The sequence below is a fragment of the Deltaproteobacteria bacterium IMCC39524 genome (assembly GCA_029667085.1).
Classification (GTDB): domain Bacteria; phylum Desulfobacterota; class Desulfuromonadia; order Desulfuromonadales; family BM103; genus M0040.
On the sequence record JARUHJ010000003.1, the window covers coordinates 401,061 to 457,920 of the forward strand.

The 56,860-nt window shown below is 53.4% G+C and carries 52 protein-coding genes (1 of these 52 running past the window's edge); 20 read left to right on the forward strand and 32 right to left on the reverse strand.

Annotated elements, in window-relative coordinates; genetic code table 11:
* Positions 1-1,140: the 5' portion of a Trk system potassium transporter TrkA gene (gene trkA, locus P9J64_10010; GenBank protein MDG5468648.1), read on the reverse strand. The gene continues 213 nt to the left of window position 1, outside the view; the window shows 1,140 of its 1,353 coding nt (coding positions 1-1,140); the start codon lies at positions 1,138-1,140; its stop codon lies beyond the left edge, outside the window.
* 121 nt (positions 1,141-1,261) lie between these two features.
* On the opposite strand from trkA, the gene P9J64_10015 reads away from it, so the two are divergent.
* Positions 1,262-1,549, forward strand: coding sequence for an HNH endonuclease signature motif containing protein (locus P9J64_10015; GenBank protein MDG5468649.1), 288 nt, complete (start codon positions 1,262-1,264; stop codon positions 1,547-1,549).
* Between the two features lie 15 nt (positions 1,550-1,564).
* Here P9J64_10015 and P9J64_10020 read toward each other — a convergent pair whose 3' ends face one another.
* The 5 genes from P9J64_10020 to P9J64_10040 form a co-directional block, all read right to left on the reverse strand.
* Positions 1,565-1,789, reverse strand: coding sequence for a hypothetical protein (locus tag P9J64_10020; protein ID MDG5468650.1), 225 nt, complete (start codon positions 1,787-1,789; stop codon positions 1,565-1,567).
* Entirely contained in the window at positions 1,786-3,237 is a 1,452-nt protein-coding gene (gene glgA / locus P9J64_10025; protein MDG5468651.1) for a glycogen synthase GlgA, read from the reverse strand. The genes P9J64_10020 and glgA overlap by 4 nt, the downstream gene beginning before the upstream one ends.
* 56 nt (positions 3,238-3,293) lie before the next feature.
* The gene (locus P9J64_10030; GenBank protein MDG5468652.1) at positions 3,294-6,641 is read right to left on the reverse strand and encodes an alpha-amylase family glycosyl hydrolase; all 3,348 of its coding nucleotides are present in this window, start codon (positions 6,639-6,641) and stop codon (positions 3,294-3,296) included.
* A 123-nt stretch (positions 6,642-6,764) separates the two neighbouring features.
* Complete coding sequence (locus P9J64_10035) at positions 6,765-9,284, reverse strand: mannose-1-phosphate guanyltransferase (protein MDG5468653.1); 2,520 nt, start codon at positions 9,282-9,284, stop codon at positions 6,765-6,767.
* A gap of 54 nt (positions 9,285-9,338) precedes the next feature.
* Positions 9,339-9,695 (reverse strand): response regulator, encoded by a 357-nt coding sequence (locus P9J64_10040; GenBank protein ID MDG5468654.1) that lies wholly within the window; start codon positions 9,693-9,695, stop codon positions 9,339-9,341.
* Between the two features lie 210 nt (positions 9,696-9,905).
* On the opposite strand from P9J64_10040, the gene P9J64_10045 reads away from it, so the two are divergent.
* The gene (locus P9J64_10045; protein MDG5468655.1) at positions 9,906-10,823 is read left to right on the forward strand and encodes a TIGR01212 family radical SAM protein; all 918 of its coding nucleotides are present in this window, start codon (positions 9,906-9,908) and stop codon (positions 10,821-10,823) included.
* A 45-nt stretch (positions 10,824-10,868) separates the two neighbouring features.
* Here P9J64_10045 and P9J64_10050 read toward each other — a convergent pair whose 3' ends face one another.
* Together P9J64_10050 and P9J64_10055 are read right to left on the reverse strand one after the other, a co-directional pair.
* Positions 10,869-11,024, reverse strand: coding sequence for a hypothetical protein (locus P9J64_10050; GenBank protein MDG5468656.1), 156 nt, complete (start codon positions 11,022-11,024; stop codon positions 10,869-10,871).
* A gap of 47 nt (positions 11,025-11,071) precedes the next feature.
* Positions 11,072-11,389 carry a cytochrome b5 domain-containing protein gene (locus tag P9J64_10055; GenBank protein MDG5468657.1) on the reverse strand — a complete coding sequence of 106 codons (318 nt, stop codon included), beginning with the start codon at positions 11,387-11,389 and terminating at the stop codon, positions 11,072-11,074.
* Positions 11,390-11,534: 145 nt separating this feature from the next.
* Here P9J64_10055 and P9J64_10060 point away from each other — a divergent pair, with 145 nt between their 5' ends.
* From P9J64_10060 to P9J64_10070, 3 genes are all read left to right on the forward strand, one after another.
* Positions 11,535-12,455 (forward strand): AAA family ATPase, encoded by a 921-nt coding sequence (locus tag P9J64_10060; protein MDG5468658.1) that lies wholly within the window; start codon positions 11,535-11,537, stop codon positions 12,453-12,455.
* On the forward strand, positions 12,452-12,751 hold the full coding sequence (locus tag P9J64_10065) for a hypothetical protein (protein MDG5468659.1): 300 nt from the start codon (positions 12,452-12,454) through the stop codon (positions 12,749-12,751). Before P9J64_10060 ends, P9J64_10065 begins: the two co-directional genes overlap by 4 nt.
* Before the next feature lie 64 nt (positions 12,752-12,815).
* Positions 12,816-13,493 (forward strand): YkgJ family cysteine cluster protein, encoded by a 678-nt coding sequence (locus tag P9J64_10070; protein MDG5468660.1) that lies wholly within the window; start codon positions 12,816-12,818, stop codon positions 13,491-13,493.
* Between the two features lie 66 nt (positions 13,494-13,559).
* On the opposite strand, the gene P9J64_10075 is transcribed toward P9J64_10070, so the two are convergent.
* Complete coding sequence (locus P9J64_10075; GenBank protein ID MDG5468661.1) at positions 13,560-14,030, reverse strand: periplasmic heavy metal sensor; 471 nt, start codon at positions 14,028-14,030, stop codon at positions 13,560-13,562.
* A 218-nt stretch (positions 14,031-14,248) separates the two neighbouring features.
* Here P9J64_10075 and P9J64_10080 point away from each other — a divergent pair, with 218 nt between their 5' ends.
* The 3 genes from P9J64_10080 (at position 14,249) to P9J64_10090 (ending at position 17,194) form a co-directional block, all read left to right on the forward strand.
* Positions 14,249-15,592 (forward strand): HAMP domain-containing protein, encoded by a 1,344-nt coding sequence (locus P9J64_10080; GenBank protein ID MDG5468662.1) that lies wholly within the window; start codon positions 14,249-14,251, stop codon positions 15,590-15,592.
* A gap of 12 nt (positions 15,593-15,604) precedes the next feature.
* On the forward strand, positions 15,605-16,351 hold the full coding sequence (locus P9J64_10085) for a response regulator transcription factor (GenBank protein MDG5468663.1): 747 nt from the start codon (positions 15,605-15,607) through the stop codon (positions 16,349-16,351).
* A 114-nt stretch (positions 16,352-16,465) separates the two neighbouring features.
* Positions 16,466-17,194 (forward strand): FadR/GntR family transcriptional regulator, encoded by a 729-nt coding sequence (locus P9J64_10090; GenBank protein ID MDG5468664.1) that lies wholly within the window; start codon positions 16,466-16,468, stop codon positions 17,192-17,194.
* Between the two features lie 140 nt (positions 17,195-17,334).
* Here P9J64_10090 and P9J64_10095 read toward each other — a convergent pair whose 3' ends face one another.
* The 9 genes from P9J64_10095 to P9J64_10135 form a co-directional block, all read right to left on the reverse strand.
* Entirely contained in the window at positions 17,335-18,633 is a 1,299-nt protein-coding gene (locus tag P9J64_10095) for a (Fe-S)-binding protein (GenBank protein ID MDG5468665.1), read from the reverse strand.
* Positions 18,634-18,637: 4 nt separating this feature from the next.
* Positions 18,638-20,029, reverse strand: a complete 1,392-nt coding sequence (locus P9J64_10100) for an FAD-linked oxidase C-terminal domain-containing protein (GenBank protein ID MDG5468666.1) — start codon at positions 20,027-20,029, stop codon at positions 18,638-18,640.
* A gap of 84 nt (positions 20,030-20,113) precedes the next feature.
* A complete protein-coding gene (locus P9J64_10105) occupies positions 20,114-20,623 on the reverse strand; it encodes a universal stress protein (GenBank protein MDG5468667.1) in 510 nt (169 codons plus the stop codon).
* Between the two features lie 24 nt (positions 20,624-20,647).
* The gene (locus P9J64_10110; GenBank protein ID MDG5468668.1) at positions 20,648-21,988 is read right to left on the reverse strand and encodes a TRAP transporter large permease subunit; all 1,341 of its coding nucleotides are present in this window, start codon (positions 21,986-21,988) and stop codon (positions 20,648-20,650) included.
* A gap of 30 nt (positions 21,989-22,018) precedes the next feature.
* The gene (locus tag P9J64_10115) at positions 22,019-22,516 is read right to left on the reverse strand and encodes a TRAP transporter small permease subunit (protein MDG5468669.1); all 498 of its coding nucleotides are present in this window, start codon (positions 22,514-22,516) and stop codon (positions 22,019-22,021) included.
* Positions 22,517-22,601: 85 nt separating this feature from the next.
* A complete protein-coding gene (dctP, locus tag P9J64_10120; protein MDG5468670.1) occupies positions 22,602-23,759 on the reverse strand; it encodes a TRAP transporter substrate-binding protein DctP in 1,158 nt (385 codons plus the stop codon).
* Between the two features lie 195 nt (positions 23,760-23,954).
* On the reverse strand, positions 23,955-24,713 hold the full coding sequence (locus P9J64_10125; GenBank protein ID MDG5468671.1) for a 3-hydroxybutyrate dehydrogenase: 759 nt from the start codon (positions 24,711-24,713) through the stop codon (positions 23,955-23,957).
* Between the two features lie 28 nt (positions 24,714-24,741).
* Positions 24,742-26,109, reverse strand: a complete 1,368-nt coding sequence (locus P9J64_10130) for a 3-oxoacid CoA-transferase subunit B (GenBank protein ID MDG5468672.1) — start codon at positions 26,107-26,109, stop codon at positions 24,742-24,744.
* Positions 26,110-26,125: 16 nt separating this feature from the next.
* Positions 26,126-27,301 carry a thiolase family protein gene (locus tag P9J64_10135; protein ID MDG5468673.1) on the reverse strand — a complete coding sequence of 392 codons (1,176 nt, stop codon included), beginning with the start codon at positions 27,299-27,301 and terminating at the stop codon, positions 26,126-26,128.
* 599 nt (positions 27,302-27,900) lie between these two features.
* On the opposite strand from P9J64_10135, the gene P9J64_10140 reads away from it, so the two are divergent.
* From P9J64_10140 to P9J64_10155, 4 genes are all read left to right on the forward strand, one after another.
* Positions 27,901-29,346 carry a sigma 54-interacting transcriptional regulator gene (locus P9J64_10140; GenBank protein ID MDG5468674.1) on the forward strand — a complete coding sequence of 482 codons (1,446 nt, stop codon included), beginning with the start codon at positions 27,901-27,903 and terminating at the stop codon, positions 29,344-29,346.
* 124 nt (positions 29,347-29,470) lie between these two features.
* A complete protein-coding gene (locus P9J64_10145; GenBank protein MDG5468675.1) occupies positions 29,471-30,034 on the forward strand; it encodes a lactate utilization protein in 564 nt (187 codons plus the stop codon).
* A gap of 32 nt (positions 30,035-30,066) precedes the next feature.
* Entirely contained in the window at positions 30,067-32,214 is a 2,148-nt protein-coding gene (locus P9J64_10150; GenBank protein MDG5468676.1) for an LUD domain-containing protein, read from the forward strand.
* Positions 32,215-32,293: 79 nt separating this feature from the next.
* Positions 32,294-32,506 carry a hypothetical protein gene (locus tag P9J64_10155; GenBank protein MDG5468677.1) on the forward strand — a complete coding sequence of 71 codons (213 nt, stop codon included), beginning with the start codon at positions 32,294-32,296 and terminating at the stop codon, positions 32,504-32,506.
* Positions 32,507-32,865: 359 nt separating this feature from the next.
* On the opposite strand, the gene P9J64_10160 is transcribed toward P9J64_10155, so the two are convergent.
* Entirely contained in the window at positions 32,866-33,270 is a 405-nt protein-coding gene (locus P9J64_10160; protein ID MDG5468678.1) for a DUF302 domain-containing protein, read from the reverse strand.
* Positions 33,271-33,471: 201 nt separating this feature from the next.
* Between P9J64_10160 and P9J64_10165 the strand changes: the two genes are divergently transcribed.
* Both P9J64_10165 and P9J64_10170 read left to right on the forward strand, forming a co-directional pair.
* Positions 33,472-34,587 (forward strand): hypothetical protein, encoded by a 1,116-nt coding sequence (locus P9J64_10165; GenBank protein ID MDG5468679.1) that lies wholly within the window; start codon positions 33,472-33,474, stop codon positions 34,585-34,587.
* Between the two features lie 136 nt (positions 34,588-34,723).
* A complete protein-coding gene (locus tag P9J64_10170) occupies positions 34,724-35,389 on the forward strand; it encodes a hypothetical protein (protein ID MDG5468680.1) in 666 nt (221 codons plus the stop codon).
* 143 nt (positions 35,390-35,532) lie between these two features.
* Here P9J64_10170 and P9J64_10175 read toward each other — a convergent pair whose 3' ends face one another.
* The 6 genes from P9J64_10175 to P9J64_10200 form a co-directional block, all read right to left on the reverse strand.
* Positions 35,533-37,509 carry a response regulator gene (locus P9J64_10175; GenBank protein ID MDG5468681.1) on the reverse strand — a complete coding sequence of 659 codons (1,977 nt, stop codon included), beginning with the start codon at positions 37,507-37,509 and terminating at the stop codon, positions 35,533-35,535.
* A 26-nt stretch (positions 37,510-37,535) separates the two neighbouring features.
* A complete protein-coding gene (gene mltG, locus P9J64_10180) occupies positions 37,536-38,543 on the reverse strand; it encodes an endolytic transglycosylase MltG (protein ID MDG5468682.1) in 1,008 nt (335 codons plus the stop codon).
* An 86-nt stretch (positions 38,544-38,629) separates the two neighbouring features.
* Entirely contained in the window at positions 38,630-39,226 is a 597-nt protein-coding gene (plsY, locus tag P9J64_10185) for a glycerol-3-phosphate 1-O-acyltransferase PlsY (protein MDG5468683.1), read from the reverse strand.
* Positions 39,227-39,391: 165 nt separating this feature from the next.
* Positions 39,392-40,534, reverse strand: coding sequence for a glycosyltransferase family 2 protein (locus P9J64_10190; protein ID MDG5468684.1), 1,143 nt, complete (start codon positions 40,532-40,534; stop codon positions 39,392-39,394).
* A gap of 108 nt (positions 40,535-40,642) precedes the next feature.
* Positions 40,643-41,095, reverse strand: a complete 453-nt coding sequence (locus P9J64_10195) for an SRPBCC family protein (protein MDG5468685.1) — start codon at positions 41,093-41,095, stop codon at positions 40,643-40,645.
* A gap of 5 nt (positions 41,096-41,100) precedes the next feature.
* Positions 41,101-41,619 carry a lipocalin family protein gene (locus P9J64_10200; protein MDG5468686.1) on the reverse strand — a complete coding sequence of 173 codons (519 nt, stop codon included), beginning with the start codon at positions 41,617-41,619 and terminating at the stop codon, positions 41,101-41,103.
* Positions 41,620-41,794: 175 nt separating this feature from the next.
* Here P9J64_10200 and P9J64_10205 point away from each other — a divergent pair, with 175 nt between their 5' ends.
* Complete coding sequence (locus tag P9J64_10205; GenBank protein MDG5468687.1) at positions 41,795-42,748, forward strand: DUF523 and DUF1722 domain-containing protein; 954 nt, start codon at positions 41,795-41,797, stop codon at positions 42,746-42,748.
* Here the strand turns inward: P9J64_10205 and uvsE are convergent.
* Positions 42,705-43,673, reverse strand: coding sequence for a UV DNA damage repair endonuclease UvsE (gene uvsE / locus P9J64_10210; GenBank protein MDG5468688.1), 969 nt, complete (start codon positions 43,671-43,673; stop codon positions 42,705-42,707). The two genes, P9J64_10205 and uvsE, sit on opposite strands and share 44 nt — an antisense overlap.
* A 155-nt stretch (positions 43,674-43,828) precedes the next feature.
* Here uvsE and P9J64_10215 point away from each other — a divergent pair, with 155 nt between their 5' ends.
* The 3 genes from P9J64_10215 (at position 43,829) to P9J64_10225 (ending at position 45,908) form a co-directional block, all read left to right on the forward strand.
* Positions 43,829-45,349 (forward strand): SDR family oxidoreductase, encoded by a 1,521-nt coding sequence (locus P9J64_10215; GenBank protein ID MDG5468689.1) that lies wholly within the window; start codon positions 43,829-43,831, stop codon positions 45,347-45,349.
* A 79-nt stretch (positions 45,350-45,428) separates the two neighbouring features.
* Positions 45,429-45,623, forward strand: coding sequence for a hypothetical protein (locus P9J64_10220; protein ID MDG5468690.1), 195 nt, complete (start codon positions 45,429-45,431; stop codon positions 45,621-45,623).
* Positions 45,624-45,632: 9 nt separating this feature from the next.
* Positions 45,633-45,908: a redoxin domain-containing protein gene (locus P9J64_10225; protein MDG5468691.1), complete on the forward strand. Its 276-nt coding sequence runs from the start codon at positions 45,633-45,635 to the stop codon at positions 45,906-45,908.
* A 14-nt stretch (positions 45,909-45,922) separates the two neighbouring features.
* On the opposite strand, the gene P9J64_10230 is transcribed toward P9J64_10225, so the two are convergent.
* Genes P9J64_10230 through P9J64_10250 form a run of 5 tightly spaced genes read right to left on the reverse strand, consistent with a single transcriptional unit; the run spans position 45,923 to position 51,914 of the window.
* Entirely contained in the window at positions 45,923-48,370 is a 2,448-nt protein-coding gene (locus tag P9J64_10230; protein MDG5468692.1) for a mechanosensitive ion channel, read from the reverse strand.
* Complete coding sequence (gene corA / locus P9J64_10235) at positions 48,367-49,479, reverse strand: magnesium/cobalt transporter CorA (GenBank protein MDG5468693.1); 1,113 nt, start codon at positions 49,477-49,479, stop codon at positions 48,367-48,369. Before corA ends, P9J64_10230 begins: the two co-directional genes overlap by 4 nt.
* 47 nt (positions 49,480-49,526) lie before the next feature.
* Complete coding sequence (locus tag P9J64_10240; GenBank protein MDG5468694.1) at positions 49,527-50,558, reverse strand: succinylglutamate desuccinylase/aspartoacylase family protein; 1,032 nt, start codon at positions 50,556-50,558, stop codon at positions 49,527-49,529.
* Positions 50,555-51,460, reverse strand: a complete 906-nt coding sequence (gene rimK / locus P9J64_10245) for a 30S ribosomal protein S6--L-glutamate ligase (GenBank protein ID MDG5468695.1) — start codon at positions 51,458-51,460, stop codon at positions 50,555-50,557. Before rimK ends, P9J64_10240 begins: the two co-directional genes overlap by 4 nt.
* 16 nt (positions 51,461-51,476) lie before the next feature.
* Positions 51,477-51,914 carry an ATP-dependent zinc protease gene (locus P9J64_10250; protein MDG5468696.1) on the reverse strand — a complete coding sequence of 146 codons (438 nt, stop codon included), beginning with the start codon at positions 51,912-51,914 and terminating at the stop codon, positions 51,477-51,479.
* A gap of 293 nt (positions 51,915-52,207) precedes the next feature.
* Between P9J64_10250 and P9J64_10255 the strand changes: the two genes are divergently transcribed.
* Positions 52,208-52,984 (forward strand): lipopolysaccharide kinase InaA family protein, encoded by a 777-nt coding sequence (locus tag P9J64_10255; GenBank protein MDG5468697.1) that lies wholly within the window; start codon positions 52,208-52,210, stop codon positions 52,982-52,984.
* A gap of 19 nt (positions 52,985-53,003) precedes the next feature.
* Here P9J64_10255 and P9J64_10260 read toward each other — a convergent pair whose 3' ends face one another.
* On the reverse strand, positions 53,004-53,756 hold the full coding sequence (locus P9J64_10260) for a TylF/MycF/NovP-related O-methyltransferase (protein MDG5468698.1): 753 nt from the start codon (positions 53,754-53,756) through the stop codon (positions 53,004-53,006).
* A 314-nt stretch (positions 53,757-54,070) separates the two neighbouring features.
* Here P9J64_10260 and P9J64_10265 point away from each other — a divergent pair, with 314 nt between their 5' ends.
* Positions 54,071-56,776 carry a PAS domain S-box protein gene (locus P9J64_10265; GenBank protein ID MDG5468699.1) on the forward strand — a complete coding sequence of 902 codons (2,706 nt, stop codon included), beginning with the start codon at positions 54,071-54,073 and terminating at the stop codon, positions 56,774-56,776.
* The last annotated feature ends 84 nt before the right edge of the window (positions 56,777-56,860 follow it).

Sequence of the window (56,860 nt, forward strand, 5' to 3'; positions counted from 1 at the left end):
GGAGTTGCTGCCTTCGATCGTCGCGAGAGAGATGACGTTACCGCGCCGAGCGAATTTGAGAATCGCACTTGCCGCCGAGAGACGCGGTGAGACACAGGCGTCAACACCGAGTGAGGGCGCCAGGTCAAGGAACTCGGGGCGGTTGACCAGGCAAAGGGTCCGGTGCGCGCCGTGACGTTTGCAGAGCAGTGAGCAGAGAATGTTGGTTTCATCATTGTCCGTAGCTGCGATAACGACATCCGCGTCGGCGATGCCTTCATCGAGCAAGGCACGAATGTCCGTGCCCTCGGCATGAATGACCATGGTCTTCTGCAACTCTGCCGAGAGTTTCTCGCAACGCTCCTGATCACGTTCCACAAGGCGTACGTTGAACTGTCGTGCCTCCAGGTTGCGGGCTACGCGCAGGCCAATGCGACCCCCACCAAGGATAAAGGCTTTTCGCGAGCCCCTGCGTTTCTCTTCCTTGATTTGCAGCATATATTGAATCGCCGGGAGTTCTTCCTTGTGGGCGAAGATGAAGATACTGTCACCGACCTGGATGGTGTCGTCACCGCGGGGAATGATCGTCTGGCCCTGACGTGAGATGGCGACGACCACGAAGCGGTAGATGCCGCGAATCTCGCCCAGCTCTTTCAGGGTCAAGTCACAAAGGGGACTGTCTTCGGTAATCCGGTAGCCGAGAAACTGAATCTGACCGCCGACGAATTCGGCGACGTCAAAGGTGCCCGCGCGGCCGGCCAGATTGGCGAGCTCGTCGGCCACGGCATCATCCGGATTGATCATCAGGTCGATGCCGAGTTTGTCCTTGGAGAGCACGGCTCCCCGGCTCAGGTAATCGATACTCTTGACACGGGCGATACGTTTGCCGACGCCGTACTCACGGGCCAGCAGGCAGACCAGAATATTGACTTCGTCGAGGTCGGTAACGGCCATAACGATGTCGGCTTCTTTAATGCCGGCCTGTTCCATGGTCTCGGCGCTGGCGCCGTTACCAAGAACGCCAAGCACGTTGAGACGATCCTGGGCCTCATTGAGGTGCTCCTGGTCACGGTCGACCAGTGTCACCTCGTGCCCTTCCAGGGAAAGGCGTTCACAAAGAAAGTAGCCGACCTGGCCGGCTCCAACGATGAGTATGTTCATCTATAGTCCCTTGGATGTAAAAAAACAGCAAGGCGCCAGGATACCGCAGACCGCAGGCAGAGGAAACAAATTATACCTGTTTTTACTGTATTCCCTAGGCCGGATTCTGTATCCTGTGTTCATGCAGTTTTTCGCTGACATTCCTGAAGAGCAGTTGCGCCGTGAGCGCCAGAAGGCCCGTGAACTAAGGCGCTCTCAGTGGTGGCGAAACCGGATTGCCTCGGGGCTCTGCCACTACTGCGGCGGTCATTTTGCTCCTGCCGAGTTGACGCTGGATCATGTTGTCCCTCTGGTGCGTGGTGGGCGCAGCAGCAAAGGCAACTGTGTCGCGGCGTGCAAAGACTGCAATACCCGCAAGCGCGATCTGTTGCCTACCGAATGGCAGGAATATCTGGACAACCTGGTTTAACATTCCGCGGCCCTGCTAAAGCTCTTCAAATTGTTCCGGGTCATCATCGTCGCCATCATCAAGCTCGTCATCGTCGAGATCGTCAAAGTCTTCATCCATAAAGCGTTCCAGAAAACGCTGATTGCTGCGCAGGCGGCGCTGGGTCTTCTCCTGCAGCTCCGCAAGCTCCGGAAAGCGCTCTTCCTTGACCTCGCCTTCAGCTTGTTCCGTTTCAATGAACTTGTCTTGTTCTTCCGTCATTGCAATCCCTTTTTACATAATCGATAGAGGTCCAGATATTGCTCTGCCGCCTGCGTCCAGGACATATCCTGAGTCATTCCCTGGTGCCTTATCTTCTGCCAGAGCGGCGATTCGCTGTAAGCCTCCAGGGCTCTATCCAACCCCTGTAGAAGACTTGCGTACTGATATTTTTCAAAGACGAAACCATTTGCCGTTTCGGGTGCGATCCGTGGGTCGATAATCGTATCTGCGAGGCCGCCTGTTGCATGAACCAGAGGGATACAGCCGTAACGCAGAGCAATGAGCTGGCTAAGGCCGCAAGGCTCATAGCGGCTCGGCATCAGGAAAAGGTCACTGCCAGCATAGATCCGCCGTGACTGGGCATCGTCAAAGCGGAGCAGAACCTTGGCCTGGCCCGGATAAAAGTCAGCAGCCTCGGCCAGCCGCCGCTCGTAGTCCGGGTTTCCGGTGCCGAGGATGACCAGCTGCAAGTTCCGAGACAGGATCTTCTCCCAACTCCCCAGAACCAGTTCGATCCCTTTCTGGGTGTCAAGACGTGTGACCATGGCCACGATCGCCGTGTTGGGTGCTGTTTGCAGACCGAGTTCGTCCTGCAGCTTTTGTTTGCAGACAGCTTTACCAGAAAGGTCATCCGCAGAGTAGGCCTGCGGGAGAGTATGATCCTGGGCCGGAGTCCAGAGTTTGCCGTCCAGGCCGTTCAACAGCCCGTGCAGGTGGTCTGCACGCGAGCGTAGCAGGCCGTAGAGGCCCATCCCCTGTTCCGGGGTTTGGATCTCCCGACAGTAGGTCGGAGAGACGGTGTTGACCTGGCTGGCATAGCGGATCCCTGCTTTCAACAGGGAGAGCTTGCCATGAAATTCAATCCCGTCGGATGTCAGCAAACTTGAATCAATCCCCAGAGACTTTGCCGTTTGCAAAGGAAACACGCCCTGGTAGCCGAGGTTGTGAATACTGAAGAGAGTGCCGGTGCCGGCAAAGTACGGGTCACGCCTGAGTTGCTGATGCAGGTAAAGCGGGACTAGGCCTGTCTGCCAGTCGTGAGCATGAATGACATCCGGAACGAAACCGAGGTGGCGGGTGAGCTCAATAGCGGCACTGCTGAGCAAGCCAAAGCGTTCCGCATTGTCTGGGTAATCAAGGCCTTGCTCGCCGTAGAGTTCGTCGCGGTTATAGTATTCAGGGTAGTCGAGAAAATAGACCTGAACGCCTTGGAATTCTCCTGTCCGATAACCAACTTTGTAACTGTGCCCGCCCATGGAAACCGACAGCTTGTTTTGGCTTAAGGGGAGGTCGCCAGTGATTGTGCGAACCTGGCGATACCAAGGCATGACCAGGCGCACATCATGTCCGAGGGAACACAAGGCCGGGGGCAGAGAGCCCACAACGTCTGCAAGCCCACCGGTTTTGGCGAAGGGTGCAGCTTCCGAGGCGACCATGAGCAGTTTCATTGGTGTTGAGGTCGAGGTTCTTTTGTCGTCTTGAGTGGCCATTTGAGGGGCGCATTCTAACTCAAATCGAGGAATTTATCCAGTCGGTAGCCGACAGCCGCAGCTCGGGCCAGACGTTGACGCAGGTGCTCGGCAGCTGATGTTGAAATGGCCGGAGCCTCTTTGCCTTGGACTGCACGAAGTTGCAAGATGCCGGCCTGAAGCGCTATGGCTCCAGCCAGAGCGGTCATACCCTCCTGTAAAAACCAGGTCTGCTCTTGATGCCTGTTGACGCCCAGGAACCTGCTGTTGTCGCGGCCTTGGCAGAGGTGTGCAAAAGCTTGGGCATCAACAGCCGGGTGTGGTTGCATGCCGGCAGTCTTTGTCAGAAGAGTGGCAAGGAAAACGGCTCTGCCCTGATCGTCTGACGCAGCGCTTTCCTGCCAGGCAAAATCAAGGCCGTAGGAACCGAATACTTTTAAACAACGAGACTCGTCAGAAAAGCCGAGGGCTTGAGACAGGTTCTGCAGCATCAGCCAGCTTAGGATTGTTACACCAAGCCCTGCCTGAGAGCGCGTGCCCTGCCATTGCCCGGCGAGCATTTTCTCCACCGCTTCAGCCGCAGCTAATTCAGCCAACCAACCGGACACCTCTGCGAAGAGAGCCTTTAGGTCGATCTGTGGAGTCGAATGACTTTCAAAACCTTCTATTGACGAACCGATCATGCTGGCGAAGGCGTTACACTCTGCACTCATTTCCGTCATGATTTTATCGATCGGGCCGGTCGGTTGGGCTGTCACCAAGCCGCCCGCCAGAACATGGAGGCGGCCCTGATCAAAGAGCGCTGCGAAAGCCTTCCAGAGAGGTTGATAGACTATTCTCAGCCGTTCGCGCTCAAGGTTGGAGACCGTGCGACCATTGAGGTGCTGATAAAGTTTCTGCCAGGAGCCGTCTTCGTCGCTGAGCGTCTGGAAATCACTGAACACACGGTGTTCGTAGCCATCAAGCTGCAGCTCGAGGCCATGAGACAGTTGCTCTCGAGAGGCCAGTTGTTGGTTGCCCTGCAGGTCATGAAAACGGCAGAAAGGGTCGCCGGACCGATCAAGTCCCAGCTCTTGCCAGAAGGGTGGCATCGGCAGGGCGAGGCCTTCCTCCTCTGGCGAGGCTTTGTCGGCAGCCAGATGAATTCGTCCCCGGGTTGCTTGAGTTTTATTGTTATAAACGACCAGGAACTTCTGTCCGATTGGGCCGTTGCTGTAGGCGAAGACGTTTTCATCCACACCCTGGTCGGTCATGAAATCGTAAAGAGAAAAATATTCGATATCGGCGAACAAGTGACGTGAGCGTAAAAGAGGAAAGACCTGTTGCTCATGATGCTGAATAAATCCGACATCCGGCTCTTCTTTCCAGTAGGCGCGACGATACTCCATGCCATATTTTTCACGGTAACCTTCAACCTGGCCATGGCCGAACATCGGCAGACCGGGCAGGGTGGCCAGCAGGGTGGAGACGCCGAAATATTTGTCGCCTTTGCCGAACTGTTCAACGGCGGTCGCTTCGTCCGGATTGTTCATGAAATTGACGTAGCGCTTTAATATGCCAGGATTGTAGGCCAGCGTGTCTTTAAGAATCTGGCGGTACTTGGTGTTCTCTTCGCGCTTGAGCATATTCATAAAGGCGCTGTTGTAAACCCGGTGCATGCCCAGGTTGCGTACAAAATAGCTCTCCATCAGCCAGAAGGCCTCGGCGATCAGGAGCGTGTCCGGAGCTTCCCGGTTAATGCGGTCCACCACTTCACGCCAGAACTCGACCGGGAAGGCCGCGGTAAAATCCTCGTCGGACAGGGCAAAGGCCGAACGCGACTGGACTCCGGCGCTGCCTCCCGGTGGCGGAAACCAAAGGCGGCGGAAATGCTTGCGTGCCAGGGTCATAGCGGCGTCAAAGCGGATCAGACTGAAACGCCGGGCAACGGCAAGGATCAGGTCGCTCATGGCCTGTCGGACTTCCGGCATCAGGAAGTTCAGTTGAGCCGTGTCGTTCCAGGGCATATGAGTGCCATCGTTGCCATGATAGATATAGCGGTGCTGACCGCTGTTATGGTCATGATGCTCAAAGACCACTGCCGCATCACTGTGATCCCAGTAACCCTTTTCAATGCGAATGCCGATCCCCTCCATCTCGCACAGGTCCGGCCCGCTGAAATCATAGGCCGGATAGGGGGGCTGGTCGGTTTGTAGAAACCAGTCAGGGTGTTCCTTGACCAGTTCTGAGTCGATGCCGGTATGGTTGGGGACGACGTCGCAGGCCAAGCGTATGCCGTGCTGACGACAACGAGCCTCGAGAGCCTGCAAGGCGTTCTCGCCGCCCAGCTCTTCTGCAATCCGGTAGGCATGCAGTGCGTATGCGGACGCTTCCGCTTCCGGGTTGCCGCACAGTTGCTTGATGCGTTTAGAGGCACTGGAACGCTCCCAGATACCGATCAGCCAGAGAGCATTGAAGCCCCGATTTGCCAGGCTGACCAGTTCTTCCTCCGGAATGTCTGCCAGGGTGGTGATGCTGCGCTGATAATGACTGCTGAGCTGGTCGAGCCAGATGTAGATCGATTTCGCCAGCAGGACGCTGGTGGTCATCCAGTCGGTATCGGCAGTAAAGGCTGCGGCGGCATCACTGCCGTCGCCTTCGCCAAAGAGCGGCATAGGCGATGGCCCGGGACCCGGTAGATAAGCGCGGCTCTCTTCTTCGGTGAGGGCGATGGCAATCTGCATCCTGGTTACCACCTCTTGCGGCAGCCATGGCGACCAGTTCTTAATGATATAAGAAATCTGCTCGGCCAGATTGTGCGGGTTCTCCTTCGCAGGTCTGCGCAGTAACTCCGGCAGCGATTTGCCATGCTCTCGCAATGGCTCCGCCTGTCCGGCGAATTGCATTATCAGGCTGCGATAATCAAGGCGTGAGGCCAAATCGCTGTCATCGAGAAGGTCTTTGAAAGATTCTGTCGCCGGGTTTTCGCTCAGGGCGTCGAGGAAGAAGAGGTCGGAAAGCAATGCCTGTCTGGCCTGAATGGCTGCTGTTGCCATGCCCGGTTCGTTGACCAGGCTGAGGGCTTCGCCGGGATAGCATTCAAGATAAGATTGATAGGCTGTCGATAGCTCGGGAAGAGCCTGTTCACCTTTGGCTGAATGAATTGTAGCGAGGCCCGGCTGTAAACCCATTTGCGGCAGGTAATGTCGGGCCATCCCTCTGGAGGCTGTTGTTAACAGTGCGAAAAGGTAGACCTCTGCTCCGGAACTCTGCCGCCAGAGAGCTATCTTGCGAGCCGCATGGATATCAATGTCACCTTCTGCGACCTTCCTTAAACCTGCTTCTTGCAAGAGATAAAGGGCCTGCTTTTTCAGTAATAACTTATTGATAAAAGTTTGGGGCATTGAGTTTCAGGCTCCGATTCCTGATCATTATTGAAAACTCAAAATCACATAAAAGCGACTGTGCTTTTCAGTTAGCAGGGTGCATTGAGCACTACCTGGGCATTGCTGTCAATCACGTGAAAGTTAGCACGGGTCAATATCGGCCAGTTCGGCGAGCCAGCCGGAGACTTTCACGCGATAAAGTTCGATCAGCTCGTTAGCGACCTTTTCCTCTGTGGTTTCAACGTAGATGTGAGCGATCGGGCGGTGTTGGTCGGGCAGGACCAGAACCCATCCCTGTTTCGAGTCGATGCGCACGCCATCGGTAAACGAGGCTCGTTGGTCGACGGCGTACTCACTCATCCTGCGCATCAGCCCACCCTTGCTCTCCCAGGGGCATGACAGTTCCAGGTGATGGTAATGGTTGCGGGGGAGTGTGGCGAAAGCCTGGTCCAGTGACAGTTTGGCACGTACTGAGAGTTCCATGATCTTGGCGGTAGCAAAAAGGCCGTCGAAGTTTGGCTGAAATTTTGGGAAGCCGAAACGGTCATCCATCGAGGCCACAAAACGGACCTTCCGGCTGCGGGCTGCGTCGACAAGCGAGCAACCGTCAGAGCGGGTGCGCTCCACGGTCAAACCGGCAGCCTTGGCCAGCTCGTCAACCGCTTGAGGAGCCGCAACCGGGACAACCAATCGACCCTCGTTCTCCGCTGCGCAAACCAGAACAGTAAGGACGCTAATCGCCTCACGGTTTGAGAAGACGTGTCCTGCACCGCTGACGACACGGAGTTTTTCTCCGGAAGGGCCGACCCAGAAGCCGGCGTCAGCCTCAAGGGTTTTGACGATGCGGCTCAGCCGATCCAGGGCGGCGTCCAGTTCGTCGGTTGACATGTCCATGGTTTTCTCATGAACGTGCGAGTTCAACTCTGTTACCTCAAAATCGAGGTCAGCGAGCAGACCTGGCAACAGGTCTGCGGCAGGAGAATGATTGAGGTCAAGGACGACCTTCGGGGAAGCTTTCTTCAGTAAGTCGCTGTCCAGCCCGCGCAGAAATCCTTCGCGATAGAAATCATAAATACGAGGCAATTCTTCGATGCCGCCCGGTTCAGAATGATGGGCGCGGCGAAAGTTCTCCTTAAAGTAGATGCGTTCAATCCCTTTGGCCGTGCCCGAAGGGATTTCGTTACCATCGGCATCAAAGAAAATAATCTCCGTGGCGGCAGGATCTTCTGGTGACTGGCGAAAATGTATGCCGCCAACTTCACCGAAGGTCGTCAGCTTGTAGCGTAACACCGGCAGTGAGATCATCTTGATGTCACGAACGTTCACCCCGGCGGAAAGCAAGCCGCCGACGAAAGAGCGTTTAAGCATTCGCGACGAGCGAATGGCATCGCGCCCGACCAGGATAAAACTGTCCTTCGGCAGCGTTGATCCGTAGGCTGCACCGAGGCGGGCAGTGAACTCCGGTGTCAACTCAACGTTGGTCATGCCGCGGACCAGGGCTCCTTCGAAGAGGCTTTTACGCCACTTCTCTCCCCAGATCAGGTTGGTCGACACGGTCGACCCGCTTTCAATGACCTTGCGCGGCCAGATTTTGACATTGGGTCGAATATTGACGTCATCACCGATCATCGTCTCATCCGCAATCACAACGCCGGATTCGATGACCGAATTCTTGCCGACGCGAACCCGGTGCCCGAGATTCGACCCTGTGATCCTTGTCCCCGCCTTGATGTAGACGTTATCCCAGAGAATGGCATCCTCAAGCGTGACACCCTCCTCGATCTGGCAGTTACGGCCAACCACGCAGTTGGTAAGGCTTGCATTGCCTTCGATCCGGGTGTTACCCCCCAGAACGACCATGCCGGAGAGCCTGGCCTGTTCGTCGACCTGGGCGTCAGGGCTGATAAATATCCTCTCTTCTGTCGACCTGGCTGGCTCATGAACCTTTACAGTGATCCTGCCGTGGCAGATATCCTGGCATGCCTCGAGGTATGCCTCCGGATTGCCGATGTCGGCCCAGTAGCCTTGCAGGTCGCAACCAAACAGATCGTCTGCATTCTCAAGCATTTTGGGGAAGACATCCTTGGCCCAGTCACGATTTTCTCCCTCCGGGATAAGCTCCAGAACTTCCGGTTCCAGAATATAGATGCCCGTGTTGATGGTGTCGGAAAAGACTTCTCCCCAACCGGGTTTCTCGAGGAACTTGGTGATGCGGGACTCTTTGTCGGTGATAACAACACCAAATTGAAGAGGGTCGGTGACCGCTGTCAGGGTGATGGTCGCCTTCGCCTGTTTTTTCTCATGGAATGCGATTGCTTTTGAGAGGTCGAAATCGGTTAAAAGATCACCACTGATAATCATAAATCTTTCATCGAGGTGTTTCGCTGCAGCCTTGACTGCGCCGGCGGTACCAAAGTCCTCCAAGGGGGTTACATAAGTGATATGGACGCCGAACTCGCTGCCGTCACCGAAATATTTTTTGATGACTTCCGGCTGGTGGAAAAGCAGTAACACCAGGTCGGTAATACCATGTTGTTTGAGCAGGTTAACGATGTGTTCCATGATCGGTCGGTTGATCAGGGGGATCATCGGCTTGGGCATGCTGATGGTTAGAGGATGAATGCGGGTGCCGAAGCCTCCCGCCATGATGACAGCTTTCAATGAAGTCTCCTTAACTGGTGATAAGGTGGGGCCTGGTTCTCCTTGGTGGAGATGTCAGGGTTTTGCGAGTTGTCGGCGGACTTCATTTTTCAGTTCGTCGAGATTGGAACTTTTGACCACGTAGGCATCTGCCAGCCAGGAGGAAAAATCCTCCTTGTAACTACTGTAAGCGGTGCAGAGGATCACCGGGGTTTTCTCACTTTCGTGGGCTATTTGCTGCAGGAGTTCCAGGCCGCTTTCCTGGCCAAGCTGGATGTCGAGGACGATCAGGTCGAAAACCTGATGACGCAGCTGCTCCAGCGCTTCGCTGCGGTTACCACAAGTAACAACGGTATGGCCTTCATCTTCTAGCTCAGCAGCGAAAAGGTGCTGGATATCTCCCTCATCATCAATAACCAACAGGTGTGCCATGGTGTACTCCTTACAGGGCGTGTTGAGAACCCGTTCATTATACCAACACACCGCTTTCTGGCAATGCCGTCGGTCTCTTTGTCCTCTTGCTCCCGCCAGAACAAGGTGGCATAGTTAATGTGAATATGACACCCTAGCAGGCTGATTCTTCTTGTTTTCAGCCCGTTTCCTTATTACCCCTACTGCCACGTGCATTCTTTGGTTTAATCGATGAAGTCTTATCAGCTTTTCTCCAGTCACCTTAAAAAACGCTTCGGTGGCCGTGTCCACAAAATCTCCGTTGACGCAGGCTTTGGTTGCCCCAATCGCAATGGCGGTCGGTCTGGCGCCGGTTGTCTCTTCTGCGACCCGGGTGGTTCCGGCGCCGTTGGCATAGAACGTCAGCTGAGTGTCGCCGCACAGATTGAGCAGGGCAAGGAGGTCATGACCCGCAAGTATAAGGCGGGCAAGTTCATGGCCTATTTTCAGCCTTTTTCCAACACCCTTGCTCCTGTTGACGTTTTGCGTGCCCTTTATGATGAAGCACTGGACGTTGAGGATGTGGTCGGCCTGGCGATTGGCACGCGGCCAGACTGTGTTCCTGCCGAGGTTCTGGACCTGCTTGCAGAATATCATGAAAAAACCTACCTCTGGTTGGAGTTGGGACTGCAGAGCAGCCACGATCGTACTCTTGACTGGTTGAAGCGTGGTCATGACTTTGCGACTTTTGTCGAGGCTTTGCAGGGCGCAAAATCGCGCGGTTTGCGTATCTGTGTGCACGTGATTCTCGGTCTGCCAGGTGAAAGTCGAGCCGACATACTGAAGACTATGGATGCTCTTGCAGAGTTACAGGTCGAGGGCGTGAAACTGCACCTGCTTCATGTTCTTCAGGATACGCCTCTTGGCGACCTCTATGTCGAGGGTGAAATTTCAGTGATGGGCATGGAGGAGTATGTTGCGCTGGTTGTCGATTGCATGGAGCGTCTGCATCCCGAGACTTTGATTCACCGTCTGACCGGTGATGGCCCCAGGGCGCAACTTTTGGCACCGCTCTGGTCGCTCAAAAAATGGGAGGTTCTCAACGCGATTGATGCGGAGTTCGCACGACGCGGGTCGCGTCAGGGAGACTTTTGCCGTTGCTTGGCATAAAGAAGAGAAGGGCCAGTCCTGGAAACTGAAAACGCCCCCTGTGTCTCAGGAGGCGTTTTTGACAACCGCTGTCGGCTGGGCAGCTGTTTCAGCTGGCCCGCTCCAGGAAAGGAGAAGAAGGCTTGCCCAGAGGATACTGCCGAATAAAATCAGGTAACGGAACATGGCGCGGAGGATAACCGAGCCGACCAAAAAAATCAAGAAGGCAATACACCCGGCAACAGAATTATTGTTTCCATGCCGGGCGGCTAAATGACCAGAAAAATGACTATGGCGAAAACAATTGCAGCGATAATAATCCCTAAGGTGACTTTCCCACCGCCTGCGGCCGCTGGGGTCGTCGCTTCTTCAAGAGAACCAACAACCGGGAAACGTTCAATCACTGTGCGCACGTGGGGGGCCTGGGTCAGTTCCTCGGTCAGGTCCTTGCCGGCCTGATGATCAGGGGGGTGCAGCCCATTTTCCCAGCGTGGACTGTCGGTCACATCATAAACCGTTCCGTTTACAGCGATGTATGCGCGGCGACCGTCGCGGCCATCATGTTCGGCAAGTTCAGCAAGGGTCATGAGCTCATCTCCTTATTGTACCTATGAGGTCCCCGGAGTTTTGATAATATTTTAAGTCTTTATTTCTTGGTTTAATCTTACCTTAGCCTATATAATACCCGCTATTTGCGGGTTAGCAAGATCGCCGACCTGGGGGGCGTAGTTCATGTATCAGGAACATTTCAAGCTGCGGGAAGCTCCATTCTCGCTGACACCTGATCCCGATTATTTTTACAACTACACCGGACATCAACAGGCCCTGAACGTTCTTTTAGTTGCTTTGCAGAGCGGTGAGGGTCTGATCAAGATTACCGGTGAAGTCGGGACCGGCAAGACTTTGCTGTGCCGGAAATTGCTTGCTGCCCTGGCCAGTGATTTTAAGGCTATCTATCTTCCTAACCCCTTGTTGACGCCATTTGAACTTTATCAGGCCCTTACAGAAGAGCTGAACATCATGATCCCTCAAGGGATCACCATGCATGACCTAGTTAAGCGGATCACCCGGCAACTGGTGCATTTGCGGAAGGGTGGCAAGAAGGCTGTCCTCTGTATTGACGAAGCGCAAGCCATGCCGAGAGAGAGCCTGGAAGCGTTGCGTCTGCTCAGTAATCTGGAGACGGAAAAGCACAAGCTTCTGCAGATTGTGATCTTCGCCCAGCCGGAGTTGGATGCGCTACTGGAAAATGATAACTTGAGGCAACTACGCCAGCGCATAACCTTTAGTTATGATTTGCCCGCTCTGGATCGCGCTGCAGTGAGCGGTTATGTCCATCATCGTTTAACGGTGGCCGGGCATGAGGGGCCTAGGCTTTTCGATGAGGCTGCTCTGGATGCCGTCTACCGCTCCAGTCGTGGAATCCCCAGACTGGTCAATATACTCTGTCACAAAGCCTTGATGGTTGCTTATGGTCAAGGACAAAACGAAGTTGCTCAGGCGCAAGTGAAAATGGCCAGCAGCGACACGGAAGACGCTACGAAAAGCTCTCGATCCTTCCTGGCCGGGAACTCATTCTACTTCACAATTGGTCTTATTACGGTGCTGGAAGTCGTCCTGGTTGTTTACCTGTTGCGGAGTGTCTTGTCATGAGCTTGATCAACCAGATGTTGCGTGACTTGCAGCAACAGAAGAAAAATGGCGCATCACCCGGCGTTAAGCCTCCGCGGCGTAGCATGTTGGAAAAAATTCCTTACCTGCCCCTGCCCTTTGTGCTGGGTGGCGGAGGGGTTGTCCTGCTTGTCCTCATCTGGTGGATGGCGGGGGTCCTCTCGGATGTGATGTTTGGCTTTGAGCCGGCAAACTCAAAAGCTGAAAGCCGCCAGGTCGCCGCGATTGAAGAAGTTTTAGCCCGGGAAGAGCTAAACACTCCCATTATAAAGGATTAGCTGACTTTTTTGTTAGCCAGAGACATTGTGTTCCATTGACTGTTAATTCTGCCTCGGGTGATGAGTGCCTCTCCTTAAACAAGATTTGACGTCCATCCTTGATTCCTGCCGCCGTTTGTATGATGAGGTGGATGACTGGTTCGCAATCTGCCTACAGGCAGGAGGGACTTCTCTCGCCTGCAGAGGGGGGTGCAGTTCCTGCTGTCGTGGTTTGTTCGACATCACCCTGCTTGACGCCTGGGTTCTCAAAGACGCTGTCGCCGCCTTACCTGAGACAACCCGACTCCAGGTGCTGGAGCGCTGTAGACCCCGTCTTGTTGAGCTCCGAAAACGCTGGCCGGAGCTTAAGAATCCATATTTGCTGAATACCTTGCCGGATATGGCATGGCAGGAGATGCCCGAAGAGGACCTGACCCCTTGTCCACTGCTTGATGAACAAGGCTATTGCCTGGTTTACGCTGCCAGACCTCTGACCTGTCGTCTGCATGGTCTGCCAAATATCGATGTGAGTGGTGAAGACTTCGATGGCACCGTCTGTACTTTGCATCCCGGCGATCCGGCAAGTTTTCCGGACGACATCCTGCGCTGGCGGTTCAGAGAGATTTTCACCCGGGAGATTGAGCTTTTTGGTCACTTTACCCGGGAGTTGACCGGAAGACCCTGGGATGAGCTTGATACTTTTATCCCTTTGGCGGTGGTGGCGGATTACGACAAGGTTGACTGGCGTCGCTTGCAGATATAATGGTTGCTGCCGCTCCTTGGAGATCGTTTTTGAGCCTCCTCAGAGCGACAGCTCTTTGCTGTGATCTTATTGCTTCCCTTGCCGGTGCTTGGCTGCCTCCCTGCGCTCCTGTCTCTGCTGGCGGAAAGCCTCATGCTGTTCCTGCTGCTCAGGTGAGAGAACCTGGTTGATCCTGGTCCTTGTGGCATGCTTGGCGATCATCATGTCGGCCCGCTGGTCAGATTGTTTGCGAACCAGTTCCCGTAAACGAGACTCATCAAGAGTCTCGGCCCTGGAAATTTCTTGAAGCTCCTTGCGGGTCGTGCGCTTCTCTTCGCGTTGGGCTTCATTCCTCTCTTTACTTGTGGACAGAATCTCTTTGATCTCCGTTTCCTGTTGCGCGGTCAGGTCAAGTCTCTCTTTAAGCTGCTCGAGCCTGATTGCTTGCTGCTCGCCATTTTCGCACCCCTTGCCATATTGACCAGGTTTTGCGAAGGATGGTGTGATTGCCAGGGTTGCAAGCAATAACGCCAGTGTTAAATATTTCAGGTTATGCATGATGGCCTCCTTACTTTGTGTTGAGTGTTGGTTGCTGCCGGCAAGGTTATTGATCTGCTTGCTTGGACGAGTCATTCTGAAAAAGGTTTACTTTGAGGCCGGGCAAAATTGATCAACTTTGTTGTCGTGTCACCGCACTGTGCGATTGCACAGTGTCCAGAGAGAAATTCTGTGGTACTTTCTAACTCATGAGACTTGCACTGAAACATCAGATAATCATGGCGCCAGCTGCCGTCCTCTTCCTTATGACCTTGTTGCTCTGCTTTCTGCAGTTCACTTACTGGGACTTGTCGGTGAAGCGTCAGCAGGCCAAGAACCTCAAAACCGCCTTTATTGCCCTGGCCGAAGCAGACATGGCCTCGCAGCGCATGGAGGGTATTGTTGGTTTCCTGGCTCAGGCCCAGATGCCGGATGCCAAGGCCGTACAGCAGCTGTCATTTTTGCATGAGCATCTTTCGGCGGCTTTCGAGCAGTTGCTGGAAACCGAGCTGTTGGGAGTGTCTGATACTAGCCTGCTGCGGCAAAGTGTTCGTGACCTGAATCCCGAGCAGGGAGTGAACCTGGATAATCTTGCAGAGGGTCTGAAATTGCTGCGGCCTAACATCAAGAAGCTACTGAACTCGTTGAACCAACAACGTCTGGATTTCGGGGCTCTGCATCAGGAAGATATTGAAGAATTGGTTGCCGAGACAACCTTCGTCACGATTGTCGTTCTCGGCATTGCTATCCTGATCGGAATTTTCCTTTCTCTTGCCTTCGCGCGCAACATCCTGAGCCGCATTAAAATTCTTTCTGACAGCGCTGCACGCATCACTGCCGGCGAGTTTGTGCCGCCTCCGGCTCCGGATAAGGTGCGTGACGAACTTGACGGCCTCGCGGTTTCCATTAACCAGATGACAGATCAGCTGATCCGCGTGGTGGCGTCCGAGAAACTGCTTGAAGGTGCCGAAGAGGAACGTCGGCGCATCGCCATGGACATTCATGACCAGACCCTTGCCGAGCTGTCGGCTGTGCGTAGAAAGATCGAGCATCTACGCGAGCAGTCTTCTTTTGGTAAAGAGGCGTTATCAATCGAGACAGATTTACAAAAAACGATGACCAATCTGCGAGTGGTGATGGATAATCTGCACCCGCAGACCCTTGATATCCTCGGCCTGCCAGCGGCCATTGAATCCATGCTCGACAAGGTGTGCGAGCCCCCCGGGACGCCGACCTATCATTTCATGGCTGGAGACGATGTCGCGAAACTCCAGTTGCCACGTCTGACACAGGTGACCGTTTATCGGATTATCGTCGAGGCTGTTAATAATGTCTTGCGGCACGCTCACGCCAACCAGATGGAGGTTGCTATGAGTTTGCGAAGCAATACTTTGATAGTTATCGTTGAGGACAACGGGCAAGGTTTTAATCACACTCCGCAGCTACCGACAGAGAGTGGGGGCCGGGGGGTTCATAACGTTCAAGAACGCGCCCGTGCTATTGGTGGACAGGTTCGTTGGCAGAGTTCGCGTTTTTCTTCGGGAACACGCTTTGAATTGGAGTTGCCGCTCAACGAAGGATAAGGAGAAAGCACCATGGCACCATACGCCCTGGTTATCGCTGAAGATAATCCGAAGGATTTCGAGTTCCTCAAGCAGATGGTAGAAGCCTGGGAGCAGGACTGTACGACGGAGCATGCTGACAATGGTGCGTTTGCTCTAGAGCTGGCTTTGAAACACGATGAGCCGCTGGTGATCAGTGATATCCAGATGCCACAGATGAATGGCGTCGAGTTTGCCAGAGCTCTGTGGGAGCAAAAGCCCCAGGCACGAATCGTCTTCTGGAGTCAGTTCAAGGATGAGATGTACGTGCGGGCCCTGTCCAAGATCGTGCCCCCCGAAACCGTTTATGGCTACGTGCTCAAGTCGAGCGCCCGGGAAAAGATTTCAACGGCCATGGCCACCGTCCTTTTCGAAGATCAATGCTGGATCGACCCCGAAGTTCGCAAGGTGCAGGGCCGTACCGGTCACAGCCAAACAGCGCTCTCTGATATCGAGTATGAAGCTTTGGTCGATATCTCCCTCGGCTTGACCGATAATCTCATTGCCCAGCGGCGCTATCTCTCCCGGCGAGGTGTGCAGAGTCGCCTCAACTCCCTCTATGGCAAGCTGAGTCTCGACCAGGAGCAATTCCAGAGCGATAAGGTCGGTGATGCTTTCAACTTGCGGAATCGTGCGGTTGCTGTCGCCTTACGCCGGGGCCTGATCAATGCTTTTGAGCTCGAGCACGAAGACGATGACCTGCAGGAGTGGCTGAAGCGTTACAAGAGCGGCAGAGGTTAAAATCGGGACGGCCCCGCACGGGAACGGTCCTTTTCCGGTGCGGCTTTGGCGTTGTGTTCGATCCCTTATTATGTTAGAAAATTGGTCATACCATATTGTGAGTGGGGAAAAGGCATGACCATTGTTCTTGAGCCGATCAGGCCGAAAAAAATATCCGAAGAAATTGTCAGCCAAATCAAACAGCTGATCTCAAAAGGTGAACTCAAACCCGGGGACCGTATCCCTTCCGAGCGTGAGTTGGCGGCAATGCTGGGTGTCAGCAGACCCTCTGTTCGGGAAGCGATTATGGTTCTTGAGGCGATGGGTTTTCTGGACTCTCGCCAGGGTGGGGGCACTTTCGTCAAAGCATTGACCGCGGTCAGCATCATGGATCCTTTGGCCAAGCTGGTGGAAAAAAGGGATCCTGAACTTTTGCGCTCTCTTGCCGAGGTGCGTATGGGCCTTGAGAGCTGGTCCGCATATCTTGCAGGCAAAAGGGCCACGGCAAAGGACATTGCTGAGCTGCGTCGACTCTATTATGTCATGGAGAAGCAGGCGGCGAAGGGTGGCTGGGATTCTGAGGTTGACGCAGAATTTCATTACGCGATTACCGCCGCCAGTCACAACAGCTTGCAGATGCATGTCCTCGATTCAATTCATTCTCTCTTTCATACAACCATTCAGGTTGCCTTAATGGAGTTTTACCAGCAAGAAGGTCACGTCCAGTTGCTGCTGACGCAACATCGAGATATTATGGAGGCGATTGCCGACCACCAGCCTGAACTGGCGAGGCAGAGGATGATGGAACATCTGAAGATGGTCGAGGAGAAGATGGCTCAACTTCTCAAGGAGAAGGGCGCCTGATAAAATCGGAGATGCGGAACGCTGGGCAAGATAACCGAAAAACAAAAGCAAGCGGGGTCAGAACAAATTTCTGACCCCGCTTCTTTTTACATCCAGGTTTAGCTTTTAATCTTCACGCTCCTCGTCCTTCGTTCCGCTTTTCAACCCGTCGCAATCCCCAACAACTCCGTGATGTGCACTACTTCTTGTGTCATGCCGGCCTGTTTCAGCCCCCAGGCCAGTTGCAAGTGACATCCGGGGTTGGCGGTGACTAACAGTTCGGCACCGGTTGCCCTGATGTTTTCAAGTTTGCGGTCGAGAATCTGCTGGCTCTCTGTGGTGTACTTGAGGCTAAAGGTCGCTGCACTGCCGCAGCACCAGCTGGCCTCTTCCATTTCGCGATAAACGATTCCTGGAATCGCCTTGATCAGCTCCCGCGGCTGTTTGCTGATGCCTTGCGCATGGCAGAGATGGCAGGGTTCATGGTAGGTGACGATTTTTTTGACCGGTTTCAAGCCTTCCGTTCGTAACCCCTGCTCTGCCAGGAATTCACTGACATCCTTGATCTTGGCGCGGAAGGTGGCAAGTTTGTCATGCTCACCGGCCTCCTCGAGCAATTCTTCGTACTCTTTCAAAGCTGCCCCGCAACCGGCACAGTCGGTCACGATCGCATCGACATCGAGGGCCATGAAGAGATCAAGGTTATGCTGCGCTATGCGTTTGGTTGTGTCGCGATCGCCCTCGGTCAAATGAGGAGCGCCGCAGCACTTTTGTTCTTTTGGCGTAACCACTTCGAAGCCCTGATGGGTCAAAACACGGACAGTTTGACGGGAGACTTCGGGATACATAAGGGTCATTATGCAGCCGAGGAAAAACGCCACCCGACCGCGTTGTTCTCCTTCTGCAGGAATGACATCCGCTAACTGTGGACGTAGCGGTGGATGCAATTCAGGGATCATTCTTTCGGCTTTGTCGACCCACTCCGGTCCCAACTTGAGTAATTGCGAGTGCCTGACCAACCACTGGATACCGAGCTTCTGATAAAGCCTCGCCGGCAGCATCGAGGTCTCGAGCAGGTCGGGATTGGGCAGCATCTTCTGCAAGACGAATTCTCGGAATGATTTGCTTACATGCTTGAGCGGGAAGAACTGGTGGGCCTGACTGCGACAAATTTCCATGACTTCACCGGCACGTACACCGGAGGGACAGGCGGTAGTGCAGGCTCGACAGTCGAGACAGAAGAAGGCTTCTTCTTTGACCGCTTCAGTGAACTCGAGTTTTCCTTCAGCCACGGCCCGGGCCAGGGCCACACGACCGCGCGGGCTGGAACGCTCACGACCGGAGAGGGCGAAGGTCGGACAGGTCGGCAGGCAGAAGCCGCAGCGCATGCACTGCAGGACATCTTCATATTCTGGTGCATTCTCGGGGGTAAAGTTGCCAAGTTTCTCTTTGTCGGCCATCAGTTTACTCCTGACCGTCTGCGAAGATTTTTCCGGGGTTTAGTATGCCTTCGGGGTCAAATGCTTGTTTGATTCGTTTCATTACCGCAACGCCACCCGGGCCGATCTGTCTGGCCAGGTATTCTTTTTTGGCGATACCGATGCCGTGTTCCCCTGAGACGGTACCACCCCAGGCAAGGACCTGCTCGTAAAGTTCATCGTAAAAAGCGTGCGCACGTTTCATCTCGTCTGCGTCTCGTTCGTCACAGAGGACTGTCGGGTGCAGGTTGCCGTCACCGGCGTGACCGAAGGTGCCAACCGTCAACGCATATTTCTTTGTTAATCGCTCAATCAGGGTAAAAGTTTCTGCGAGCATCGAACGGGGCACAGTAGCGTCTTCCAGCAGGGTCGTCGGTGAAACCCGCGCCAGTGCAGAGAGAGCGGTACGTCGTGCCGCAGCCAGGCTGGCAGCTTCTTCAGCGTCCTTGGCAACCTGAACTTCTGCCGCTCCCACTTCCCTCAGTATCCGCTCGACCCCTTCGGCCTCTTCGGTCACCATCGCCGGGTGACCGTCAACCTCGATCAACAGCAACGCTGCCATCTCACGCGGTAAACCGATTTTGACGTAATCCTCGACGCAATTGATGGTTGCCTTGTCCATGATCTCCATGGTTGAAGGGATGATCTTTGCGGCGATAATCTTGCTGACCGCCGCACCGGCAATGCTGATATCATCGAAATAAGCGAGGAAGGTCCGTTTGTCCTGCGGCGGTGGGATCAGCTTAACTGTGATTTCGGTGATGATCGCCAGGGTCCCTTCGCTGCCGATCAGCAAATCCTTGAAAGCGTAACCGGCGACGTCCTTTACGCTTTTACCGCCAGTGCTCAGCAGGCTGCCATCCGGCAACACGCATTTGAGGGCCATGACGTAATCGCGGGTGACGCCGTACTTGAGGCCGCGCAGGCCGCCGGCGTCTTCCATAACATTACCGCCGAGGGTCGAAATTTTCTGTGAACCAGGATCCGGCGGATAGAAAAGGCCCTTTGCAGCGACGGCATTGAAGAGGTCGAGAGTAACAACACCGGCTTGGCAAGTGGCGGTCAGGTTTTCTTCATCGATTTCAAGGATTTTGTCCATTTTGTTCAAGCAGATGACGATACCGCCATCGACCGGGATGCTGCCACCGGAAAGGCCGGTACCGCTGCCACGCGGGGTGATCGGAACTTTGTGGTCACGGGCAACCTGCATAACGCTTTGCACCTGCTCACTGTCGGTCGGGTAGACGACCAGGTCAGGCGTCGCATGCAGGCCAGGCGTAGAGTCGTAGCCGAGGACCAGCAGATCTTCCGCTGCGGTAATGACGTTTTCTTTGCCCAGTTTGTCAATCAGGGTCTGAATGGCTGTTTCTGAAATCATGGCGTTTCCCTTAAAGACTCCGTGGCTTGCAGGCAAGAGCTGCATGCCCCGAAAATGTTGGCTGACGGAGTTTGCTCTGGTGGTTTAGAAGCCCTCTTCGTGAAAACCTTCCGGAATCCTTACCACCAGAACCGGCTGGGCTGCGCTATGCAACACTTTGTGGGTCGTGCTGCCGAGGATTGCATCTCCGATCACGGTGTGGCGATGTGCGCCCATAATGATCAGATCGACAGCGTATTCCTTTGCAGCAGCCAAGATGACCTGAGCCGGTTGGCCTTCTTCAATCAGAACTTCGCTAACGCGCTGTGTGCACACCTGGTCGTCAGCGCACTCACTTTCGCAGAGACGCGCGACGCGTTCCCGCAAGCGCTCCTTGCCCTGGGTCTGTGCCGTACTGTGGATCTGCTCCGATTGCTCCTGGGAAATGTGCAATTCCACCAAGCTCTGGGCAAATGTTGGCAGGGGCTCCAGTGCCGAGATGGCAATGATCTGCGCGTCATGTTGATTGGCCAGGGCAAGGGCGTAGCGGAAGACGTACGGTGCCGATGGGCCCATGCCTGTCGCGTAGAGAATCGTCTTGATTTGCGGAAGCATTATGGCTTCTCCTCTGATGTGTGACTATCTGCCGAAGAAAACGTCAGGCAGGTAAGTAATGATCTGCGGGAATAATATCATGGTCGCCAGGGCAAAAACCTGGATCATGACAAAGGGAAGAATCCCTCGATAGACATCGCCCATGGTGTATTCTGGTGGCGCAACCCCCTTGAAGTAGAAAAGGGAATAGCCAAAAGGCGGGGTCAGGAAAGATGTCTGCAGGTTGATGCAAATCATCATGGCAAACCAGAGTGGATTGAAATCCAGGTCCATGGCGATCGGCGTGAAGATCGGTACGACCACAAGCAGGATGGCTGCCCAGTCGATGAACATGCCCATGAAGAAAACAACCGCCATCATAATGCCGAAGACGACGAAGCGGTTCACGTCCATGCCGAGCAGAACATCAGCGACAACGTCGCCACCGCCCATGCTCAAAAAGACCACGGAAAAGAATTTGCCTCCGACGAAGAGGGCCATGATCATGGCTGTGGTACGGGCCGTTGAGATGCAGGCCTGGGTAATGACGTTCCAGTTTAACTTACGACTGACCAGGGCCAGGACCAGAGCGCCAACGCAGCCCAACGCTGCTGCTTCAGTCGGAGTCGCGACTCCGGCCAAAATGGTCCCCATAACGGTGAGAATCAAACCGAACGGCGGCACGAAGTTCTTCATCGTCATGGTAAATTTTTCCAAGACGGTGGCGGTACGCTCTGCCGCGGGAATCGGCGGCCCGAGTTTGGGGTTCATGTAACAGCGCACGGCGACATAGAGCAGGTACATGCCAGACAAAAGCAGGCCGGGCAGGATGGCTGCGGCAAACAGGTTGCCGACCGAGGTCTCTTTTTGGCCGGTCAGGCCACCATAAACGACCAGCATGATCGACGGCGGGATCAAAATCCCCAAGGTCCCCGACGAGCAGATAATCCCCGCTGAGAGAGATTTGTCGTAACCTCGTTTGAGTAATGCTGGGCCGGCCATCAAGCCCATGGCGACAACCGAGGCACCAACAATGCCGGTGGTTGCGGCGAAGACGGTTGAGACCACAATGACTGCCAGTCCCAGGCCGCCGCGCAGACCGCCCAGTACGGTATAGAGGGCGTCAAACAGACCTTCAGAAACCTTGGATCGATCGAGGACCTGGGCCATGAAAATAAATAGCGGGATGGCTACAAGGGTGTAGTTAAGAAAAATTCCCCAGGCATTGTTAGCAAACAAACCGAGTAATGCCGAGAAATTGAAGCCGTTATCTATCAGGCCGAAGAGGGTCGCAACTGCGGCTAAAGTTACCGCTAAGGGGTGCCCCATGGCAATGGACGCCATCAGCGTCACGAACATGAGTATGGTTAAAGCTTCTACGCTCATTGGTCTCTTATCTCCAGGCTCAAGCGGGTATTAAGGGGTTTCTTTTAGGGCGCGGATATCTTGGATCAGTTTGGCAATTCCTTGCAGCAAGAAGAGGAAAAAGCCGACGGCCATGAGCGTTTTTACCGGATAGATCGCCGGCGCCCAGGAGCTGGAAGCATGCTCCCATTGTTGCCACGAGTTAACAGCTAAAACCCAGACATGAAAACTCAGCAGCCCCATCGCGGGAAGAAAGAGAGCTACGTTGGTGATGATACGCAGGATAATTCGCGATTTTGGTGACAGTCGCGATTCAAAGACATCGATAGCAACGTGAGTGTTGTGTTTGTGGGCGTAGGCCAAGGCAAAACAAAAATGGACTCCGTAAAGAAAAACCGTCAGCTCAAAGGCCCAGGTTGTCGGTGCGTTGAATGCGTAGCGCATAAAGACCTCAAAGACAACTACGATAATCAACGGCAACACGAGATAAGAGGCATAAAAGCCAAACTTTTCGTTGAGGGTATCGATCGCACTATCAATCTTAAACATAGAAACCTCTTGTTCGTGAAATGGTTTGCTTCTGTCGTTCGTGGCTAAAAAAGGCGGGAGCCCACAGGCTCCCGCCAGGGTTTTCTTACTGCATGTGCTTGCCCTTAACAAAGTCCTCGTAGGGCCAAGGAGCTATGCCACCACGCTCTTGTCGCCAGTCGGCAAAGTCGGCTTTGAACTGATCCTGAGAATCCATGACTTTTTTCACGTCAGGGAATTTCACTTTCAGGCTCTCAATGTAAGTGTGAGAGGCTTTGGCGAATTCGTTGATCGTCTCTTCATCCATGCGTACGAATTCGACCTTCTCTTTAAACATTTTAACCGCTTCAGCATTGAGGTTCTCTTGCCATGCAGTCGACCAGAGCTGGGTCTCTTTAGCGGCGATGTCGACGATCCACTTCAGGTCGGCAGGCAGCTTGTTGTAAGAGTCCTTATTTATGAAAAATGCGCTCTGGCAAGAAGGTTGGTGGACGCCGGGCTGAATGACATACTTGGTGATGTCGTCAAAACCCATCGGGTAGTTAATGGCGGGAGTACTAAATTCAGCCGCGTCGATAACGCCACGCTCCAGTGCAAGGTAGACTTCACCGCCGGGCAGGGGGGTAACACTGGCACCGAGTTGGGTCATGATGTCCATGTACCAGCCCGGAGTTCTGATGCGCATGCCTTTAAAATCAGACATTTTTGAAGCTTTTTTGTTGGAGAACAGGCCCAGCTCCTGGCCGACATTGCCGCCGGGAAGAGCGAACAGGTTGTAACGACCGTACAGCTCCTGCATCATTTCCAGACCACCGCGCTCATAGAGCCAGATGTTGTAGCCTTCAGCGTCGAGACCGAAAGGCACGGAAGCAAAGGCGACAAAAGCCTCATTCTTGCCTTTCCAGTAGCCCGGCCAGTCGTGGCCGATATCTGCTTGGCCCTTGCTGACCGCATCAAAGCTTTCCATGGCGCCAACCAGTTCGCCAGCAGAAAACAGTTTGATTTCAAGACGACCACCAGAAGCTAGCGCTACTGAGTCTGCAAAGTGCTGGGCCACATCATAAAACAGCAAGCCTTTGGACCAAGGCATGACCATCTTCCACTTGAATTCTTCTTTTGAGGCCTTGATGGTACGCAATTCTTTTTTGACGGCATCGTGACGTTTGTCGGCGCCGAACTTCTCGCGTTTGGCGGCGAAAGCTGACGGGGCGCATGCCAGGCTGAGAACGACCAGCAGGCCTACCAACATTTTCATTCTTCTCATCGTGGGATCTCCTTTGCTTGGGTTATGGGTTTATCATGGTCACGTGACCATTAGCAAGACTGAATATATGACCAATAATTGGTATGACCACTTTTGAACGTTAGCCAATCTTGTCTAGCAGGTCAAGAGAAAAAACAAACAGTGTTGTATCGTGTCGTTTTCTGCTGACGGTCGAGTGGTCATAAGTCTTCCTGTTCAGCAGGCGGTCCAACCGCAGTCGATGGTAAAGTCAGTGCCGGTCATGCAGCCGGCGGCATCTGAACAGAGATACATGGCGGCGGCGCCTATTTCGCTCGGTTCAATCATCCTTTTGATCGCAGCTTTCTTCAGCATGATGCTGCCAATGACCTCCTCCCTGGGAATACTGTGGGTTGCAGCCTGGGCATCAATCTGATTGTCGACCAGCGGGGTGCGCACGTAGGCCGGGCAGATGGCGTTGACCGTGATGCCGAAGGGCCCGCCTTCCAGGGCGGTGGTTTTAGTTAGTCCCATGATGCCGTGTTTGGCACTGATGTATGCTGATTTGAACTCGCTGGCGCGTAGACCGTGCACCGAACTGATGTTAATCACCCGGCCCCATCCGGCAGCTTTCATGTGTGGCCAGGCGTACTTGGTGAGCAAGAAGGGAGCGGTCAGCATCAGGCGGATAATGAAGTCCCACTTGTCCTCGGGGAAATCTTCCACCGGGCTGACATGCTGAATGCCGGCATTGTTGATCAGTACATCGACCGAACCGAACTTGCCTACCGCCGCGTCGATCAGGGACTTGCAGGCCGTGCGGTCAGCGAGGTCAGCATGGACGAAGTAAGCATTGAGGCGATCGGCTTCGCGTTGGCCGGACTCGGTATTGACATCAGCCATGACCAACCGGTAGTCTCCCGCGGCCAGAGCTTCGGCGACGGCGAGGCCGATGCCGCTGGCAGCGCCGGTAACAACAGCAACTTTTTGTGACATGCAGCGTCTCCTTTATGGTTTTGATCGATCAGTTGCTTTTAAGAGTGTCAGCAACCTGGAATGCGCAGCCGGTGGCATTGCGAACTTCCTCGAGGCTAGAGAAAGGGGAGATCTCGGTCAGTATCAGTCCTGCTTCAGCATCTACGGTGAAGACCGCCAGGTCAGTCACCAGCAAGTCAACCACTTGGCGGCCGGTGACCGGCAGGTCGCATTGCTCGAGAATCTTCGGCGAGCCGTCCTTGGCGCAGTGCTCCATCATGATCACTACTTTCTTGACACCGGAAACCAGGTCCATGGCGCCGCCCGGTCCCTTGACCATCTTGCCGGGGATCATCCAGTTGGCCAGGTCGCCAGTTCGACTGACCTGCATGCCGCCAAGCACCGACAGGTCGATGTGCCCACCGCGGATCATGGCGAACGATTCCGAAGAATCGAAGTAGCTGGCTCCAGGCAGGGCTGTAATGGTCTGTTTGCCGGCATTGATCAGATCGGGGTCGAGCCGGTCCTCGGTAGGAAAAGGTCCGATGCCGAGCAAGCCGTTCTCCGACTGCAGGGTGACTTGTATCCCCTCGGGAATGAAGTTGGCGACCAGGGTCGGCATGCCGATGCCGAGGTTGATATAGGCACCGTCCGTCAGTTCCTGGGCAACGCGCTTGGCCATCCATTCGCGTTGCGGGTTGAAGCCCTTGGCCGAAATGCCGGCACCGGAAACGGTACGCTGTTCAATCGGTTTCTCGTAGTTGCTGCCTAGCACCAGGCGGTCGACATAGACGCCGGGAACATGTATCTGGTGCGGATCGAGTTCACCAATTTCAACGATCTCTTCGACCTCGGCCACCGTGACGCGGCCTGCTTTAGCACAGGCAACGTTGAAGTTGTTGGCCGTCTTGTTCATCACCAGGTTGCCTGCTTTGTCGGCTTTCCAGGCCTTGACGATCGCCAGATCGGCCTGAATGCTCTCTTCCAAAACATAGGAGAGACCTTTGAAATCCTTGGTGTCTTTCCCTTCGCTTAACATTGTGCCGAAACCTGTACGGGTAAAGAATGCCGGGATGCCTGCGCCACCGGCGCGCAGTTTCTCGGCGAGGGTCCCCTGTGGCGTCAGTTCAAGCTCAAGGTCGCCATCAAGAAACTGTTTCTCAAATAAGGCGTTTTCACCCACGTAAGAGGAGACCATTTTGCGAATCTGGCGGGTCTGCAACAGCAGGCCGAGGCCAAAATCATCAACCCCCGCGTTGTTGCTGACAAGTGTCAACTGCTTGGCACCGGAGTCGCGCAGGGCCAGAATCAGTTTTTCGGGAATGCCGCAGAGGCCAAAGCCACCGGCGGCAATGGTCATGTTGTCTGCAACCAGCCCTTCCAGAGCGGCTTTAGCATCGGTGAAGATCGGTTTCATTGGTTCTCCTTAAAGGCTAGCAGCGTTCGAAGATGGCGGCGACAGCTTCTCCGCCGCCGATGCAAAGGCTGGCAGTGCCGTAGCGTAGCTGCCGTGCCTGTAGCTCTCGGATCAAGGTCACAGCAAGTCGTGCGCCGCTGGCGCCGACCGGATGACCGATTGCAACAGCTCCGCCGTTGACGTTGACCTTGTCGGGGTCGATGCCCAGTTCGCGGATGGCAATCAGTGGTACTGCGGCGAATGCTTCATTAATCTCGAACAGGTCGATGTCGGCCAGGGTCAGGCCGGCCCGTGCAATTGCTTTTTGGATGGCGCCGATCGGCGCTTCGGCAAAGTCATTCGGGGCGATACTGTTGGTCGCTGAGGCGACCAGTCGGGCGATTGGTTTCAGGTTATGACGTTCCATCGCTTGTTTGGAACAGGTCAGAACAAAGGCGGCGCCGTCATTGATAGTCGAGGCGTTGCCGGCTGTGATCGTGCCCTCCTTGTTGAACGCAGGGCGCAAGCTGGACAACTTGTCGATGTTGCCGCGGCCCGGCTCCTCATCCTGATCAACGGTGACGTCACCCTTGCGACTGCTTTTGATCACCGGAGTCAACTCATCGGTGAAAGTGCCTGCGGCAACAGCTGCCTGGGCCAGGCGGTAGGAGCGGGCGGCGTACAGGTCCTGGTCCTCACGGCTTAGACCGTGGCGCTCGACCCAGATTTCGGTGATTTCTCCCATGTGACGATCGCTGTAGGGATCTTGCAGGGCGTCGTAAATCATCAGGTCAAGGGCCTGGGCGTGCCCCATGCGTTGTCCGGTGCGAAGCGTAGGGAGGGCATAGGGGGCAAGTGACATGCTTTCCATGCCGCCAGCAATCACGCAGGTTGCGTCACCCAGACGAATGGAGTCGGCTGCGAGCATAATCGCCTTAAGGCCGCTGCCGCAGACCTTGTTGATGGTCATGGCGTGGACGCTGTCCGGAAGGCCAGCCTTGCGCATCGCCTGGCGCGCAGGAGCCTGGCCGCAGCCGCCCTGGAGAACCTGGCCAGCGATCACTTCGTCGATCGCTGTGGCCGGGATCTGTGAGCGGTGAAGCAGGTCACGCATCACTTGGCTGGCAAGGTCCGGTGCTGAAATATCTCTCAGAGCGCCACCAAAAGAGCCAAAAGGTGTGCGTCGTGCTTCAACAATGAAAACCTCGTTCATTCTGTTTCTCCTGACGTAGTGTTGTGGAATGTTCTTAAGTCACTCAATATGCGTGCCCTACCAATAACGTGAGTCATAAGCCTCTTGGCCGACAGTTCAAACGTAACGCTAAAGAACGTATTGTCAAATGGCTCGAACCCGACTGTTTGATGCATTGCCGTACTCATATCTCTCAGCCGTTACCATATGTTAGTAAAAAATAAAACATCGTTATGATTTTAATATAGAGCAAGTTGCGAGCCAGTGTTGCAGAGGTGCCATGGTTGTTTTTGCTCACAAAAAAAAGACACAATGATTACGAGTAGTTAGGCTTTGAGTTGTAAAACTTTAACCATGCTTAAGGAAAGCTACGAAAGGCTTGTAGTCGGAATAAGTGTATTCGCTTGACTACATATTTTTAGAGAGCTACCCTTGTCTTGAATCTGGAGATAGTTGCAGTAGAATAATCGGGGGTGCCAGAAATAGACAAAAAACGCTTCTTGTCCTGTGGGTTAGCAACAGAATATGCGGCGATCCGAATTGCTGCAGGAACGGGTCGAGGCAGGTTGACCACATTTGGCTACATGTAGCCAAAAAGAGACAACAAGAAGGGGTCACGCATGAATGTACTTGAGTCGGAATCGCAGCATGGAACGCAAGAGGCGACTTTACCGTCCGAAGGACAATGGGCAGAAATCAGCCGTCGATTAACGCTTGCCAATCTTATTTTCGACCATATTGAGAATGGTGCCGTAGTCACTGATAAAGACGGCAATATCCTCTATTTCAATCGGCCCTATGCCCGTTTTCTTGGCATCGAGGCTGAACAAGTGATTGGTAAACATATCACCGAGGTTCTCGAAGGCAGCCGCATGCATATTGTTGCCAGAACCGGCAAGGCCGAGCTCAATCAGCTCTTTACCACCCGGGGACGGGATATGGTGGTACAGCGCATCCCAATCTTTGAGGATGGCAAGGTCGTTGCCGTATTCGGCCAGATCATGTTCAAGCAGGTCAGCGATGTGGGCCGGTTGGCCAACAACCTCAGTCTGTTGGAGACAAAGCTTAAGTTGTATGAAAAAGAGCTGATTGCGCTGCGGTCCAGCCGGTACAATTTCGATAGTATCCGTGGTGAGAGCGCGCCGATCGTTGCTCTTAAAGAGGCCGCGATCAAAGCTGCGCTTACCGATCTGCCGATTCTCCTGACCGGGGAATCGGGAACCGGTAAAGAGTTGTTTGCCCAGGCGATTCACATGCGCAGTTCTCGGCATAAGAAACCGTCAATTCACATCAATTGCGCGGCGATCCCTAAAGAACTTTTTGAAGCAGAGCTGTTCGGTTACACGGAGGGTGCTTTTACCGGAGCCAAACCCGGCGGAAAGCCGGGCAAGTTGGAATTGGCTGACGGCGGCACCCTGTTTCTGGATGAGATCGGTGAGATGCCACTTGAGCTGCAGCCAAAGCTGCTGCGCGTTCTGGAAGACAAACTTTTCGAGCGGGTGGGAGGCAATCAAATACTCAAAAGTGATTTTCGGATTATCGCCGCCACCAACCGTGATCTGGAGACAATGGTCAAACAGAAACTGTTCAGAGAAGATCTCTTCTATCGCTTGAATGTTATTTCTCTTGATGTGCCGCCGCTGCGCGAACGTCAGGGAGACATCATCCCACTGGCCAGGCATCTGCTGGCCAAGATTGCCGAAAACTATCCGGGTTCTCGTTATCAACTGACCCCATCAGCAGAAAATGTGCTGGATGGCTATCATTGGCCTGGCAACATCCGAGAACTGATCAATGTTCTGGAACGCACAGCTTTTACCATTGAAGGCAACAACATTGACGCTTGCGACCTGCCTTTTTATCTAAGTCGACCGACGCTTACTACCTTGAAAAGTGGACAGTGGGACCTGGGTGCAGTCGTCGCCGAGGCGGAACGCGAGGCCGTGCGCAAGGCTTTGGAGTTAACTGGCAACAACAAGGCCAAGGCCGCCAAGCTGCTCGGTATCCATCGTACCGTGCTTTATAAGAAGATGGCGAGATATCAGATTCCTTTGGTTCGGGAATAAAGAATAAAAAATGATCTGTTCACGAAATTCTGAAAACAGTGTTTTGTTTTTTTCTTGACTTGAAGCAGGGCGACCCATACGATAAACCAATTAATGGTCTGACCAATTATGAGGAGTTCGTCTCATGCAAGAAGAGAAGTTGGTTACAGCTTTTAGTGAAGCCGCCCGCGCCGTTGGAGCTGAGGTTTCTATTGTCGCAGGTGTTGAAGCCGTGGTGGACTACGTCAAGCAACTGGCGACAGGTGCGGTCATGGTGCCGGACTTTGCCTCGGCAAAAAGGCTTGATCTGACTGCCGCTCTGAAGACGGCCGGGATCTCACTGGTGGAAAATGATCTGCGTCAGGGCGCCGCCACGGCCGTCGTCGGTTTGACCGGGGCCAATTTCGCTTTTGCTGCCACAGGGACTGTGGTGCTGGAAAGCACCAGCGAAGACATCCGTCTGGCAACCACCCTGCCGGAACATCACGTGGTGCTGCTCGATCCGGCCAAAATTCTCGAAGATGATCTGGCCGCGGTCCCCTATCTGCGGACCTTTCACCAGAACAGCCCACGCAACTACCTGGCCTATATCACCGGGCCGAGCCGCACCGCGGATATCGAACGGGTGCTGACTATCGGCGTCCATGGTCCGAAGCAGCTTCATATCCTGCTTTTCTCCGGCCTCTCCGATAATCCGGTGGAAATGTAGCGGGTCTCACCTGACCGCTAAGGGATGACATTATGAGTAAAGTTCGCGCCAAGGAATATCAGGTTCGTATCGATCACGCTCTTGCGACGCCGAAGTTGCAGGATGCCCTGCACAAGTTTGGTGACGCCTTTCTGCTCGCCCGCGAAAAAGCCTTCAGCCAGTATGATTTCGAGGCTCTCCGCCAGGAGATTGCCGACTGCAAGGATGAGGTGGCCACGCATCGACAGCAGTATCTTGACCAGTTCATCACGAATGCCGAAGCGGCTGGTGCGACAGTTTATCTAGCCAAAACTGCCGCTGATGCCAATCAGTATATTGCTGACTTGGCCCGCACAAAAGGGGTCAAGTTGGTGACCAAGAGCAAGAGCATGGCGAGTGAGGAGACGCATCTCAACCAGGCTCTTGAGAGCGCGGGTGTCGAAGCGCTTGAGACCGATCTTGGTGAATGGATTATTCAACTTGCCGGTCAACGCCCCAGTCACATGGTGATGCCGGCGATCCACATGTTCAAGGAAGAGGTCGCCGAACTGTTCAGCAAGGTGACCGGTAGCGAGGAACCCGCTGAAATTGAGCATCTGGTACAGGTCGCTCGCGAGCAGCTGCGCCAGGGCTATCTTGATGCCGATATGGGGATCACCGGCGCCAACGTTGCGGTTGCTGAAACCGGTGGTATCGCCCTGGTCACTAACGAAGGCAATGCGAGGCTGGTATCGACCCTGCCGAAGATTCACGTCGCCCTGCTTGGCATAGAGAAGATCGTGCCGACCCTCGAGGATGCGGCGACGATCATCCGCACCCTGCCGAAGAACGCAACAGGTCAACTCTTGACCTCTTATATCACCTGGATCCGTGGTGCAGTCCCCTGCGGTGACAATGACAAAGAGCTGCACCTGGTGCTGCTCGACAATGGCCGCAGTGCTCTGGCCGAGTCCCCGCAATGTCGTGATGCTTTACGTTGTATCAAGTGCGGTGCCTGCGCCAACGTCTGCCCGGTCTACCAGACCGTCGGCGGCCATGTTTTCGGGCATGTCTACATCGGTGCGATCGGCATCATTTTGACAGCTTTCTTCCACGGCCTGGACAAGGCTGCCGAGATTGTTCGCGCCTGCATCGGCTGCCGTGCGTGCGTCACGGTCTGCCCCTCGAATATTGATCTCGAAAACATTATTCTCAGTTTGCGTGAGACCATCGGCCACGAAGAAGGCATCGGGGTTGGCAAGTCGATCGTCTTCCGCAAGGTGATGCGTAACCGCAAGCTCTTCCACAGCCTGATCCGCGCGGCCTCCCTGCTGCAGAAACCGGTCACCGGCGGCAATCGTACGATTCGTCATCTGCCATTGTTCTTCTCTTCACTGACCGAATGGCGCACCTTGCCGGCCATTGCCGAAAAATCACTGCGCGACCAGTGGTCGAAGATTCCGCAGAAGGTCGATAAGCCACGTTACAAGGTCGCGCTCTTCGGCGGCTGCGCCAATGATTTCCTCTATCCGGAGCTTGGCATCGACCTGATCAAAGTCATGAACAAGCTGGATGTCGAGGTCTCTTATCCACTCGATCAGAACTGCTGTGGTGTGCCGGCTCTTTACTCCGGAGACAAGGAAACCGCCGTTGCGCTGGCCGAGCAGAATATCACCGCTATGCTCAAGGATGATCCTGATTTCGTCCTTACCACCTGCCCGACCTGCACCATGGCGCTGCAGCGGGATTTTGTCGATTTCCTCAAGGACAACCCGGTCTGGGCCGCCAAGGCAGAGCACCTGGCCGAGATCACTGTCGATGCGGCCGGCTTCATCGTCAACCAGCTTGGTGCCGCCGAGGTTTTCAAGGGGCTCTCTGTTGCCGAGAAGGTCACCTATCATGACTCCTGCCATCTCAAGCGTGGCGCCGGAGTTTGGAAAGAGCCGCGTGAGCTGCTGACGACCTCTGGACGGGAGCTGGTCGAGATGGAACATGCTGACCGCTGTTGCGGTTTTGGCGGTTCCTATTCGCTGACCAGCCACCCCGACATTTCCAAGCAGATCCTGGGTGACAAGGTCAAGGATATTGAAAAGAGCGGTGCGACCTGCGTTGCCATGGATTGCCCTGGCTGCATGATGCAGTTGCGCGGTGGACTTGAGAAGCAAGAGATTGATGTGCGGGCGATGCACACGATCCAGCTGTTGGCTGAATCTTTGGAGTAGCCTGCACTCTTTCGCTTACACTCTTTTTTAGAAGATAGCAGGCTGCTGACAAAGTTCAGGCTTGTGGAAGTGGTTTCAAATGGATATACGACAACAGATCGTTAATCTGATTTCTTTTTTTGCTGATCTTTTGCAATCAAGGGATAAAACAAAAACCGTCGGGGTTGCCCGACAGCAACGTCATTTTCTTTGTAGCAACAAAGAAAACGAAGCAAAAGAAAGCTTGACGCTGCGCTGGGCATGTTGTGCTCGAAAGTTTCTACTGGCTATTTTCTGGCAACCAGACTTTTAATGCCTACGCTTCCCCCGTAGTTGACGAGGCCCTTTTGAACCTCTCCCACAGTGGTTCACTGGGCACACAGGTCATTACGTCACCTCCCTCTAGAAAGCCCTGACGGGAGGCCCCCTGAAACGGGCCGGATTCTCGAACCCCGCAACGTGTTAATGCCACAGACATGTGGAGAACGTATATGCCCTCCGCTAGGAGAAGGCGTTTTTGCATACTTTTGCCGCCGGGTAAAAGTATGGCGCTTGGCGGTGCGCGAACCGCCGGTTCTGCTTTTAGCCTTTCAAAAGACAAACTCTACATAAGAGCCAGGGTTGGGTTTGTCAACAATCTGGATAGGGATACTGCCTCATGGGGACGTATCCCTATTTGCTCAATTCCTCAATGATCTCTTCCATGAGGCACTTGACGTTAATCGACGTCTCTATAGCGACCGGGCTGGAGATCATGTCCATGATCCTGGCCGGGTCCTTGATCATGATCTTACAGCCTCCGGAATGAAGCTCGTAGATGATGATATTGCACGGCATTAACAAGCCAATGTTCGGATCGGCGTTGAAAAGTAGTTGTGCGAACTCCGGATTGCAGGCGCCGATAATAATATAGCGCCCGAACTTATCGTGGTCGGAACGGCCCACAATCTCATGCAGGTTGAGCCGCGTGTAAATTTGAAAGCCCTTCTCCTGCAGTCGTTGTTCTACCTGCTCAATCGTCTCCTCAAACCTGGTGGCAACTTCACAACCGAAGCCATAGTTGCAATCAGTGGACATTCGATCCTCCCTTGTGTTTCACTTAAAGCGTTCTCAATAGTAACTTGCGAGGACACATTATCGCTCAAAAATTACCAGCAAGCCAGTCTATTCCCACTCATAATGTGTGGATTAATATAAAGGCCGCTATCTGCTTGGCCGCATATGCTGAGTATGGCACAATACGATCAATAACTTGTTTCACCGAACAGGATCTGCGGGATGTCCAACTTTAACGAAAATTTAAGCGAGGCTGTCGTTGAACTGCCCGCAGTGGCCTTACGGCGTATGTGCAAACTGGTGCGCCTGCTCGATCGCCTCAGCCGCCATCCTGGTTATCGTTCCCATGTTTATCAAAACCTTCCCGAAACGGCCCGCTTTGATCCGGGGCACTCTGCAGTGATGATGTGTTATGACTTTCACCTGACAGGAGACATGCCGCGCCTGATTGAGGTCAACACCAATGCCGGTGGCAGCCTGCTGGCTTACCTGTCTCACAACCCCAGACTCCCTATTCGACCTGAGTCGCTTGCTCCGAAGATGAAAGCTCGTCTGTTAAGAACGTTCGCCTCTGAGATGCGTCAGTTCTCAGGTGGCAGCAAGCCCAGGCCGGAGCGCATCGTCATCGTTGATGAGGAGCCGACTCAACAGTATCTTTATCCTGAGATGCTGGCTTTTGCAGACCTTTTCAAAGAATGGGGTATCCCTTCTGAGATCGCTGCCCCTGAACAGCTGGAAGCCTGCGAAGAAGTTGTCTGGCTGAATGATCAAGCGGTCGATATGGTTTACAATCGCCACTGTGATTTCTTCCTGGAGAGTGACGCCATGGCCGGATTGCGGAAGGCTTACCTGGCTGGCAAGGTCTGCCTTACTCCAAATCCTCACATGTATGGTCTGATCGCCGACAAGCGACGTATGGTGCTCTGGACTGATCCGGTCAAGAGAGCTCCCTACCTGACGTCTGATCAGGATGCAGGCATCCTCGATGCTCTTCTGCCGACGTCAAATATTCTTGCTGAGCTTGATTTGCAGGAGGCCTGGGCGGTTCGCAAACAGCATGTTTTCAAGCCGGTCGATAGCTTTGGCAGTCGGGGTGTGCTGCTTGGCGGGAAAATTAGCCGCAAAAGATTTGATGAGTTGCCTCTTGCGACCACTCTGGTGCAGGAACTCGTGCCCCCCTCTGTGACCGAAGTCCCCAACTTTGAGCCCATGAAGACTGATTTGCGGCTCTATGCTTACCGTGACCAGATTCTCGGCGTTACGGCCCGTCTGTATCGTGGCCAGGTGACCAACCTGCGCACGCCTGGTGGAGGATTCGCTCGCGTTAAAGTTGTTTGAGTAACAACAGTTTAACTGTTTGGCAGAATTGTCGACTGCCAGTGTCGGTTTCCCTCCAAGGATTAAAGAAATTAGTTGACCAGCCAGATCAACTGCATTAGTCTGTTTTAACTATAGGGATTAAATGTGAGGGGATATGCTGTACGATCTGGAGGCTGAAACAGGTTTCCGTTCAAAACTGAAGTTGTCGCTTTCGGGCTTTGGTATTCTCAGTGCCTTGCTCTGCGCCTATGCCTTGGGTTCCAGCTATCTGGCTGTCTCCGGTTATGGCGATTGGGCGATCCCTGGGCAAGAGCTGGTCTCCTGGTTCAGCTTGCTCGGCATGATCATCATGGTTGTTGCTGTATTCGGACTCCTCTTCAGTAAGGGCAGGTGTGCGGCCATGGCCGTACTGGTTGGCAGCGGCATGATGGTTGTCCTGAGCATCCTCTCCCTTAAATCAGCGGACTCTATCCGCATGCAGGGCTTCGAAAGACTCTCAAAAGAAGCCGCCCCCCTCATTGCTGCAATCAATGACTATTATGAAAATTTTGGGCAGCCTCCTGAAAGCCTTAACCTGCTGAAGGTTACTTATCCTCCTGGACACGAAATCAAAGGCGGTGATCTACCAGACTTTACTTATATCCCGGGCGGGAGGGCTATAGAAAGATATCATGGCAACCCCTGGGTCTTGGTCCTTGAAGCACCAACCGGACCTTTGCGCTGGGATAAGTTCGTCTACTATCCTCTACAGAATTATCCCTCATTGGGTCATGGTGGCTGGTTTGAAAGCGTGGGTGAGTGGGCTTATGTTCACGAGTAAGAACATAGCTTTAGGGCTGTAAAGCTTTAAGGCTGTAAGGTTAGAAATAAACGAGGCCAAGAACTAAATTCTGGTCTCGTTTCTGTTTGCGTGAAAGAGATTGTGTTTTATTTTGCCTTCTTACAGCATACAGCTTACAGCTTTTATTTAAACATCCTCTTGAACAAACCCTTCTTCTGTTGCTCCTGCTGCTCTTGCAGGTTGCGCAATCCTTTTCGTGCCATAGTCAGGCGCGCATCAAGTTTGAGGGCTTTGTTGAACTCGGATTCTGCCATCGATTCCTGTCCTGCCTCGAAAAGCATCCAGCCTTTGTAAGCAAACGCCAGGGCGGTTCGTTCCATGGTGATCGACTTGTTGAGCATCTGCTTGGCTTTATTGCGCATGGCCAGGCTGTCGGTATATTTGGGGTTGCGGTAGATGGCCCAGGCCAGGCTGGCCAGGTAGTCGCCATTATCGGGGTCTGCATTCACCGCTTCCTGAAGTGCTCTTTCAGCGTTGTCCCACTCTTCCATTTCCAGGAACACTTTGCCTGACTCTGCCTGCACCTGGGCTTGAAAGCGATCATCGCCCTTATGGCCAAGGCCGATCTTGTCGGCTCCGAGCATCTCGTCATAACGCTCTTTTTTAACGACGTCGGTGAGGGTATCGTAGGCCGTGGCGACCTTTGATAAGATCTCCTCGACCAGCACAGCTTCTTCCCCGCCGAGCTGCATGAGAACCTCGGGTCCGAACTTGCGTGTAATGGCGAAGTAGCGTTCTTTAAGAAGGTTTATGGAGAATTTCCCCTGTTTGATGCCAAAGACTTCGTAATGATTTTTGTCTTCCAGGCTTTTGGCAATCAGTCGGACTTCCTGTGGCAGGTCGTCTTTCTCTGCCGTTGCTGCCTGGTCTTGTGTCGCTTTAACCCCTGCTCCAGAAACAGAAATGTCTTCAACGTCACTCTCATCTACCAGGTCGGAGAAGCTTTCGAAAGTTTCCTCTGCGGGAACCTCCATCTCCTCTTCTACGGCATTGAAAAGCGCACGCAGTGGCAAGTCTTCGGCTTCTGCAGAAGGGGTCGGTACTGTAGCAAAGCGTGCCATGTTCAGGTTGGTCAAGGTCAGCAGCAGTGGACCGCAGTCCGGTTCTTCAGCGATCAACTCGGCAAGTTTTCGTTGGCCGTCAAGGCCGTTTAAAAAGCGTTTTTCCGCCTCATTCAAGCGCAGGAAATTGATGTGCCGAAAATAATTCTGGTCCAGCAGAAGGTATTTGTCTTTGAAGGTCTGCCGCATCTGCAGTGCCGTTTGGCCGGCGTGCTTGTGGAACCCTTCATAGAACAGTTGTGGCACGTTGAGGGTAATCAACTGCAATAGTTCCGGGGCCGGGATAGCTTTCCACGCCGCTTGTGATTGATTGCTGCCGAACGCTGAGATGAGCTCCTGGTTCAGGTAATCCATCTCGGCTTGCAAAAGATCGTTGTATTGCAGGCAGCCCAGTTGTACCAGGATGTCGTGTCGGTAAGCCGCTGTGGTTGTGAAGTAGTTGTATTCATCATCGGAAAGCTGACCCCGACTACGGAGAAAATCACCAAAGTCACGATGATTGTAACCAGGACGTAACGCGACCGGAGCGCCGTTGATAAAGGTCAGCATGCGTAAAGTGTCCGGATACCTCAAAGTCAATAGACCGGAAAAACGCTTTAAGAATGCTGTCCGTAAATGTTGTGCGAAAGGGCGTGCCACAGCGGCTGGTGCCGTTGTCGCTGAGGGGCTCGGGTTGATTGCTTGCTGGATCGCTGTCATGAGGTCGGCAGCCTTAAGCGGTTTCTCCAGATAGTGATGAATGCCGAGAGTCTTGGCGGCAGTTTGGAATTTTTCACCTTTGTAATAACCGGTGACTACAACTACGGGCAGTTTACTGGTGAGCGGGCTTTGGCGCAACTTTTTAACCAGTTCAATTCCGTGCAGGCTGGGCAGTTTGAGCTCGATCAGCAGCAGATCCGGAGGCTTGGCGGCAATAGCACGCAGAGCCGCGATGCCGTCGCACTCATGCTGGACATCAAAGCCCAGCTGCTTGAGACGACCGGAAATCGCAGCAGCCAGCTGCAGATTTTCTTCAGCCAGCAGGATGCGCATGGCCATAACTCTTGCCTTCCTGGTTGGTTTTTTCAGCGCCGCCGCAGTTGATAGCGGCGCACCGCCCGGTTGTGCTCTTTTAATGTGGCGTTGAACTCGTGGGTGCCGTCCCCTCGCGCCACAAAGTAAAGGTCTTTACCCTCTGCAGGGTTCGCTGTTGCCTGCAGGGCAAACCCGCCTGGACTGGCAATGGGGCCCGGAGGCAGGCCACGCATGCGGTAGGTATTGTATGGGGTTGGCGTGTTCAGGTGTTTACGCGTCAGGTTGCCATCGAAATCAGCAACACCGTAGATGACAGTCGGGTCTGCTTGCAGTGGTATTCCTCGCTGGAGTCGATTATGGAATACCGAAGATATCAGTGGCATCTCCATCAGGTTGCCGGCCTCTTTCTGAATAATCGACGCCAGTGTGATCAATTGGTGTCGATCAAGCTTCAACGCGGCAGCGCTTTCCAGAAGTTCTGCAGTAATCTGGGAGTCAAGTTGTTCCACCATGGCGCTCAAGAGCTGCCGCGGTGTTGTCGATGACGTGTAGGTGTAGGTCTCGGGGAAAAGATACCCTTCGAGCGAGGTTGCCTCTATCCCAAGCTCTTTGATAAAAGCTTCGTCTTTACAGAGAGAGAGAAATTCCTGCGCAGAGCCGACTCCTGTTTTTTCGAGGCGGCCAGCAATCTCCTGAAGGTTAAAGCCTTCCGGGATCGTAACCTGGAACTTGCGGATATCACCGGCGACCAGACGGGCAAGGACCTGGTCTGGTGTTGCTGAGGTCTCAAAAAGATATTCGCCGGCGTGCACCTGCGCTGTGGCTTTGCGCCAACGGGCCAGCAGGGTGAAACGACGCACGTCGTTGACAACTCCTGCTGTCTGCAGTTGTACGGCAATACGTGCAAAGGAGCTGCCTTGCTTGATCTCAATAGTTTGTGGTTCTGATGGAATGACAGGGGTCGTAAGGAAACTTTGTAACCAGAGTCCGACACAGAGTAGAGGGAGACCGATCAGCGTGAAGATAATCAGGGTCAGGTTCCGGGTGCGTGAGGTCATGAAAGGGGACTCCAGTAAAAAAAAGTTTTTTGACATCGGTACATTTTTGGAGTCTTCTCAGGAAAAGTCAAGATTTCAGGAATGGCTCAGGCCTTGAAACGATTCTCCGTGCCATCGAGCAAGCGTCTGATGTTGCTGTTGTGTCGCCAGATGACCAGTGCGGCGATAAAGAGCGTGGCCAGGAAAATAGGCTGCGGATGGTTCAGGAGCAGAATCACCAAGGGTGCGGAAAGTGCTGACAATACCGAGCCAAGAGATATATATCGGGTTATTGCAACGGTCAGGATAAAGACAATCAGGGCGAAAAAGACTGCTTTGGGTGAAAGCACCAGGAAGATGCCGAGCGCTGTCGCCACGCCCTTGCCCCCTTTGAATTTGAGATAGACTGGGTAACAGTGGCCCAAAATGGCAACGGCGCTGGCAATCCCGAGTTGTGTCGGTGTTGGTTCCAGCCAGGTTTTGAGTGCCAGCAATGGCAAAAAACCTTTCAGAGTGTCGCCGACCAGTGTCAAAACACCGGCCAGTTTGCCTGCAACCCGGTAGACGTTGGTTGCCCCGATGTTGCCGCTGCCTTTTTGTCGGACGTCTTCGCCCCCCATCAACCGTGCAAGCACAACCCCGGTAGGAATGGCGGCGATCAGGTAGATAGCGATCATAATTAAGATGAAAAGCGTGTTGTTCATAACGGCCTCAAGAGAGGGGGCGGAAGCCATGTTGGCGAGAGCGTTTGCCCTGTGCCATAACGAAGCCTGATCCCTTTTCAGGGGGTCATTAGTAGAGGTTTTTTAGCATGAAAGGCTTAAAATCACAAGGTTAATCAAGGAATGGGAGTTATCCCGCGGCTCTCTTCAGACCCGATTTTTACGAAGCTCTGCAAGAGGGTAAAAGGTGCCACGCCAGGTGATGCCGCCTTTAACCAGGTTGCAGGTTACGCTACGAACGATGATGAAAGTGAAGAGTCCGGCCGTAAGCGGAAAGCCCAGTGCGAACCAGGGGCTGAAGCCATGAAAACGGGCGCCATCTGCAGCGATCAGGCCGATGGCAAGAACGATGAGCGCGTAGAGCAAGAGAGTGCCTCCAGAGGTGAAAAAAAGTGCGAAGAAGGGCCAGAGAATGGCGATCATGTTGAAGATAACCCCGGAGATGGCGAACCAGAGGCGGTAGTCAGTGCCGGCGAAGATATTTTTTTCAAGCCCCAGAACCAGTTCGCGGATGCTGGCGTACCATTCGACGGAGATCAAACCTGTACCGTAGATCAGTTGCTGGTGGCAACCGTTCTGCTTCAGAATCTTGCCTAATTTAAGGTCATCGTCAGGGCGTAAGGCGATGGTTTTGTGCCCTCCGGACTGCAGGTAACTTTCTGCCTTGACCAGGTTGAAGGCACCGATGCCGGTGTGACAGTCACTCTTGGGGTCAGGTGCTTTCCAGGGGCGGGTGAAAATACCGAAAAAGAACCCGAAGGTGACTCCGAACATGTTGAGAAATAAACTCGGCATCCTCGCTTCAGGTGTCGCGGCCAGGTGGTCGAGTTTCTCTGCTTGAAAATAGCTGACTGCACGAGCCAGGGTGTCCGGTTCCATAACCACGTCGGCATCGGTAAAGAGCAGCAAGTCGCCGGTTGCCTTCAAACTGCCCTGCCAGAGCGCATGGTTTTTGCCCAGCCAGCCCTTTGGCAGCTCCCGAAGATGAAGAATCTCGAGACGAGGATCGCCTGTCTTCATCTCATCAAGGATGTCACCGGTCGCGTCTTCGGAGCGATCGTTGACGAGGACCAACTGCAGATGGCGATAGTCGAGGGACAACAGCGATTGTAATGCAGTGCGGATATTCCGTTCTTCGTTTCGCGCCGCGACGATGATCGAAACGGACGGTAGTAAATTCTCCGAGTTCGGATTGATGTCTCTCAGGAAACGGATTTTCCGACTCCCGATAGTAACCTCCAGCCCGACAATAAGGTAGATGAACAGTATGATGATTCCCAGCCAGAACATGAGGTTCAAATCCTTAATGAAACATGGAATTTCGAAATGAAACAGTTTGCTGTTCCTGTTTCACCTTTTCCGATGCTGAACTGGAGCGAAATGGATAAGCGGCTGTATTTATTGACCAAAGCGCTCCAAAAGGCGTGCTGTGCGATAGTTGAATATCGTTTCCAGCATCTTTTTGACCCAGAGCCTGTGGACCAGAAGACCTAAAACTCCGAAGGGAAGCTGATAGCAGACCCGGTCAATCATTCTGGTTTTTTTGTCAAAAGCGTCTATCCGGTGTTGATGATACCAGAGTTTGTAGGGCCCAACGCGTTGTTCATCGACAAAGAAGGTTCCCGCCTCAATGTGTTTGATCTCTGTCAGCCAACGGCGTTTGCCAAAGAGGGGAATCTGGATTTCGTAGAGAATCATCAGCCCATTGTACATTTTTTCGGGAACTTCAGAGAGAACCTGAAAGTGCAGCTCTGGAGGAGTCAGATCATTCAGATTCATCGGTGTGGAGAGAAACTCCCAGAGTGTCTCTGGATCAGTATCGAGGATGATTTCGCGTTCCAGGATGTGCATTGCACCTATTCCTCTTGTTTGACCAGGATCAGCTCACTGGTGTTGAAGCCAAGGGCTTTTGCCTTAGCGATAAGAGACTCCTTGATGCCTGTGTCGAGCTTTTTGGTCCGAGCCAGAAGCCACAGGTACTTTTTGTTCGGACCGCAAATCAAGGCATAGCTGTAGTTTTCCTGGTCAAGTTCGATCACGTTGTAGCCGCCGTAGAAGGGCCAGAAAAAAGTGACCTTGAGGCGTGCGACATCGGGTTCACCGATGAAGTAGGCGCGTCCTTTGGCCTCTTTCCACTTGTTTGCCTGACTGTTGAATCCGCGATTAATAACATCAACGCCGCCGTCAGAACGTTTGCTGTAGGTCGCAGACACCTGACTGAGGCCCCGTTCAAAGCGATGGTCAAGGCGGGCGATCTCGTACCAGGTGCCGAGGTAGCGATCAAGATCAAAATTATCAACCGGCATTATCCCCTGCGGGGCGGCAGTACATCCAGCCAATAGAAAGGTGCCAAAAAGGATAACTACAGACTTCATGGTGTGCTCCAAGGATTCAAAGATCCTACTTAAATTCTGCCTGTTTAATGAGACATCTGAACTTAATTGTCGCAGAATCAAATCACAAAGCAAGCAACAGAACTCTATAGTCTCCCTTTCTTCTCGTTGATTTGCTGGTAATCTTGTGTTTAACCAACTTTGAAAAGGAGTTCTTATGTCGGAGGAAAAAATTCGTTTGGGAGTCAGTTCCTGCCTGCTCGGTGAAAAGGTTCGTTTCGATGGAGGACACAAGCTCGATCGGTTCCTGACCGAGACACTCAGTCGATTCGTCGAGTTCGTCCCTGTCTGTCCGGAGGTTGAGATGGGATTGCCGACACCACGAGAGACACTACGTCTGGTCGGTGAACCTGAGTCGCAGCGTCTGGTTTTTTCCAAAAGTGGCGAAGACATCACCGACCGGATGGCAGCATGGGCACACAAACGGGTCGCCGAACTCGAAAAAGAAGAGCTCTGCGGTTTTATCTTCAAATCGAAATCACCCAGCAGCGGTATGGAACGCGTCAAGCTCTACGATCGTAATGGGGTCCCTAATAAACAAGGGGTCGGCCTCTTTGCCCGGGCATTTATGGAACACTTTCCCCTGTTGCCCGTCGAAGAAGATGGCCGATTGCACGATCCCGGTTTGCGCGATAATTTCATTGAAACCATCTTTACTCTCAAGCGTTGGCGCGAGGCTTTACAGAAAGGAGCGACTCGCGGTGTTCTGGTGGATTTTCATACCCGGCATAAGCTGCTCCTGCTCTCCCATAGCACTGAAATTTATCGACAGATGGGAAAACTGGTTGCCGACGCCAAGGCCATCGAAGAACAGGCACTCTTCGAGTCCTACCGGGCTTTGCTGAGCAAGGGCCTCCGTTTGAAAACCACGGTCGCCAAGCACGTTAATGTCTTGCAGCATGTGCTCGGTTATTTCAAAAAACAGCTCAGCGCAGATGAAAAGCAGGAGGTCTTGAGCGTCATTGATAGCTACCGGGCGCGACAAATTCCCCTGATCGTGCCAGTCACCCTGCTCAATCACTTTGTGCGTAAATATGATCAGGTCTATCTGCAACAGCAGGTTTATCTCAACCCGCATCCTTTGGAGTTGAAGCTGCGCAACCATGTTTAGCTGTCGTTTCGTCACCTGGCCATGGAGGCAGGGACAATTCTTCTCTTAACTTCAGAAGCGCCAGTTCTTTGGCTTTGGCTTCAACATCGATCGTGGCCTCCAGACCATGCCACTCTGCTGGGAAATCGGCAATATCGATAAAGTCGGCATGGGGCCCCGGTTTGCCGTTCCAGCCGTGCTTCGGAGATGAAAGGTGAAAATAGGGTTCGCGTCCGAGGCGTTGCCAGCTCCGCATGCAGGCCTCGGTTGCTGCGGCGACGGTCAGGCCGTCAGGGTTGCAGCGGTGGTGATGGACATCATAGACCAAAGGGATGTCGAGCTGTTCGCAGACCGGTAAAAGATCTTCGACCGTGTAGCTGCGATCGTCGTTTTCCAGGGTCAATCGACTGCGGATCGGTTCCGCTAACGCAGAGATCTCCTTCACCAGTCGAGACAGGGCGCTCTGCTTGTCACCGTAGACGCCGCCACCGTGGATATTGATCACATCGGCACCGATCAGCTCAGCCAGCATCACCTGGTAGTCGAGCTCCCTGAGAGAGGCCGCTGTGACTTCGGGCCGGGGGCTGGAGAGCAGGGTGAATTGGTCCGGATGGAAGCTGAACCGGAGTTGATTTTTTTTCTTGAGAGTTTTGACCGAGCGCAAGGTTGCCGTAATTTCGCGAGCGTCGGGTAGCTCTTCCAGCCGGTAGCCAACCTCGGGGTGGGTGTAGAGTGGTAGCAACGGCGAGGAAACCCGGAAAGAGCCGAACCCCAAACGATACACCTCTTCAACGGCGGCAACCAACGAGCGAGCATTATCGAGGCAGAGTTTGCTCAGCTTCACCAGTTGGGCAGGGCGATCAAGCGGCCTGACAAATTTGGCCGTTGCGCTTCTGAAGCGGATGGGCGCCTGATTGAACAGGCAACATAGACCTAGACGCAGCATGGAGAGTTTTCCGATCTGTTAAAGTCAGTGGCTTTGGCCGCTTTACGCTTTTTCGTGTGATAAGCTGTTTACAAGTCTAACAAAACGCTTATTCTGATGTCAGCTTTCTTGACAATAATGTCTGCACTGACGAAACCGTCCAGGAAAAATTAATCATGCCTCAAGAGAGAGATACAAAACCCATTTTTGTAGCCGGTGCAACCGGGTACATCGGTGCCCGTCTCGTGCCCCTTTTGCTGGATGCCGGTTATCCTGTTCGAGCTCTCGCTCGTGCCCCGGAGAAACTCCAGAACCGTCCATGGGCAGAGCACCCGAAGCTGGAAGTCGTCAAAGGCGATGTTCTCGTCAAGGCATCGCTGCAAAAAGCTCTTTCTGGCTGCCGCGCCGCCTACTATCTGGTCCATTCCATGACTCCGGGTGTCAGGGACTTTGCTTTCACTGACCGGCAGGCCGCCCGCAATATGGCGGAAGCTGCTGCAGCAGAAAAGCTGGAACAGATCGTCTATTTGAGTGGCTTGGGTGACCAAGAGAGGAAACTCAGCCACCATCTGCAATCGAGGACCGAAGTTGGAGATATCCTGCGTCATGGGCCGGTCCCTGTGACTATCCTGCGGGCAGCGATGATCATTGGCTCGGGTAGCGCTTCTTTTGAAATCCTGCGCTACCTGGTTGATCGTCTGCCGGTGATGATTACGCCGCGCTGGATCGACACCCCCTGTCAACCGATCGGAGTCAGGAACGTCCTCTACTACCTGGTCGGCTGTATTGAAGAGCCGAGAACACTCGGGGAGACCTTTGATATAGGTCAGCCTGAGGTGACCAATTATCGGGAGTTGATGGAAATCTATGCCCAGGAAGCGGGCCTGCGGCGACGACTGGTCATCCCGGTACCAGTTCTCACACCGCGCCTCAGCTCTTACTGGATTCATCTCGTGACTCCGGTGCCCGCTTCCATTGCGCGGCCCCTGGCCGAAGGCTTGAGTAACCCGGTGATTTGTCAGGAGAATCGCATTACAGAGCTTTTACCCCAAGACCTTTTTGATGCCCGTAAGGCGATTCGACTGGCGCTTGATCGTCTTCGACAACACCATGTAGAAACCTCCTGGATAGATTCTGGAGAGATTCACCCTGCAGAATGGAGTGTGCCCGGTGATCCTGGCTGGGCCGGAGGCAGTTTCTACGATGATTCGCGAAAAGTCGTTCTGGATGCAAGGCCGGAGGAGATCTGGCCAGCAGTGATCTCGATCGGTGGGGAAAATGGCTACTACTACGCCAACTGGCTATGGCAAATCCGAGGTATCATGGATCGGCTCTGCGGCGGAGTGGGCCTGAGCCGGGGGCGTCGAAGTCAGACAGAGCTGTACCCTGGAGATGCCCTCGATTTCTGGCGGGTGGTCGACGTGCGAAAACCAGATTACCTGATGCTTTCAGCGGAGATGAAGCTGCCCGGAGAGGCGGTTCTTTCCTTCCGGATTAAGCCTTTGGAGAATGGCCAGGTAGAAGTGCAACAGGTTGCCCGGTTCTTGCCCCGAGGGTTGTTGGGACTTCTTTACTGGTATGCTGTGATGCCGTTTCATCACTATGTTTTTAATGGCATGTTGAAAGGCATTGCAAAGGCTTCAGGAAAAACTATTCGTAGCGGCCCGGAAGGTTTCAAAACGCTCAGCGATCAATAGCCCGCCCCTGAAAAGTTTAAAGGTTCTGGCCCGCGAGTTTTGTCCTTACGACGGATCATACAGGAGAAAGGGGTTTGCAATGAAACGATTGATTCGTGCCGGAACCGTCGCTGCGAAGGCACTTCTGGCCTCGAACGCTGGGGCTCTTCCGGTCGGTGCAGCGGCCCCTGATTTTAAGGCCATGTCGACCCGTGGGGAGTTCATCCTCAGCCAGGCCCTGGAGAAGGGGCCTGTCGTTCTCGCCTTGTACTATGCCGACTTCACCCCTGGCTGAAGCAGTGAAATGAAGGCTTTTCAAAACGAACTCGAACGTTTTGAAAAGCTCGGCGTCCAGGTTCTGGGCGTAAGTGGCGACGCTCTGGAAACCCACAAAGATTTTGTCACCAAGCTCGGTTTGCACTTTTCGTTGCTGGCCGACGACGGCACAATCCGTAAGCTTTATGGGAGCGGTCGAATCACCTACTTAATCGATTCGTCAGGTTTTATTCGCTATGTTCATAAGGGAATGCCAGGCAACGATAAGCTGATTCAGGAAAGCGGTAAGCTGCGGTCTTCTTGAGTCGTGCTGGCGTATTAGTCACCTGTTGGCTTTGAGCCCGCAAAAGAGGAGCGTAAGTCCTCCTCAATTGAACGCAGATGCAAGTCACGTTGCGGAAAGGGAATGGTGATCCCTTCTTCCCTGAAGTAACGATCGACGGCCTGCCCCATATCGCTTTTAATTTTGAGCCGTTTACTGATATCGGAGACCCACACACGCAGTTCAAAGTCGATCGAGCTTTCCCCGAAGCCGGTGAAGATTGCTGAAGATTCGGGGTCTTTGAGGATGTCGGGGTGTTCTTTGGCTACTCGTATAAGAATATCCAGAACCTTGTCGAGTGGACTGCCATAAGCGACGCCGACCGTCAGGACGATTCGCGAAACGTTGGTCGTGAAAGTCCAGTTGGTTACTTTTTGTGAGATCAGGTCCGAGTTGGGGACAATGACTTCGGAACGATCCAGGGTTTCAAAAACTGTTGAACGCATCCCTATTCGGGTGATGGTTCCCCACTGCTCATCAATGTTGATGGTGTCTCCTACTTTGACCGGGCGTTCGAAAAGCAGGATCAGGCCGCTGACGAAATTGTTGACGATGTTCTGCAGACCAAAGCCGATGCCGACGCTGAGAGCGCCGGCGATGATCGTGAACTTTTGCAGGTCGAGACCGGCCATGCTTATGGCGACAAAGAAGCCGATAGTAAAGAGGGTATAGTGCAAAAGCCTCTTCAGTGCGGCCTTAACGCCGTAGTCGATCCTTCGAGGTGTCATGTAATGGGCATCGACCAAAGCCTGAAGTAGCCATGACACCAGATTTGTCAGGTAGAGGACTAGTGTCACCATGGCGACCATGTAGACCGAAATGTTGAAGCCGCCAATCGTATATTCGTAGCTCAAAAGAGTCATCAGGGTTTCATCAATATCATTGTAGACGCCCCATGCCACCAACAGATATAGGCCGGCATTGATCAGGATAAAAATGCGGGCAAGAGTCTTGAGCCGTTCTCCGGTGCTGATCCCCAGTTTCATGACCAACTGGCGATCCCTGACCCAGTTAAGACGTAAAAACTCGGTGATGCCGCCATCGGCCAGATGAATTGTCATGCGCACCATGAAGACGATGATGATAGTTCCGAGCACGGCTTCGATCAAGTGGATCGAGAGAGTTGCGAAACCGAGCAGCGCAGTAAGCAGACCAACCAGGGCGACCAGGCTGATCAGGTAGAGCGAGGCCAGATATGGTCCGAATCTGTCCGGCTCCTTGTGCCGCCTGCGGCGAGCGATCAGCAGACAGGTTGGGGCGGCAATGGCGCAGAGGAGAACTTCGTAAAGCTGGTAGGCTGGTGTCGGCAGGCCGCTGACTTTGAGGACTTCCGATACCAGGTAGACAATCGCTAAGGTGACGATCAAGCGTCTGCGACGGTTGTTCTCCGCCATTGCTGCGACCAGAACCGTGGCGGCGATCGTTGCAATCGTAAGCATGAGCCAACCCCAGGAGGGCGGGATGTTTTCGTAGAGGCTGCCGGTTGCCGCAATGGTGATGAAGATTGCTCCTGCAAACGGATGTTGAAAAAGGAATCGCCAGTCTTCAGAAATAGGTTTGGGTCTTTTGCGACGTAATGAAAGCAGGCTTACCAGTACGACGGTGGAGATCAATTCCAGGATGATAATCCAGCCGTGGCGTTGCCAGAAGCCCTCAGGAAGCCTGACCGTCGAGATGAAATTTGCGCGGTACTCTGCAAACATCTCGGGGGTCAATTGACGGTAGAAGTCGAGGCTGAACAACGAATAGGCATTACGGCGGAAGGTCTCCTGCCGCAGCTGCTTGAGAGTTTTATCGATGAGGAGCAGTCGGCTGTCGAGAATCTCCCGCTCCGCAGAATACTCTTCCTGCATCTTGAGCAGCTTGGTCGAGGCCTCCGAGATCCGTTCAAGAATCGCGTCAATGTTCTTCTGGGCTTTGGTGAAGACGTCTTCCGGGATGTTGACTTCTGATTTGCGCAGAGCTTTCTGCCACTTCTGCCAGAAGTTTTTTTCCTCTGTCCATGATGTGCGAAGGTTTTCAAGGTCTTTGAAGAGCTCGGAAAGGACCTCGAGCTGCTGCTTCTGCTCCTGGTCGATCTGCGAATAGCGGGTCTCGACTGTCATTAGACGGTTGAGCGGCCAGTTGACGGCATCCTCCCAATTGGTGAACTGTGCTTCCACCTCCTTGATTGTGTCGGCCAGGTCGGCGAGTTTCTGCTGAACCCCATCCAGGGAGTCGGCTTGGGCAATGACGGCCTCTGCGGCAGTCAACCTGGCGCTGATTGCGTTTGCTTGAGGAATGACTTCATTGAGACCTGGGAACACGGCCTCTTCCACGGCCGTCTCTGGTGCGGGTGCCTCCTCGGCACGGGGCTGAGAGATGTCAGGGACCCAGGTCACCAGGCACAGGCACACTGTGAACTTGATGATGCCCGTGAGTATGGAGTGTTTATGGTACTTCATAACCACTTTTTCCTCTTGAAATAGATCAGCATGCCGATGATGCAGGAAATCATGACACCCCAGATTGCAAAATAACCCCAGCGCCACTTGAGCTCCGGGATGTACTCGAAGTTCATGCCGTAGATGCCGGCGATAAAGGTTAAGGGGATGAAGATCGAGGCCATGATGGTTAACACTTTCATGATCTCGTTCATGCGATTGCCGACAGCCGACATGTAGAGGTCCTGCAATCCGGAGACAGTGTCGCGAAAGATTTCTACCGTGTCGAGGACCTGGATTGTATGGTCATAAAGGTCGCGCAGAAAGACCCGGGTGCCTTCGGCGACCAGGGGGGAGTCCTCCTTGTAAAGTTCACTAATGACTTCCCGCAGTGGCCATACCGATTTGCGCAGCAGCTGCAGCTGGCGCTTGTAGTGGTGAATCCTCCCCAGAGTGGATTGGTCAGGATAATTGAGCAGGTCTTCCTCAAGCTGCGCCAGGTGATCTCCTACCTTCTCCAGAATGTGGAAGTAGCTGTCAACGATTGAATCGACCAGTGCGTAGGCCAGGTAGTCGGGCCCGCGTTGGCGGATTCTGCCGTGACTGCGTTGCAAGCGACCCCGCACCCCTTCGAAGACGTCACCCTCGCGTTCCTGGAAGGTGATTACGTAGTGTGGCCCGAGAATCAAGCTGACCTGTTCCGTATCGATTGACTGGGTTTTGTCATCGAAAAAAAGCATCTTCAGGATGATCAGGCTGTAGCCTTCCATCTCCTCAACTTTGGGCCGATGCTGGGTGTTGAGGATATCCTCAAGCGCGAGAGCGTGAAGTCCGAATTGCTGGCCGAACTGTTCGATGATCTTGATGTCATGTATGCCGCTCAGGTTAATCCAACTGACTGAGGGCGTCTCTTTGAAGGTCGAAACGTCCGTGAGACTGATATCCCTGCGTGTGGCGAGCTGTTGCTGGTCGTAGTCAACAAGATCAATGACCGGTTTTTCGATCTTCTGCTTGCCGACATGAATCAGGGTGCCCGGGGGAAGACCGACCTCTTTGGCCTTGACTTGAAACAGCTCTGCGTTGAAAGGCATCTTCAGAAAGTCGAGATTAAGTAATCGTTTTGGGTCCATTGCTGATGTGCTCCTTACGAGAGGGCTCAACTCGCAGGCGAAAGTTTTTATCTCTCCAGCCCGTAATCTTCTTCAGTGAGGTTCGAGGTGTAATCGTCCAGGGTGCTCTCCGCTTCATCGGGGTCCTCGACTTTAGCAAGGTTGACCAAGGCGTCCCCTTCGTGAACCAGGGGTAAGGTCAACTGGCCGATGGCGACACCGGTGAAGGGTGCATAGACAGACTCGCTCTCGTTGCCTAATGGGTCGTTAATAATCCCAAGCAGATCACCTTTTTTTACCAGGCTGCCAAGTGATACCTGTTTAAAGAAAACTCCGCTTCTGGGAGCACGAACCCAGCTGGTTTTGCTGGAGATGACCGGTTCCTGGGTGCGCGCCTTGAGGCTTTTAGGCAGCATGCCAATCGCCCGCATCACGTTGATTATCCCGCGAATTCCGGAACGGATCGCATTCTCGTTGAAGTACAGGGCTTCGCCGGCCTCATAGAGCAGGACCGGTATGCCGTGTTCGGCAACGGCCTCACGCAGGGAGCCATCGCGAATCGCGGAGTGGATGATCATCGGCGCACCGAAGGCTTGAGCCAAGCGCAAGTTTTCTTCATCGTCGATCGAGGTGCGGATCTGCGGCAGGTTGCTGCGGTAATTCGATCCGGTGTGGATGTCGATACCATGGGTGGAACGGCAGACGATCTCCTGCATGAACAGGTAGGCAATCCGGCTGGCCAGGGAACCTTCCGCTGAGCCCGGAAAAGAGCGGTTGAGGTCACGCCGGTCCGGAAGATAACGTGAGCGCTGTATAAAGCCGAACGGGTTGACAACCGGCACGGCGAGCAGCGTGCCTTTCAGGCGGTTCAAGGACTTGTTGCAAAGCAGTCGTCGGATGATCTCGACGCCGTTGATTTCGTCGCCGTGGATGGCTGCGCTTATGAAGAGCGTTGGCCCCGCCTGTTTGCCGTGTACGACGTGAACCGGCAGAGTAAGCTCTGAGTGGGTGTAAAGTCTGGCCATCGGCAGGTCGATCGTCACGCGATCTCCGGCGTTAATCTCCTCACCCCCAAAAAGGAAAGATTTTTGTCGTTTCATCCCTGACCCCGGGTTTTGGTTTTGCCTGGTTTCGATTCTTTTTCGATGAAGTTAATTATCATGCCTGCCACGTTTTTCTCCGTCGCCGCTTCTATTCCCTTCAGGCCCGGCGAGGAATTGACCTCCATAACCACTGGCCCGTGATTGGAACGAAGCAGATCGACACCGGCAACATTAAGCCCCATGATCCTGGCTGCCCGAACAGCGGTTAAGCGCTCTTCCGGGGTCAGTTTGGCAAGTGTGGCATTGCCGCCACGGTGCAGATTGGAACGAAACTCTCCTTCCCCTCCCTGGCGCTTCATCGCAGCCACAACCTTATCGCCAATCACGAAGCAACGGAGATCGGCCCCCTTAGCCTCCTTGATAAACTCCTGAACCAGGATGTTTTCTTTCAAGCCACGGAAGGCTTCGATGACACTCTCTGCCGCTTTTCCCGTTTCCGCAAGCACCACGCCGATCCCCTGGGTCCCTTCCAGCAGTTTAATCACCAACGGTGCACCACCGGCCAGCTTGATCAAGTCTTTTGTGTACTGGGTCGAATGGGCAAATCCGGTCACCGGCAGGCCAATGCCCTTGCGGGCCAGGAGTTGTAGGCTGCGAAGCTTGTCACGCGAGCGACTGATTGCCACAGATTCATTAATGCTGTAGACATTCATCATTTCAAACTGGCGGACAACAGCCGTGCCGAAGAAGGTGATCGAGGCGCCAATCCGGGGAATGATGGCATCGTATCCGGTCAGTTCTTCGCCTTTGTAATGGATCGTCGGGCGTTGACTGGCAATCGTCATGTAACAGCGAAGCGGGTCGATGACTCGGACCTCATGGCCCTTCGCTTTAGCCTCCTCAACCATACGGTTGGTCGAGTAAATCTTTGCATTCCTTGAGATAATAGCTATTTTCATATCGTTGGACTCCTTGTTAGTATTTGTGCCGTTTGCGACCTGTGAGGTAAGACTGGTCCGGGATGACCTGTAATCCCTCCATCGCTGTCCGTCCAAGCAACATTCGGAACTTCATATTGTCGCGATTGGTCAGCGTCATTTCGATTTGACGGGGCAGGTCTCCAATCAGGATGGTTGTTTCTATGACGTAGCGCATCTCACGGTGGCCGCCGGAGTCGCTGACTTCACGAAAATCTTTGATCGGCGCTTCGCAGAAGATTTCAACGTCCAGCCTCTTCTGCAAGGGGTGCACGCCGAAACGGACCATCTGTCGACCCTCTCTGGTGAAGGGTTCCACAAAAAAAGCGTGTAACGCAGAGGTGCGCGCACCCGTATCGATCTTTGCCTTGATGGCTGGGACTTGGAGTTCTGGCAACGCCAGCCATTCGCGCCAACCGATTATCGTCTGATCCATCGTTGCCTCGTTCAGTGATACGCTATTCAATTCTAACCGATTGTGCTAATTATGCACGTCTGAAGCTCTTGTACTTTTAATAGGTTATGTTGCACAAGCAGAAAAATGCAGGGGCCTGTTTTTTTGCAATAAATATCGTTCCGATACGTGTTGAGCAGAAGGGGTTGTATTTGACATGGCCTGGGCTCTGAAGTAGAAATGAAGCTCGGTTCAGTTTTTGGTTTGCCGGGTGTAAGCCCCTCATGCCCCTTCACTGTGCGTCGCTTTTAAATTGGAAGGTTGGGATCAATACAATGAACGATTATTTCCCGAGTCGGTGGCAAGAGGTTTTGCGCCACAACGATCTTGATAGTTTCGAGAAGTTGTGGGCTTTGCAGCTCGAGTGGTTCGAAGAGCCCAATCAGAGACGTGGTGGCTGGAGCGGGGTGTCACGTTGTGATCTGGATTTGCCAGATGGAGGCAAGGTCGGTGTTTTCATCAAGCGGCAGGAGAACCATATTACCCGAACCCTGTTTCATCCTTTCGGCATGTCGACGTTCATCCGGGAGATAGAAAATATTCTTCGTTTTAAAGAGGCGGAGGTTCCTGCTCTTGAGCCGGTTTATTTTGCAGTGCGCAAGGTCGATGGTGATCTGCGGGCCATTGTTTGTACGGAAGCCCTGGATGGCTATGAACCGCTGGAAAATCTTACCGAGCGCTGGTTAAAAGAGGGTTGGCCTGATAGGCAAACGCGACACCGGTTGATGAAGGCAGTCGCATCGGTTATGTCCAGAATGCATGACCACAAGATTCAGCATAACTGTTTTTACCCGAAGCATATCTTTGTCCGTTTTGCCGGGGACGAAATCAGCATCCGCATTATCGACCTGGAAAAAGCCAAGGTGAAAGTGTTTCGTCGGCACGCAAGTTTCCGCGACCTTTACGCCCTTAATCGACACGCTCAGGGTTGGAGCCGGACAGACCGGCTGCGTTTTTTTCTGCTCTACCTCGGTCAGGGTCGGCTGGATCCTGCGGCCAAGGAGCTTTGGCGCAGGATCGTGAAACGCACCATCCTCAAGGCTAAAAGCTAGGTCTTCGGGCCGTGGCTGCTTACTGCTTGATAATCAGCACAGACCCGCTTTTGTCAGGCATGGGAACGGGCAGCTCAACTTTGTCAGCGAAGAAATCATCCACGGCTTTGCGCGCTCCGATCCAGGCGTTGTAGTCGTGAACCAGGATGATGCCCCTGGTGCTCATGCGCGGATAAAAATACTTGAGACCTTCCATGGTCGGTTCATAGAGATCGGCGTCGAGGTGGACAAAAGCGAACTTCTGCTCGGGAAAATCTGCGGGCAGGCTGTCGGGAAAGTAACCCTGGTGAAAAGTGACATTATCGTTCTGCGGAGAGATAAACTGCTTAACCTTCGGGATCGAAGTGTCAGAGAATTTGCTGCCCTTGGTCTCGAAATCCGTATGACCTTTCTCTGCGCTGACGCTTCTGTCGGTAAAACCTTCAAAGGTGTCGAACAGGTGCAGTTGTCGTTCCGGCACGTAGTGATGAATCAGTCGTGCGGTATTCCCCTTGTAGACTCCGAGTTCTGCAAAAGCCCCCTCAATATTCTTTTCGACTAAAGTCCTCAACATGAGCGTGATCATGTCCCGGCGCGTATTGTCCCAGGGTTCCAGGTTCTTGACCTGCCGTTTGTCTTCATCCCCTTTGGGATAGAAGCCACCTGTTTCACTGCGGAGCGAAGCGTTGTTCCAACGGGACTTGGGGTTGATGTCCATTTGGCCCTGCAGGAAGAACGAACTGTTTTGAAAAAAAGGCGTAAATTTTTTTAAAATGGACTTGGCAAGTTTCATTGCTTGCGAGCCTCCCTAAGGTTTTGATTTGAATGATCTAGACGATAGCTTGAAGAGAAATGTGAATCAAGTTGAAAGGCGGCATCAATCTAAGACAAGTGAACGGTAAAGTAAAGGCTGTCCCTGCAGTCAGATCCTCGCAATTTTTCAGGATGATAGAAGAAGTTAAGGTTTCCCTTCTGTTCAGTGGTGAGAATGTTCCCCTGCTTGCAATGAAGTAAAAGCGTTTAGCAGGTTTCTCATGACCCTGGTCTCGTGTACAATTAGGGCAGCTTTATGACGCTATATTCATTCCTCAAGTTCAGGCCACTGTCATGTCAAATGAAGAGGACCGTTTCAGAAAGATGGTAGAGTCCTCCCAAGATTGGTTCTGGGAGTTTGACGAAAATGCTTGTTTTACCTATGCAAGTCCGCAAATCCGAACTTTGCTCGGCTATGACCCCAGTGAGTTGATCGGCCTGAACGCCTTCGACCTGATGGATCCTGATGAGGCCGAGCGTGTCCATGAGCACTTTGACCCAGTCGCAAAAAAATACCTGCCCTTCAATAATCTAATCAATATAAACCGCCACAAAGATGGTCGTGAGGTTGTGATTGAATCGAGTGGCACGCCTATCTTTGATGAGGAAGGTCAATTCCGCGGATATCGGGGCATCGATCGCGATATTACTGCGCGTAAGGAAGGGGCAGATGAGCTACGGGAAAGCAAAGAGAGGCTCCAAAACATCTTTGACACGTCTTCGGAGTGGATCTGGGAAATTGACCTTTCAGGACGGCATACCTATTCAAATCAAAGTCTCTTGAATCTACTGGGTTATGACCCCGATAAAATTGTAGGGAGGGTTTACTCTGATTTCCTGCATGAAGACGATGCACAAGCGGCAAAAAAGCTTTTTCCCAAATTTGTTGCTGAGAAGCGGGGCTGGCACGGCTGGGTCTTGCGTTGGCGGCACAGGGATGGGAGTTATCGTTTTCTTGAGAGCAATGCGACACCAATATTTAATTCAGCTGGCGAGGTTGCGGGTTTCAGGGGGGCTGATCGCGACATCACCGAGCGCAAGGAGATGGAAGAGAGCTATCGCCGACTGGCCAGCCTCACCTCGGATTACGTTCATTACTGTACGCGGAAAGGAGATAGTCCGTTTCGGGTCCAATGGGTTGACGGCGCGATCAGTTCAATCTCTGGCTACCGCATCAAGGATGTGCTCTCGATGGGTTGCTTCCTCCCTCTGGTTCACCCGGACGACCAACAAACCGTGACCGCCTATCTCCTCAGTCTGGAGCCGGGGGATCGCAAGTCGCTCGAGTTCCGGATTGTGACACAAGAGAAGGAGATACGCTGGGTCTCTGAGAAAAGCCGATGTGAGGCGGGACAGTCTGAGGGAGAGTTGATCTTACTGGGCGCTGTTACCGATATCACCGAGCGGAAGCTGGCTGAAGAAGACTTACTAAATAGCCGGGAGATGTTGATTCAAGCTAAACAGCTTGCCCGGGTCGGTAGTTGGCATCTTGATGTTGCCAGTTATCAGTTGACCTGGTCTGAAGAGACTCTTCGCCTCTTCGGGGTTGATCCCCAAACCTTTGATTTTAGCTATGACGCATTTCTGAAAGTTGTTCATCCCGAGGATCGTGCCGCAGTTGATGCTGCCTACTCAAATTCTCTGCGTGACGGGTGGAGTACTTATGAGATCGAGCACAGGATCGTCAGGCAAGATACAGGTGAAGTTCGCCATGTGTATGAAAAATGTCGACATGAACGCGATGCCAACGGCGTGATCATCAGCTCCATTGGCATGGTTCAGGACGTTACCGAGCGCAAGACAAATGAAGCCGCGCTGCTGGCAGCCACGCAAGCTGCTGAGGCCGCCAACCGCGCAAAGGGCCTGTTCCTGGCAAAAGTGAGCCATGAAATCCGCACCCCCATGACGTCCATCATCGGTTTTGGTGAACTGTTGGAGGACACCGCGTTGGATCCGGAACAGCAGGAATACCTCGCAGCAATCAACTCTTCCGCTAACACCCTGTCCTTATTGATCGATGATGTGCTTGACCTGTCGAAGGTCGATACAGGAGAGCTTGCTATAAAACCGGAAGGTTTCAGACTGCATGATTTCATCCGAAAGCTCGGCTCTCTTCTGGAACAGCAGCTCTCTTTGAAGGATCTTTCCTTGAAGGTCAGTATTGATAAGGCGGTTCCGGAACTTTTGATTGGTGATACACTGCGGATTCAACAGGTACTGCTCAATCTTCTCGGCAATGCAATCAAGTTCACGGAAAAGGGAGAGGTCGGAATTGAGGTCTCTCTGCTTGAAAAAACGGGTGCCAGGGTCCTTCTTGATGTCGCTGTCAAAGATACCGGCATCGGTATCCCGACAGATCAGCTGAAAAAAATCTTTGAGCCCTTTGCACAGGCTCCCGGAGTCAATAGCCAGACCTACGGTGGCTCAGGGTTGGGCCTGTCCATCAGTCGAAGTCTTGCCGCCTTGATGGGAGGAAGTCTACGTGTTGAGAGTCGGGTGGGGGCCGGAAGTACTTTTCACTTAATCCTCCCTTTAAAGAGAAAGACCGGCCATATCGCAGAAAAGTCTCTTGCCGGGAGCGATGTCCCATTGTGGAAAGGCCCTACTTTAAATGTCCTGCTGGCGGAGGATAATCCTGTCAATACTCAGATTATAACAACAATTCTGGAAAACCTTGGTCATAGGGTCACGCACGCCGGCAATGGCAAGATCGCCATTGATCTCTTCAAGGCGAATGTTTTTGACCTTGTGCTCATGGATATTCAGATGCCGGTGATGGATGGTGTCAATGCCCTGACTCTCTTGCGTGAACTCGAACAGCTTAAAGGAAAGCCCCAGATAGTGATCGCTCTAACCGCTTTTGCTCTCATTGGTGATCGGGAGAAATATCTGGAGATGGGTTTTGACGGTTACTTGAGCAAGCCATTCACGACCAGGGCGCTGGTGGATGAGATGCTGCGCGTTCTTCCTGATAAAGTGAATCATGTCGCAGATATTTAATGGCGTATTTTTTATTGTTGCGGAGTTTGAAGTTTCATTCCCTGAAGATACCTATTGCGGAGATGACCGCTTTGTATAAACCTT

What these genes read in the sequence shown, in the direction of transcription:
- P9J64_10015 (MDG5468649.1), top strand. Translation starts at nt 1,262, where the DNA reads ATGCAGTTTTTCGCTGACATTCCTGAAGAGCAGTTGCGCCGTGAGCGC.
- P9J64_10020 (MDG5468650.1), bottom strand. Translation starts at nt 1,789, where the DNA reads ATGACGGAAGAACAAGACAAGTTCATTGAAACGGAACAAGCTGAAGGC.
- glgA (MDG5468651.1), bottom strand. Translation starts at nt 3,237, where the DNA reads ATGAAACTGCTCATGGTCGCCTCGGAAGCTGCACCCTTCGCCAAAACC.
- P9J64_10030 (MDG5468652.1), bottom strand. Translation starts at nt 6,641, where the DNA reads ATGCCCCAAACTTTTATCAATAAGTTATTACTGAAAAAGCAGGCCCTT.
- P9J64_10040 (MDG5468654.1), bottom strand. Translation starts at nt 9,695, where the DNA reads ATGGCACACCTGTTGGTTATTGATGATGAGGGAGATATCCAGCACCTT.
- P9J64_10045 (MDG5468655.1), top strand. Translation starts at nt 9,906, where the DNA reads ATGAAGTCTTATCAGCTTTTCTCCAGTCACCTTAAAAAACGCTTCGGT.
- P9J64_10055 (MDG5468657.1), bottom strand. Translation starts at nt 11,389, where the DNA reads ATGACCCTTGCTGAACTTGCCGAACATGATGGCCGCGACGGTCGCCGC.
- P9J64_10060 (MDG5468658.1), top strand. Translation starts at nt 11,535, where the DNA reads ATGTATCAGGAACATTTCAAGCTGCGGGAAGCTCCATTCTCGCTGACA.
- P9J64_10065 (MDG5468659.1), top strand. Translation starts at nt 12,452, where the DNA reads ATGAGCTTGATCAACCAGATGTTGCGTGACTTGCAGCAACAGAAGAAA.
- P9J64_10075 (MDG5468661.1), bottom strand. Translation starts at nt 14,030, where the DNA reads ATGCATAACCTGAAATATTTAACACTGGCGTTATTGCTTGCAACCCTG.
- P9J64_10080 (MDG5468662.1), top strand. Translation starts at nt 14,249, where the DNA reads ATGGCGCCAGCTGCCGTCCTCTTCCTTATGACCTTGTTGCTCTGCTTT.
- P9J64_10085 (MDG5468663.1), top strand. Translation starts at nt 15,605, where the DNA reads ATGGCACCATACGCCCTGGTTATCGCTGAAGATAATCCGAAGGATTTC.
- P9J64_10090 (MDG5468664.1), top strand. Translation starts at nt 16,466, where the DNA reads ATGACCATTGTTCTTGAGCCGATCAGGCCGAAAAAAATATCCGAAGAA.
- P9J64_10095 (MDG5468665.1), bottom strand. Translation starts at nt 18,633, where the DNA reads ATGGCCGACAAAGAGAAACTTGGCAACTTTACCCCCGAGAATGCACCA.
- P9J64_10100 (MDG5468666.1), bottom strand. Translation starts at nt 20,029, where the DNA reads ATGATTTCAGAAACAGCCATTCAGACCCTGATTGACAAACTGGGCAAA.
- P9J64_10105 (MDG5468667.1), bottom strand. Translation starts at nt 20,623, where the DNA reads ATGCTTCCGCAAATCAAGACGATTCTCTACGCGACAGGCATGGGCCCA.
- P9J64_10110 (MDG5468668.1), bottom strand. Translation starts at nt 21,988, where the DNA reads ATGAGCGTAGAAGCTTTAACCATACTCATGTTCGTGACGCTGATGGCG.
- P9J64_10115 (MDG5468669.1), bottom strand. Translation starts at nt 22,516, where the DNA reads ATGTTTAAGATTGATAGTGCGATCGATACCCTCAACGAAAAGTTTGGC.
- dctP (MDG5468670.1), bottom strand. Translation starts at nt 23,759, where the DNA reads ATGAGAAGAATGAAAATGTTGGTAGGCCTGCTGGTCGTTCTCAGCCTG.
- P9J64_10125 (MDG5468671.1), bottom strand. Translation starts at nt 24,713, where the DNA reads ATGTCACAAAAAGTTGCTGTTGTTACCGGCGCTGCCAGCGGCATCGGC.
- P9J64_10130 (MDG5468672.1), bottom strand. Translation starts at nt 26,109, where the DNA reads ATGAAACCGATCTTCACCGATGCTAAAGCCGCTCTGGAAGGGCTGGTT.
- P9J64_10135 (MDG5468673.1), bottom strand. Translation starts at nt 27,301, where the DNA reads ATGAACGAGGTTTTCATTGTTGAAGCACGACGCACACCTTTTGGCTCT.
- P9J64_10140 (MDG5468674.1), top strand. Translation starts at nt 27,901, where the DNA reads ATGAATGTACTTGAGTCGGAATCGCAGCATGGAACGCAAGAGGCGACT.
- P9J64_10145 (MDG5468675.1), top strand. Translation starts at nt 29,471, where the DNA reads ATGCAAGAAGAGAAGTTGGTTACAGCTTTTAGTGAAGCCGCCCGCGCC.
- P9J64_10150 (MDG5468676.1), top strand. Translation starts at nt 30,067, where the DNA reads ATGAGTAAAGTTCGCGCCAAGGAATATCAGGTTCGTATCGATCACGCT.
- P9J64_10155 (MDG5468677.1), top strand. Translation starts at nt 32,294, where the DNA reads ATGGATATACGACAACAGATCGTTAATCTGATTTCTTTTTTTGCTGAT.
- P9J64_10160 (MDG5468678.1), bottom strand. Translation starts at nt 33,270, where the DNA reads ATGTCCACTGATTGCAACTATGGCTTCGGTTGTGAAGTTGCCACCAGG.
- P9J64_10165 (MDG5468679.1), top strand. Translation starts at nt 33,472, where the DNA reads ATGTCCAACTTTAACGAAAATTTAAGCGAGGCTGTCGTTGAACTGCCC.
- P9J64_10170 (MDG5468680.1), top strand. Translation starts at nt 34,724, where the DNA reads ATGCTGTACGATCTGGAGGCTGAAACAGGTTTCCGTTCAAAACTGAAG.
- P9J64_10175 (MDG5468681.1), bottom strand. Translation starts at nt 37,509, where the DNA reads ATGGCCATGCGCATCCTGCTGGCTGAAGAAAATCTGCAGCTGGCTGCT.
- mltG (MDG5468682.1), bottom strand. Translation starts at nt 38,543, where the DNA reads ATGACCTCACGCACCCGGAACCTGACCCTGATTATCTTCACGCTGATC.
- plsY (MDG5468683.1), bottom strand. Translation starts at nt 39,226, where the DNA reads ATGAACAACACGCTTTTCATCTTAATTATGATCGCTATCTACCTGATC.
- P9J64_10190 (MDG5468684.1), bottom strand. Translation starts at nt 40,534, where the DNA reads ATGTTCTGGCTGGGAATCATCATACTGTTCATCTACCTTATTGTCGGG.
- P9J64_10195 (MDG5468685.1), bottom strand. Translation starts at nt 41,095, where the DNA reads ATGCACATCCTGGAACGCGAAATCATCCTCGATACTGATCCAGAGACA.
- P9J64_10200 (MDG5468686.1), bottom strand. Translation starts at nt 41,619, where the DNA reads ATGAAGTCTGTAGTTATCCTTTTTGGCACCTTTCTATTGGCTGGATGT.
- P9J64_10205 (MDG5468687.1), top strand. Translation starts at nt 41,795, where the DNA reads ATGTCGGAGGAAAAAATTCGTTTGGGAGTCAGTTCCTGCCTGCTCGGT.
- uvsE (MDG5468688.1), bottom strand. Translation starts at nt 43,673, where the DNA reads ATGCTGCGTCTAGGTCTATGTTGCCTGTTCAATCAGGCGCCCATCCGC.
- P9J64_10215 (MDG5468689.1), top strand. Translation starts at nt 43,829, where the DNA reads ATGCCTCAAGAGAGAGATACAAAACCCATTTTTGTAGCCGGTGCAACC.
- P9J64_10220 (MDG5468690.1), top strand. Translation starts at nt 45,429, where the DNA reads ATGAAACGATTGATTCGTGCCGGAACCGTCGCTGCGAAGGCACTTCTG.
- P9J64_10225 (MDG5468691.1), top strand. Translation starts at nt 45,633, where the DNA reads ATGAAGGCTTTTCAAAACGAACTCGAACGTTTTGAAAAGCTCGGCGTC.
- P9J64_10230 (MDG5468692.1), bottom strand. Translation starts at nt 48,370, where the DNA reads ATGAAGTACCATAAACACTCCATACTCACGGGCATCATCAAGTTCACA.
- corA (MDG5468693.1), bottom strand. Translation starts at nt 49,479, where the DNA reads ATGGACCCAAAACGATTACTTAATCTCGACTTTCTGAAGATGCCTTTC.
- P9J64_10240 (MDG5468694.1), bottom strand. Translation starts at nt 50,558, where the DNA reads ATGAAACGACAAAAATCTTTCCTTTTTGGGGGTGAGGAGATTAACGCC.
- rimK (MDG5468695.1), bottom strand. Translation starts at nt 51,460, where the DNA reads ATGAAAATAGCTATTATCTCAAGGAATGCAAAGATTTACTCGACCAAC.
- P9J64_10250 (MDG5468696.1), bottom strand. Translation starts at nt 51,914, where the DNA reads ATGGATCAGACGATAATCGGTTGGCGCGAATGGCTGGCGTTGCCAGAA.
- P9J64_10255 (MDG5468697.1), top strand. Translation starts at nt 52,208, where the DNA reads ATGAACGATTATTTCCCGAGTCGGTGGCAAGAGGTTTTGCGCCACAAC.
- P9J64_10260 (MDG5468698.1), bottom strand. Translation starts at nt 53,756, where the DNA reads ATGAAACTTGCCAAGTCCATTTTAAAAAAATTTACGCCTTTTTTTCAA.
- P9J64_10265 (MDG5468699.1), top strand. Translation starts at nt 54,071, where the DNA reads ATGTCAAATGAAGAGGACCGTTTCAGAAAGATGGTAGAGTCCTCCCAA.